This window comes from Aeromonas sp. QDB14 (assembly GCF_027707845.1).
In the GTDB taxonomy this organism is placed as follows: domain Bacteria; phylum Pseudomonadota; class Gammaproteobacteria; order Enterobacterales; family Aeromonadaceae; genus Aeromonas; species Aeromonas caviae.
Genome location: NZ_JAPCJD010000021.1, coordinates 1 through 57,671, shown reverse-complemented (window position 1 = coordinate 57,671; position 57,671 = coordinate 1). Strand labels below are relative to the sequence as shown.

Genomic DNA, 57,671 nt, shown 5'->3' with positions numbered 1-57,671 from the left:
TGAAGCAGAGGGAGCACTCCTTGTCCCGGATGTGCACGGACCAGACGTTGGGCACGGGGTTGAGCCAGGAGGCCTCCTCGATATCAAACCCCAGGGCTTGCAGCTTGGTCTGGAAGCGTTCGATGGAGTCTTCCAGCGCCGCGTCCTTGCCGGGAATAAAAGTGTGGTCGGTCATCACAATATCCTGATTCTTATGGGCTCATGTTTGGACGCAGATAATAGCATGAGTGACGGGGAAAGCGGCCAGGGCAATGGTGTGGGCTTGCCCAGGCCTGCATTGGATGGGCGGGGTGTGGTAGTGGGACCGGGCGGTGCGCTGCGGGGCGGCGATTTTTCATGGGAAAGAGGGTTGGGTCATCAGTTTTACTTAACATAATTAAGATAAAGTAAATTTTATTATGACCCTGTGCCCTTCATCATGGCGTCAACCGTTGGCGGGGGAAGGAAAAGAGGGGAGCGCCCGTTCCCCCCCCCGTCTTGATGAACCTTGACCAGGAGTGCTGAATGTTCCCGATGATCCCCCGTATAGACCCCGAGATAGCCAGGTTGGCGCCGGGCTTTTGTGCCCTCAGCATCGTAGTGGAAGCCGCTCCCGTGATTGACACTCTGGTGGGGGAGCGGGCCCTGGCCCGGGCATGTGCGGCCCTTGGCACCGACGAGGCCCCCTGGGCCCTTGAACATCTGGCCGCCTGGGATCAGGTGTTCAAGGGGTTTGGCGCCAAGCCTGCCCGCACGCCCTGCTCGGCCCAGGCACTGCGCAAGCGGGTGCTGCGCGATGGCGTCTTGCCCGCCATCGATCCCGTGGTCGATCTCTACAACGCCATCAGCATCGAGTATGCCATTCCCGTGGGCGGGGAGGATCTGGCGGCCTATGTGGGAGCGCCGCGCCTGGTGATTGCCGATGGCAGCGAATGCTTTGACACCCTCAAAGAAGGGCTGCCAACCCAGGAGGCACCGGCTCCAGGAGAGGTGGTGTGGCGGGACGATCTCGGCGTCACCTGTCGCCGCTGGAACTGGCGCCAGGGGATCCGCACTCGCCTGAGCCTCTCTTCCCCCCGGATGTGGTTCATTCTGGAGTGTCTGCCGCCGATGCCGCGCACAGCCTTGTGGGAGGCCGGCGACAGGCTGATTGCCGGTCTCACGCAGATGATGCCTGGGGCCCGCATCGAGCAGACGCTGGTGGAGTGATTGAAGGAGCAGACGGAAAGATAAAAGGAGGCGCCCCATGCTCGCCCGGGCGGTCATGGGGCGGATCTTGCTCGCCATCACGCGCCATGCCACGTCTGTGCCACCCGCCTTTCCCCACCGCCTGTGAACACATCTGCAAGCAGAGGAACACAGCAACACGCCGGGCTGACATCGCCCCCTGGAGCTTGCCACGTCGGGGCCGGTGTACCCGGCCCTTTCATCGCGCCTAACCGATGAACTTCAACCCCAGAATGCCGACGATGATGAGCAGCAGGCAGAGCACCCGGGCCAGGGTGGCCGGTTCGTTGAACAGCCAGATCCCCATCAGCACGGTGCCGACTGCGCCGATGCCGGTCCAGACCGCATAGGCGGTGCCAAGGGGCAGCTGTTTGACCGCCATGGCGAGCAGCAGCACGCTCACGGCCATGGCGATCAGGGTCAGCAGGGTGGGGAGGGGACGGCTGAAACCGTCGGTGTACTTGAGGCCGATGGCCCAGGCGACCTCGAACAGGCCGGCCAACAGCAATAGCAACCAGGGCATAAGGCAGATTCCGCAGGAAGCAGGGTCGTCCCTGCGTATCAGGAGGCCTCGGGGCCGTCCCCGAGGGGCAGCGGGGCTGCCGGTCGGTCTCAATGATGCCCCAACTGGAGGCAGGATGCCAACCGGCTGCCCGCAGGTCGGCCAGGCCGACGGATATTGCAGCGAATGGCACAGAATATTGCGCAATTCGACTTGCGCCCGCCGTCACAATCCGTAATGTGGACAGACGCATTTTTTGCAACTCATATATTGTGAATCCCTTGTAAACGGCTGGCGCCAAGGCAGGGGTCACGGGTACCACACACGATTTCTATAAGCAGCTATCCAGGGTAGGACAATATGAAAAAAGTAGGTTTGGTCGGTTGGCGTGGCATGGTGGGTTCGGTGTTGATGAGCCGGATGCAGGAAGAGAAGGATTTTGCCCGCATTCAACCCACCTTCTTCACCACCTCCCAGGCCGGTGAGGCCGCCCCCAATTTTGGCGTCGATGCCGGCACCCTGCAGGACGCCTTCGATCTCGAGGCGCTGGCCGCGCAGGACGTCATCATCACCGCCCAGGGCGGCGACTACACCAAGGATGTCTATCCGCGCCTGAAAGCCGCCGGCTGGCAGGGCTACTGGATTGACGCCGCCTCCTCCCTGCGCATGGAGAAGGACGCGGTCATCATCCTGGATCCGGTCAACGGCGACGTCATCGAACACGCCCTGAACAACGGCATCAAGACCTTCGTTGGCGGCAACTGCACCGTCAGCCTGATGCTGCTGGCCTTGGGTGGCCTGTTCAAGGCCGATCTGGTGGAGTGGGTGAGCGTGGCCACCTATCAGGCGGCCTCCGGTGGTGGTGCCCGCCACATGCGCGAGCTGGTCACCCAGATGGGCATGCTGCGGGATGAAGTGGCGGTGGAGCTGGCGGATCCCGCCTCCGCCATCCTCGACATCGAGCGCAAGATCACCGAGAAGACCCGCTCCGGCACCCTGCCGGTGGACAATTTCGGTGTGCCGCTGGCCGGTGGCCTCATTCCCTGGATCGACACCAAGCTCGACAACGGCCAGAGCCGTGAAGAGTGGAAGGGCCAGGCCGAGACCAACAAGATCCTGGGTATCGAAAACGCCGCTATCCCGGTGGATGGTCTGTGCGTGCGGATCGGGGCCCTGCGCTGCCACAGCCAGGCCTTCACCATCAAGCTGAAAAAAGATGTGCCGCTGGCCGAGATCGAAGCCCTGCTGGCTGCCCACAACGACTGGGTCAAGGTGATCCCCAACGATCGCGACATCACCGCCCGCGAGCTGACCCCGGCTGCCGTTACTGGCACCCTCAGCATCCCGGTGGGTCGTCTGCGCAAGCTCAACATGGGCCCGGAATACCTGGCCGCCTTTACCGTGGGTGACCAGCTGCTGTGGGGCGCCGCCGAACCGCTGCGCCGCATGCTGAACATCCTGCTGGCCCGCTGAAGTAGCGGCAGCAGGAGCAGGGAACAAGGAAGGCTTGGCCTTTCTTGTTCCCCTCTTAGTGCCTGTCCGTAAAAAAGCGGCATCCCTTGGGATGCCGCTTTTTAATTTATCCAGTTTGACTCTTAGATGTTCTGTGCTTCGTTTGGCACGATGACAGAGGCATGATTTCCTTTCGGCCCCTGCTGCAGTTCAAAGTTGACTGCCTGACCTGCTTTCAAGGTCTTGTAACCTTCCATTTGAATCGTGGAGTAGTGAGCGAAGATGTCTTCACCACCGCCTTCCGGACAGATAAACCCAAATCCTTTTGCGTTGTTGAACCACTTGACTGTTCCGGTTGCCATACATCTACATCCTTTTATTGATTACCCTGAAGTCGTTGAGTAACCTGCGCCAGCCTTATATAACTAGGGCATGACCCCGTAGCAGACGGGCGCCGATTAGCAAGTAACCAATCTAGTCCAACTTTTAAGCGAGTCAAGAAGTTGTTAACAACCGATGTGATCTGGTTAACAAGTCTATTGACAATCTTGAGCGACACGGTAGTAATCTAGAGGTACCAAAGCGCAACTATGAGCAAGCAGAAAGAACTCTTTGCTAATGAAGAGATTGCAGAGGCAGAGAAAACGAAGCTGCAACCGCCACCCATGTACAAGGTCGTCCTGAACAACGACGACTACACACCGATGGAGTTCGTGGTGGAGGTGCTGCAAAGGTTCTTTGGTATGGATCTGGAGAAGGCCACTCAGGTGATGCTGAGCGTGCATTATAGTGGTAAGGGAGTCTGCGGCACATTTACCGCCGAGATTGCCGAGACCAAAGTGGTCCAGGTCAACACCTATTCACGTAACAACGAACATCCACTGCTATGTACCATGGAAAAGGCTTGAATCTGATGACTTGATGGCGATAACGACACCGCATTGTTGCTGTACTGAGGGGAGGTGCCTATGTTGAACAAAGATCTAGAAAAGACGCTGAACGAGGCTTTCAAGCTGGCCCGTGACGAGCGCCACGAATTCATGACCGTCGAGCACCTGTTGTTGGCCCTGCTGGATAACAGCTCAGCCCATGAGGCGCTGAGTTCATGTGGTGCGGATGTGGAACAGATGCGCAAAGAGATCCGCGCCTTCATCAATCAAACGACTCCGCTCATCCCCCGTGACGACGAAGACAGGGAAACCCAGCCGACGCTGGGCTTCCAGCGCGTGCTGCAACGTGCCGTCTTCCATGTCCAGTCGTCCGGCAATACCGAGGTGAGCGGCGCCAATGTCCTGGTCGCCATCTTCAGCGAACAAGAGTCCCAGGCCGCCTACTTCCTGAAAAAAGCCGAAATAAGCCGCCTGGATGTGGTGAACTTCCTGTCCCACGGGGTGCGCAAGGACAACAAGCCCGAGAGTGGTGGCAACAATGCGGAATCTGATGACGAGGTATCCTCTGCCCAGATAGAAAGCTTTGCCACCAACCTCAACCAGCTGGTGCTGGAGGGGCGTATCGATCCGCTCATCGGCCGTGATCAGGAGCTCAATCGCACCATTCAGGTATTGTGCCGCCGCCGCAAGAACAACCCCTTGCTGGTCGGGGAAGCCGGCGTGGGCAAGACCGCCATCGCCGAAGGGCTTGCCTACCGTATCGTCAAGGGGGATGTGCCCGAGGTGATTGCGGGTAGCACCATCTACTCCCTGGACATGGGCTCCCTGCTGGCGGGCACCAAGTATCGTGGTGACTTCGAGAAGCGCCTCAAGGTGCTGCTCAAGCAGATTGAACGTCAGGAGGGGGCCATCCTGTTCATCGACGAGATCCACACCATCATTGGCGCTGGTGCGGCTTCCGGTGGCCAGCTGGATGCGGCCAACCTCATCAAGCCGCTGCTCTCCAATGGTTTGCTGCGCTGCGTGGGCTCCACCACCTACCAGGAATATGCCCAGATCTTCGAGAAGGACAGGGCCCTTGCTCGCCGCTTCCAGAAGATCGACATCGTCGAACCCACAGTAGACGACACCACTCGCATTTTGATGGGACTCAAGAGCCGTTATGAGTCTCACCATGGCGTGCGTTACACCGTCAAGGCGATCCGGGCGGCGGTGGAGCTCTCCGCCAAGTACATCAATGATCGCCATCTGCCTGACAAGGCCATCGACGTCATCGACGAAGCGGGTGCAGGGCAACGCCTCTTGCCCGTTAGCAAGCGCAAGAAGGTGATCAATGTGCCGGAAATCGAGGCCATTGTTGCCAAGATTGCCCGTATTCCCGAGAAATCTGTCTCCTCCTCCGACAAGGAGGTGCTGAAGAACCTGGAGCGTAATCTCAAGATGGTGGTGTTCGGACAGGACAAGGCCATCGAGGTGCTGACCGATGCCATTCGGTTGTCACGTTCAGGGCTTGGCAACGAACGCCGACCTGTGGGCTGCTTCCTGTTTGCCGGCCCGACCGGGGTGGGCAAGACCGAAGTGACCCAGCAACTGGGCAAGGCGCTCGGGGTCGAGGTATTGCGATTTGACATGTCGGAATACATGGAACGCCATACAGTGTCCCGGTTGATCGGGGCTCCTCCCGGTTACGTGGGATTCGAGCAGGGAGGGCTGTTGACCGACTCCGTCCTCAAGCATCCGCACTCCGTCGTGCTGCTTGACGAGATCGAGAAGGCGCACCCGGATGTCTTCAACTTGCTGCTGCAGGTGATGGACAACGGTACCCTGACGGACAACAACGGGCGCAAGGCAGATTTTCGCAATGTGATCCTGGTGATGACCACCAACGCAGGGGTTCAGGAGACCCAGCGCAAGTCCATCGGCTTCCAGCAGCAGGACATGAGCCATGATGCCATGGCGGTGATCAACAAGACGTTCAGTCCGGAGTTCCGCAACCGGCTCGATCACACCATCTGGTTCAACCATCTCGACATGGGAGTGATCCATCAGGTGGTCGACAAGTTCATCGTCGAGCTGCAGGTTCAGCTGGATGCCAAGGGCGTTTCACTGGAGGTGTCTGAAGAGGCGCGCCACTGGTTGGCAGAGAAAGGGTATGACAGGGCAATGGGAGCAAGACCCATGGGCCGGGTCATTCAGGAGCACCTCAAGAAGCCCCTGGCCAACGAGATCCTGTTCGGTTCCCTGGTCGATGGCGGCATTGTGAAGGTCGAGCTGGTGAACAACAGCCTCAGCTTTGATTTTCAGGTCAACGTTGAAGCTGTCTCTCACTGACTGTGAGCAAGGCCGGAAATGACAAAAAACCCCAACCGAGAGGCTGGGGTTTTTTGCTGAATTCCTGGCTTAGCGAGAGCGGAAAACAATACGTCCCTTGGAGAGATCGTACGGAGTCAGAGCCACCGTTACTTTGTCCCCAGTCAGGATACGGATGTAGTTTTTGCGCATCTTGCCGGAAATATGAGCGATAACCACGTGACCATTTTCCAGTTCCACACGGAACATGGTATTGGGCAAGGTTTCGAGAATGGTACCCTGCATCTCAATACTGTCTTCTTTAGCCATTGAATCCTCTTGATAAGCCACAACAAAAAACCGCTGGATCATGCCGGATTTAAGGCTATGTGTAAAGTTTACTCGGGCTTGGTGTCGATTTTTTTCCATTCGCCCTGTACCAGCAGCTCATGGGGCAGGTATTGGCGCTTGTAATTCATCTTGCGGCACTCCTCCACCAAATACCCCAGATAGAGCCACTGACGACCGGTACGTCTGGCCAGTTCCAACTGGCTCAGGATGGCGAAGGTGCCGAGCGACCGGTCGGCATAGTCGGGGTCGAAGAAGGTGTACATGGCGCTCAGAGAGTGGGGAAGCAGGTCCGTGGTGGCCACGCCGATGAGGCGTCCCTCCTTGCGCATCTCCAGATAGAGGGGGGGCATCCAGTCGCAGTGCAGGAACCCCTTGTATTGGGTCCGGCTCGGTGGATACATGCTGCCATCCCGATGACGCTCACGGATATAGCGTTCATAGAGCTGGTAATACTCGGGCTTGTCGTCATAGCTCAGCACGAGTTCGAGATCCCGGTTCAACTGGCGGATGCGTTTCTGCCCACGACTTGGGGTGAAACGTTCACTGTGTATGCGCAAGGATTGACAGGCGCTGCAGGCGGGGCAGTGAGGACGATAGATGTCGTTGCCACTGCGCCGGAATCCTGCCGTCAGCAGCCGTTCGTACCCGGCGGCGTTGAGCAGTTCATGGTCCATCAGGACCAGCAACTGCTCCTGCTCGTGACCGAGGTAGCTGCACGGGTGCCTGGGGGTCAGCCCGACCTTGAGGATCACTTCTTCAATCATAGGCTGATTCTCCTCGGTTGCCAGCATCCCTCTTGCAACGGTTGCCGGGTCAGGGTGGCCAGGGTGGTCAGAAAGCGCTGCCTTGGCCACTCCTGGACGCCTAGCGTGGCCAGAAAGTCGTTTTGCATCTGGCAGTCGATGAGGGCACCGCCGTGCCCTGCAAAGTGGCGACAGAGGGCCACCATGGCCAGTTTGGCGCCATTGTCGATGCGGCTGAACATGGATTCACCACAAAATAGTCGGCCCAGGGAGAGGCCATAGAGGCCTGCCTGCAACTGATCATCCTGCCAGATTTCGATGGAGTGGGCATGACCGAGGCGATGAAGGCACCGATAGGCGTCGATCATGGGGGCACTTATCCAGGTGCCGCTGGCGGTGCGACGGGGGGCGGCGCAGGCTGCAATGACGTCATCAAAGGCGCGATTGATGTAAATCTCGAAGGGTGTGCGGCGCAAACACTTCTGCAGGTTGCGGCCGATGTGGAGTTCCTCGGGAACGATGACTCCCCTGGGGTCCGGTGACCACCACAGCAGTGGCTGATGGGGTTCATTCCACGGAAAGATCCCGCTGTGGTAAGCTGCCAGCAATCGAGCGGGGGAGAGATCTCCCCCAATCGCGAGCAGCCCGTTGGGCTCTTCCAGCGCATGGCTGGGGGAGGGAAACCAGCACAGCCCATCATCCAGTTCGGTAAGATAGCGAGACATAAGGCAGAGGTTCATAGATGAAGGCCATTATCCTGATAGTATCCAGCTTGTTTGGCTTTGTCACGGCGCCGGCCTGGAGTGCGGTGTATGAACGCAACACGGCGCGTCCGGTGGAGCAGGTGGTCTTCGGCCAGGTGGATGCGGTGCGCAACATCACCCAGCGCCAGATGGTGGAATCAGAGCATTCCGGCTGGAAAACTCTGGGAGGGGCCGTGCTTGGCGGGCTGCTCGGCAACCAGTTTGGCGGTGGGCACGGGCGGGAGATTGCCACTGCGGTCGGAGCGCTGGCGGGAGCGGCGGCGGTGCAGCAGTTTCAGTCAGGGGGCAGCGTGGTGGAGAACAAGCTGGTGGAGCTGCTGATCCGCAACGAGCAGAACGGGCTCATCAACGTGATCCAGGATTACGATCCGGCCATGGTCTTTGCGCAGGGCGACAAGGTGCGCATCCTCTATTTCAACGATGGGGTGCGGGTCGACAAGACCTATTGAACGGTGAAGAAGGGATTGACCCGGCGGCCGCCACACAAGGGGCGCCGGGCGGTACTACACGGAGTGCCTCTGCTGATGCTTGCTCAGACGTCCTGACAGACTATCTTGTCTCGCCCGGTATTCTTTGCCTGATACAACTGGCGATCTGCCTCGCTCAGCGCCTCGTCCATGGAGAGCCGCCCGACATTGATGACGCCGAAACTGGCGCGTACAAAGAGCGATATCTCCCGGGACAGCGGTTGCTGGCGCATTTGCAGACGAAGCCCTTCCAGTCGCTTGAGCAGCACGGGAACGGGGCAGTGGGGCACCATCAGGGCAAATTCTTCACCACCGAATCGGGCTATCATGGCATCCGGGAAGAACTGGGTGAGCAGCCTGGCCAGATGACAGAGCAGCTGATCGCCGATGGCATGCCCCCAGTGATCATTGACCTGCTTGAAGTGATCCACATCGAGCACGCACAGGGAGAGCTGCGCCTGATGGCGCTGATGCTCCTCGAACCACTTTTGACCCTCGTTGAACCAGTAGCGTCTGTTGTAAAGTCCGGTCAGGTAGTCTCGGTTGGCCGATTCCTGGATGTTGTTGAACTGCTCAAGGGCCTCCAGGTTGTGGCTGACCCGGCACTGCAGCTCCTCGGGTTCAAAGGGCTGATTGAGAAAATCATTCGCCCCTTGCTTGAGGTAGCGTGCCGAGAGGCCGTGTTTGTCCGATACCGAGATGCCGATGATGGCGAGCTGCTGCTTGCTGTAGCGCTCGCGCAGCATTCGCACCAGGCTGATGCCGTCGATCTCCGGCATGTAGTAGTCCACCAGCATCAGGCGAATGGCGGGGTGCTGCTCGAGCTGCGCCAGCGCATCGCGGGCTGAATTGGCCTCGTGCACCTGCAACAACTGCTTGCGCAACTGGGCCGCGGTGCGGTGACGGGAGGTGCGTGAATCGTCGACCACCAAGACTTCGATGGCCTGGTTGAGGTAGAGGCGGTGCACCAGACCGACGGCATATTGCAGGGAGTGACGTGAATCCTTCATCACATAGTCCAGCACCCCGGCTTCCAGCCAGGCTTCCCGCTTCTCTTCGCTGATGTCGGCCGTCAGGATCACCACCGGCAACCCACGCTCCCTCAGCACATTGACAGCTTCTCCGCCGGGGGCGTCCGGCAGGGTGAGATCCACCAGGGCGACCACATAATCTTCCCCATGGCAATCGCGAGCCCCTTCAAGGGTATCGAAGGCGTCGATTTCCAGCCCGGTCTGCTGCGCAATGGCCTGGGTCAGCATGCGGCGTACCGTCAGGCTGTCTTCCACTATCATTATTTTTCGTTTCATCCTGCTCCTTGCAATAAAGAAGGGCATGCCAACTGGCATGCCCTTTATATCCTTCCGATTATTGTGCGTCCAGATATCGCTCTGCATCGAGGGCGGCCATGCAGCCGGTTCCTGCGGAGGTGATCGCCTGGCGGTAGACGTGATCGGCCACGTCGCCGGCGGCGAACACGCCCGGGATGCTGGTCTGGGTTGCGAACCCTTCCAGTCCGCCACGCACTTTCAGATAGCCGTTTTCCATGGCCAGCTGCCCTTCGAAGATCTGGGTGTTGGGCTGGTGACCGATGGCGATGAAGACCCCCATCAGCGGCAGCTCGGAGGTGGTGTCATCCCGGGTACTGCGCAGGCGCACGCCGGTGACGCCCATGTCGTCACCCAGTACTTCGTCCAGGGTCTGATGGGTGTGCAGGACGATATTGCCGCTCTCGACCTTGTCGTTGAGGCGCTTGATCAGGATCTTCTCGGCGCGGAACTCGTCGCGGCGATGAATGAGGTGCACCTTCTTGGCGATGTTGGCCAGATAGAGTGCCTCTTCCACGGCGGTGTTGCCACCGCCGACCACGGCCACTTCCTGGTTGCGGTAGAAGAAGCCGTCACAGGTGGCGCAGGCGGAGACGCCGCGGCCCTTGAAGGCCTCTTCGGAGGGCAGACCCAGGTATTTGGCGGAGGCGCCGGTGGCGAGGATCAGCGCATCGCAGGTGTATTCCCCGTTGTCGCCCTTGAGGCGGAAGGGACGCTCGGTCAGCGTCACTTCATTGATGTGATCAAAGAGGATGCGGGTATCGAACTTCTCTGCATGCTCTTTCATGCGCTCCATCAGGGCCGGGCCGGTCAGCCCTTCCGCGTCCCCTGGCCAGTTTTCCACTTCGGTGGTGGTGGTCAGCTGACCACCTTGCTGCATACCGGTGATAAGCAGGGGATTGAGGTTGGCGCGAGCGGCATAGACGGCCGCAGTGTAACCTGCCGGACCGGATCCCAGGATCAGCAGTTTGCTGTGAGTGACTTGGCTCATGATGTGATTTCCGAGACGTGATGAGTTTGCGCGATTGTAGGTAATTCGTGATCCGGGGTCAAAGGCCAGCGCATCGATTGGGGCAATCGCCAACAAGAGGGGTGAGCCGGGGATGGCAGGCATAAAAAAACCGCCCATCGCGGGCGGATTTTCACTCATCTACCTCCCTTTGCAGGGACGCGATCAGTTCAGCAGGGTCAGGGGATCCGTGTAAGCCAGGTTGTGGGCCACGGCAACCTCCTTGCAGGTGATTTTGCCCGCCATTACGTTCAGGCCGTGCAACAGGTGGGGATCGGCGAGCAGTGCGTTGCGATAGCCCTGTTCGGCCAGCTTGATGATGAAGGGGAGGGTGGTGTTGTTCAGGGCCACGGTAGAGGTCCGCGCCACGGCACCCGGCATGTTGGCCACGCAGTAGTGCACCACCTCGTCGACGATGAAGGTGGGATCTTCATGGGTGGTGGCATGGGAGGTCTCGACACAGCCGCCCTGGTCGATGGCCACGTCCACGATGGCAGCACCGGGTTTCATGCGAGCAATGTGGTCACGGCTGACAAGTTTTGGCGCAGTGGCGCCAGGCACCAGCACGCCGCCGATGACCAGGTCCGCCGCCAGCAGATGGCGCTCCAGGGTCTCGCGGTTGGAGTAGACCACCTTGGCAGCCCCTTGGAACTCGCTGTCGAGACGGCGCAGGGTATCGACGTTGTTGTCGAGGATGGTGACGTCGGCACGCAGGCCGACGGCCATGCGGGCTGCGTTGGAGCCCACCACACCACCACCGATGATCACCACCTTGGCCGGTTCCACACCGGGCACACCGCCGAGCAGCACGCCGCTGCCGCCACGGGATTTCTCCAGTGCCTGGGCACCGGCCTGAATAGACATGCGTCCGGCCACTTCCGACATGGGGGCCAGCAGGGGCAGACCGCCACGACCGTCCGTGACGGTTTCATAGGCGATGCAGACGGCACCACTGTCGATGAGATCCTGGGTCTGGGCCAGGTCCGGCGCCAGATGCAGATAGGTAAAGAGGGTCTGGCCGGGACGCAGCATGGCCCGTTCCACTGCCTGGGGTTCCTTGACCTTGACGACCATCTCCGCCTTGGCGAAAACTTCGGCAGCTGATGCCAGGATCTCGGCTCCGGCAGCCAGATAATCTGCGTCACTGAACCCAATGCCATTTCCTGCGCCGCTTTGGACGAAAACAGTATGGTTTCGTGCTGTCAGTTCACGTACACTGGCCGGAACCATGCCTACGCGATATTCATGGTTTTTTATTTCCTTAGGTACACCGATAATCATGCTATCCCTCGTCTATCGATTGGTGGTTTATGTTGCCTAGATGTTAAGCGACATTTGCGCCTAGTATATTCAGGTATTGACAGGATTTGTGGCCATTATTATAAAATGACTGGTGATTCTTACCAAAAAATAGCCAAAGGATGGAATTAAATGATGGAAGCTAAGAGTCGGCTAAAGGATTTGGACAGGATTGACCGCAACATTCTGAATGAACTGCAAAAGGATGGCAGGATTTCGAACGTTGAGTTGTCCAAACGAGTGGGCCTGAGTCCCACACCGTGTCTGGAACGGGTTCGTCGCCTGGAGCGACAAGGGTATATCGAAGGATATGCCGCCATTCTGAACCCTCATTATCTGGACGCGTCTCTGCTGGTGTTCGTGGAAATTACCCTCAATCGTGGCGCCCCCGATGTGTTCGAGCAGTTCAACAAGGCTGTTCAGGTGCTCGAAGAGATCCAGGAGTGCCATCTGGTGTCCGGTGATTTCGACTATCTGCTCAAGACCCGCGTCAGCGACATGTCCGCTTACCGCCGCCTGCTGGGTGAAACCCTGCTGCGTCTGCCGGGCGTCAACGACACCCGCACCTACGTGGTGATGGAAGAGGTCAAACAGAGCAGTCGTCTGGTGATCAGCACCCGATAAGCGGGGTTGTGCTGTGACTTGCAAGTTCCATGACGAGTCACGATAGTCAGAAACGAGCGGCCGGTCCGCTCGTTTCTTCTTATAGAGAGTTTCAGGCCCGCCCTCAGGCACTGGCTGACAATCGGTGGGCTTTTCAGGGATACTAGGCCCCCTATCCCCGCATTCATGTTTTCACAAAGGAGCCGGAGTTTGGCCGATAAAAAGCTGTTTACTCCTTTATCAGGTACACAACGGATCTTCGAGGCCGTCTTGATCGCCATCACCCTGATGGCTGCCTATCTTTTGCTTGCCCTGTTGACCTACCATCCCGCCGATCCCGGCTGGTCGCAAACCTCCTGGCAAGGGGAGGTGAAAAACCTCGCGGGCAGCGCCGGTGCCTGGCTCGCCGACATCACCATGTTTACCTTCGGGGCCTTCTCCTATCTGGTGCCCCCCCTGGTGGTGCTGCTTGGCTGGAGCCTGTTCTGGCGCCCGAGCAAGCTGCTGGAAGTGGACTACCTCACCCTGTCGGTACGGATCATCGGCTTCGTGCTGACGGTGCTTGGCATGTCCGCCATCGCCAGCATGAACTTCAACGACTTGCAGAACTTTTCCGCCGGCGGCCTGGTGGGGGATGTGATCGCCTCCGCCGTGGTGCCGCTGTTTGGCGGCGTGGGGGCCAACCTGATGCTGCTCTGCTTCGTGGCGACCGGCATCACCCTCTTTACCGGCTGGTCCTGGCTCACCATTGTCGAGCGCATCGGTGCCGCCTGCACCGGCTCTGTCAGCGCCATCTACCATTTCCCCACCACCCTGGGCCGCTGGCTCACCGGTGGCTGGCGCCAGCCCCGCTATGAGGGGCCGGATCCCCTGCTGGAAGGGGGCGTGGGGAGCTTCGATCAGGAAGAGGATGACGAAGACCCCCACGGCAGCTGGACACGCAACCCCAAGACGAAGAATCGCGCTCAAAAGACAAAAGCTGACGAATGGCTGCCGGAGCTTGACGAAGACACCTTCCAGTTCGATCCGCAGTTTGACGACGAAGAGGACGAGGCTCCGGCGCCTGCCGCCAAGGGCAAGCGTGTGGCCAATGGCCGTCCGCGTCCCGCCGTGCGCCAGGAAGAAGATGACCTCGACTTGCCCTGGGCGGAGGGGGATGACGAACCCGATGCTCCCGTTGCCGCTGCGCCGGTGAAAGCCAAGCGCCGTCCCCAGCCCGGTCTGGCCCCTTTGCCGAGTATCGATCTGCTGGACAGACCGCCCGCCAAGACCCAGATGATGAGCAAGGACGAGCTGGAGCGCATGGGCCGGCTGGTGGAGGCGAAGCTCGCCGATTACAACGTGCAGGCCAAGGTGGTGGGCGTCTATCCCGGTCCCGTCATTACCCGCTTCGAGCTGGATCTGGCGCCGGGCATGAAGGCGAGCAAGATCACCAATCTTTCCCGGGATCTCGCCCGTTCTCTCTCTGCCAGCAGCGTGCGGGTGGTGGAGGTGATCCCGGGCAAGACGTTCGTCGGGATCGAGCTGCCCAACCGGGTACGCCAGACCGTCTACCTGCGGGAAACCCTCGACTGCGAGGCGTTCGCGGCCAGCCGTAATCCGCTCACCATGGGGCTGGGTCAGGACATCGCGGGGGAACCCGTGGTGGTGAACCTCGCCAAGATGCCTCACCTGCTGGTGGCCGGTACCACGGGCTCGGGCAAGTCGGTGGGGGTGAACACCATGATCATCTCCATGCTCTACAAATCCTCCCCCGAGGATCTGCGCTTCATCATGATCGACCCCAAGATGCTGGAGCTCTCGGTCTATGAAGGCATTCCGCATCTGCTGACCGAGGTGGTCACCGACATGAAGGATGCCGCCAACGCCCTGCGCTGGTGCGTAGGCGAGATGGAGCGTCGTTACAAGCTGATGTCCGCGGTCGGGGTGCGCAACCTCAAGGGGTACAACGACAAGGTGTTGGCCGCCATCGAGGCGGGGGATCCCTTGGTCGACCCCCTGTGGCGTCCGGGCGACTCCATGGATCAGATGCCGCCGGAGCTGGAAAAACTGCCCCACATCGTGGTGGTGGTGGACGAGTTCGCCGACATGATGATGATCGTCGGCAAGAAGGTTGAGGAGCTTATCGCCCGTATCGCCCAGAAGGCGCGGGCGGCCGGTATTCACCTTATCCTCGCGACCCAGCGTCCGTCGGTGGATGTCATTACCGGCCTCATCAAGGCCAACATCCCGACCCGTATCTCCTTCCAGGTGTCGAGCAAGATCGATTCGCGCACCATCCTGGACCAGGGGGGCGCCGAATCCCTGCTCGGCATGGGTGACATGCTCTACATGCCTGCCGGCACCTCCAACCCCACCCGTGTCCACGGTGCCTTCGTCGATGACCACGAGGTACACAAGGTGGTGGCGGACTGGAAACTGCGTGGCGAGCCGGATTACATCGACGAGATCCTCTCCGGCGAGTCGGACGGCGAGGGCGGCGGTGGCGACTTCGGCGGGGGCGGCGATGAAGAGCTCGATCCCCTGTTCGACGAGGCGGTGGCCTTCGTGGTGGAATCCCGCCGTGGCTCCACCTCCAGCGTCCAGCGCAAGTTCAAGATCGGTTACAACCGGGCGGCCCGTCTCATCGAGCAGATGGAAAACCAGGGCATCGTCAGCGCCCCGGGCGGCAACGGCCAGCGCGACGTGCTGGCACCGCCGCCGGTTCGTGACTAAGCCTAACTCCTGTATCATTCTGGCCATGCCCTCTGCGGGCGTGGCCTTTTATCGAGAACCTCCCTATGAAGAGCCTGATGAAAAAACAACTGTTGATGGGTTCCATTCTGCTGGTCGCCAGCAGCCAGGTATGGGCCGATGCGGCCAGTGATCTCAAGGAGAAGCTCTCCTCCGTCAATGTCTTCTCCGCGACATTTGCCCAGACCGTTTATGACAGCAAGGGCAAGGAGCTGCAAAAGGCGAGCGGCTCCCTGCTGGTGCAGCGACCCAACCGCTTCAACTGGCACACTACCTCCCCGGACGAGAGCCTGATCGTGGCCGATGGCAAGGATGTGTGGGTGTACGACCCCTTCGTCGAGCAGGTCACCGCTCTCAAGATGAAGGATGCGGTGCTCAACACCCCCTTCGTGCTCATCGCGGGCAACGACAACAGCCTCTGGAAGAACTATGACGTGACCCAGGAAGGGGATGTCTATACCGTCACCAGCCGCAACAAGGACGAGCTGATCGCCTCCTTTCGCATCACCTTCGACCGTCAGAACAACATCAGTCGCTTCGACGTGAAAGAGGCCCAGGGCCAGTGGAGCGAGTTCACCCTGAGCAGCTTCAACCGCAAGCCGGTGCTCAAGGGCAACGAATTTGTCTTCAAGATCCCGAAGGGGGTCGAGTTGGACGACCAGCGCTGATGAGCCAGCCGTTACCGGCGTTATCGTCTGACCGGGCGTTGTTTATGACCGGTCAGATGCAAGGTCAATGCAGATGAGCAATTTATCCCTGGATTTCTCCTCGGACTTTCGTCCGCTGGCGGCCCGGATGCGGCCGCAAACCCTCGAGCAGTACATCGGCCAGCAGCATATCCTGGGGCCGGACAAGCCCCTGCGAAAAGCGATCCTGGCGGGGCACTGCCACTCCATGATCCTCTGGGGGCCCCCCGGCACCGGCAAGACCACGCTGGCAGAACTGGTTGCCCACTACTGCCAGGCGGAGGTGGAGCGGCTCTCCGCGGTCACCTCCGGTATCAAGGAGATCCGCGCGGCCCTCGACAAGGCGAAGGAGAACGGCTGGCGCGGGGTGCGCACCATCCTATTCGTGGATGAAGTCCACCGCTTCAACAAGAGCCAGCAGGATGTCTTCCTGCCCCACATCGAAGACGGCACCATCACCTTCATCGGCGCCACCACCGAGAACCCCTCGTTCGAGCTCAACAACGCGCTGCTCTCCCGGGCCCGGGTCTATCTGCTCAAGAGGCTGGAGGAGCAGGACATCCTCGCCATGATCGATCAGGCTATGCAGGACCCGCGCGGTCTCAATGACCCTAGCCTGCGCTTTGCCCCCGGGGCCAAGGAGGCGCTGGCGAAAGCCGTGGACGGGGACGGGCGCAAGTCTCTGAACTATCTGGAGCTCCTGGCCGACATGGCCGAGGCCGACAGCTCAGGGGCGCGAGTGATCGACAGTACCCTGCTCGCCGCCGTGGTGGGAGAGCACGTGGCCCGTTTCGACAAGGGCGGCGATCACTTCTACGACCTCATCTCGGCGGTGCACAAGTCCATTCGCGGCTCGGCACCGGATGCGGCCCTCTACTGGTATGCCCGCATGGTGAGCGCCGGCTGCGATCCCCTCTACATCGCCCGCCGCTTGCTGGCCATTGCCTCGGAAGACGTGGGCAACGCCGATCCCCGTGCCATGCAGGTGGCGCTCTCGGCCTGGGACTGCTTCCATCGCATCGGCCCGGCGGAAGGGGAGCGGGCCATCGCCCAGGCCATCGTCTACCTCGCCTGTGCCCCCAAGAGCAATGCGGTCTACACCGCCTGGAAGGCGGCGCTTCACGACGCCAAGAACCTGCCGGACTTCGAGGTGCCACCGCACCTTCGCAATGCACCGACCAAGCTGATGAGCGAGCTGGGCTACGGCGCCGAATATCGCTACGCCCACGACGAGCCGGGGGCCTATGCCGCCGGCGAGCAGTACTTCCCCCCGGAGCTTGCCGGCAAGCAGTACTATCAACCCACCGAGCGGGGGCTTGAGAAGCAGATAGCCCAGAAGCTCGACTATCTGCACGAGCTGGACAAGCAGAGCCCGCGCAAGCGATAGGAAAGACCTTCAAGCCCCTTGCCCGGAAAGCGCACAGCAAAGGCATCAGGGGAGGGGGGCCCGGCAAAAACGGGCGTAATAGTCCCTGTTCGGGCGGGGGGGCGGTCTGCTACACTGCCCGTCTGACCCCGGTTGTCTTGGCCTTGCACCATCTTCTTGATTTCGAAGGCCCGATTCCGAAGGCAAAGGGGTGCGCCAACCGATGTTAACTTCCGGATCTGTTTCCCAACCCGGTCACGATGACCCGGGCCCAGATCCCATTAAAAAAAGTAGGTAAACCATGCTGGATCCCAAATATCTGCGCAGCGACATCACCGAAGCTGCCGCTCGTCTGGCGACACGTGGCTACGTTCTGGACGTAGCGGCGGTCAATGTTCTGGAAGAGAAACGCAAGGATCTGCAGTCCCGCACCCAGGAGCTGCAGGCCGAGCGCAACGCCCGCTCCAAGTCCATCGGTGAGGCGGCCCGTCGTGGTGAAGATGTTGCCCCCCTCAAGGCCGAGGTGACCAAGATCAACGACGAGCTCGAGACCAGCAAGGTCGAGCTGGAGGCCCTGCTGGCCCAGCTCAAGGGGATCGCCGACGCCATCCCCAACCTGCCGAGCGAGACCACCCCGGTGGGCCGTGACGAGAACGACAACGTGGAGGTCCGCCGCTGGGGTACCCCGCGTGAGTTCGATTTCCCGGTGCGCGATCACATCGATCTGGGTGAGGCGGCCAAGGGGGTCGACTTCAAGAACGGCGTCAAGCTCTCCGGTGCCCGTTTCGTGGTGATGAAGGGCCAGATTGCCCGTCTGCACCGCGCCCTGGCCCAGTTCATGCTGGACCTGCACACCCTGCAGCACGGCTACACCGAGTGCTACGTGCCCTATCTGGTCAACCCGGACAGCCTGTACGGCACCGGCCAGCTGCCCAAGTTCTCCCAGGATCTCTTCAATACCGGCATCGAAGGGGAAGGGGAAGACGAAGGCAAGGTGCGCAAGTTCTCCCTCATCCCGACCTCCGAAGTGCCGCTCACCAACATGGCCCGTGACGAGATCTTCGACGAGCAGGAGCTGCCCATCAAGATGACCGCCCACAGCCCCTGCTTCCGCTCCGAAGCGGGCTCCTACGGTCGTGATACCCGTGGCCTCATCCGTATGCACCAGTTCGACAAGGTCGAGATGGTGCAACTGGTGCACCCGGAAAAATCCTGGGATGCCCTGGAAGAGATGGTGGGTCACGCCGAGAAGGTGCTGCAACTGCTGGAGCTGCCGTATCGCGTGATGGCGCTTTCCACCGGTGACATGGGCTTCTGCGCCGCCAAGACCTACGATCTGGAAGTGTGGCTGCCGGCCCAGAACACCTATCGCGAGATCTCCTCCGTCTCCAACTGCACCGACTTCCAGGCGCGCCGCATGCAGGCTCGCGTGCGCATCGACGGCAAGCCGCAGCTCATTCACACCCTGAATGGTTCCGGTCTGGCGGTGGGTCGTACCCTGGTGGCCGTGCTCGAGAACTACCAGCAGGCAGATGGCCGCATCGCCATCCCGGCTGCGCTGCAATCCTACATGGGCGGCCTGACCCACATCGGGTAAGCGCTCGTTGCAGACGACAACGCCATGGCATGCCATGGCGTTGTGCATTCTGGGCCCGGGAAACCCGCCGCAAGGGGAAGGGATAGCTCCCTTCGGGCCTGTAACACAATTTTATCAAGCATTGCGCAATCGTTTTTGTTAGACTGCGCCGCAATTTCGCAGGACATCTTTTTCTATGGTCTGGATTGATTACGCCATCATCGGCATCGTCGGTTTCTCCGCCCTCATCAGCCTGGTGCGCGGCTTTCTCAAGGAGGCCATGTCTCTGGTCACCTGGTTCGTCGCCTTTTTCATTGCCAGCCATTTCTATCCCGATCTCGCCGTCTATTTCACCTCTTTTTCCGATGCCATGGTTCGCAACGGTCTGGCCATCGCCGCCCTGTTCGTGGCGACCCTGATCCTGGGGAGCGTGGTGAACTACGTGGTGGGCCTGCTGGTGGAAAAGACCGGGCTTTCCGGCACCGACAGGGTGCTCGGGGTCTGTTTTGGCGCCATTCGCGGGGTGCTGATCGTCAGCGCCCTGTTGTTTTTCATGGATACCTTCACCAGCCTCTCCCAGAGCGACTGGTGGGTGGCGTCCAGGCTGGTGCCGGAGTTCAAGCCGGTGATCCAGTGGTTTTTCGGGTTCATGATGAACTCGTCCAGTTTTCTTCAACAGGTACAGTGACTTCGAGGTAGCAAAGACATGTGCGGTATTGTCGGTATAGTTGGCACCACCCCCGTCAATCAGGCCCTCTACGACGCCTTGACGGTGTTGCAGCACAGGGGACAGGATGCCGCCGGGATCGTGACCATTGACAGTGGAAACTTCCGGCAACGCAAGGCCAACGGTCTGGTGAAGGATGTGTTTGAAGTGCGCCACATGCAGCGCCTGAAAGGGAATATCGGCATCGGACACGTCCGTTATCCCACCGCAGGCAGCTCCAGTGCGGCAGAGGCGCAGCCGTTTTACGTGAACTCCCCCTACGGCATGGTGCTGGCCCACAACGGCAACCTCACCAACGCCAAGGAGCTCAAGGAGCAGCAGTTCAAGGTGGCCCGCCGCCACATCAACACCACCTCGGACTCCGAAGTGCTGTTGAACGTGCTGGCCCACGAGCTGGACTTGTGCGACAAGATGGCGCTGCGCCCGGAAGATATCTTCTCGGCGGTGCGCAAGGTGCACCAGCAGATCCGCGGCGCCTATGCCGTGGTCTCTCTGGTGATCGGCCACGGCCTCATCGGGTTCCGTGACCCGAACGGCATTCGCCCGCTGATCCTGGGTCGCCGGGTCGACGAGCAGGGGCAGGTGGAGTACATGCTCGCCTCCGAGAGCGTGGCCCTCGACGCCATCGGCTTCGAGACGGTGCGTGACGTCGCCCCGGGCGAGGCCATCTACATCACCGAGCAGGGCCAGCTCTTCTCCGAGCAGTGTGCGGAGAACCCGCAGATGAACCCCTGCATCTTCGAATACGTCTACTTCGCCCGCCCCGACTCCTTCATCGACAAGGTCTCCGTCTATGCCGCCCGCCTCAACATGGGTCGCAAGCTGGGCCAGAAGATCGCACGGGAGTGGGATGATCTCGACGTGGACGTGGTCATCCCCATCCCCGAGACCTCCTGCGACGTGGCGCTGGAAATCGCCCACACCCTGGGCCTGCCGTACCGTCAGGGCTTCGTGAAGAACCGCTACATCGGCCGTACCTTCATCATGCCGGGCCAGACCCAGCGCAAGAAGTCGGTGCGCCGCAAGCTCAACGCCATCAGCTCCGAATTCAAGGGCAAGAAGGTGTTGCTGGTGGACGACTCCATCGTGCGGGGCACCACCTCCGAGCAGATCATCCAGATGGCCCGTGAAGCGGGGGCCGACAAGGTCTACTTCGCCTCGGCCGCGCCGGAAATTCGCTTCCCCAACGTCTACGGCATCGACATGCCCACCGCCAACGAGCTCATTGCCCATGGCCGTGAAGTGGAAGAGGTGTGCAAGCTTATCGGTGCTGACGGCCTCATCTTCCAGGATCTGGAAGATCTGGAAGAGGCGGTGCGGGAGATCAACCCCGAGCTGCGCCACTTCGAGACCTCGGTCTTCAACGGCCACTACGTCACCTCCGACGTGGATCAGGGTTATCTGGACCACCTCAATGCCCTGCGCAGCGACGACAACAAGGCGGTGCGCGAGTGGCAGGAAGGGACCAGCAACCTCGAGATCTTCAACGAAGGCAGTTAAACGTTTTCAGATTGCCAGCGCGATGAAAAAAGATGGGGGCCTAGGCCCCCATCTTGTATTCGTACACTCGGCGCAGCGCCTGGACAACCCACACAAGGGTCCTCAGGCCAGATCCTCCCCGTTGCTCGCGATCACCTTCTTGTACCACCAGAACGACTTCTTGCGCCGGCGGGCCAGGGTGCCATGGCCGGCGTCGTCCCTGTCCACGTGGACGAAGCCGTAGCGCTTGCTCATCTCGCCGGTGGAGGCGGAGACGAGATCGATGCAGCCCCAGCTGGTGTACCCCATCAGGGGCACGCCGTCCTCGATGGCGTCCCCCATGGCCTCGATGTGGGCGCGCAGGTAGTCGATGCGGTAGTCGTCCTCTATCTCCCCTTGCTCGTTCACTTCGTCCACTGCCCCCAGGCCGTTTTCCACCAGGAAGAGGGGCTTCTGGTAGCGATCGTGCAAGGTGTTGAGGGTGATGCGAAGGCCCAGGGGGTCGATGCCCCAGCCCCACTCGCTCACCTCGATGTGGGGATTGCGCAGGGACTTGACCACGTTGGCCTCGCTGGTGTTGCCCGCATTCATGTCGGCGGCGGCGCAGCGGGAGGCGTAGTAGCTGAAGGAGACGAAATCTACTGTGTGCCTGAGGATCTCGTCATCTTCCGGCCCCTTCACCAGGGTGACCCCCTTGTCACGAAACACCCTCTGCGCATAGGCCGGATAGGCGCCCCTGGCTTGCACGTCGATGAAGAGGAGGTTCTCCCGATCTTTCTGGAGGGCGGTCCAGACGTCGGCGGGCTTGCAGGAGTAGGGGTAGAAGTTGCCCCCCGCCAGCATGCAGCCCACCTGGTTGGCCGGGTTCACCTCGTGGGCGATCCGGGTCGCCAGGGCGCTGGCCACCAGCTCGTGGTGGGCGGCCTGATACTTCACCTGATCCTGGTGCTCCCCTTGCTCGAACACCAGCCCCGCCCCGGAGAAGGGGCTGTGCAGCAGGATGTTGATCTCGTTGAAGGTGAGCCAGTGCTTCACCAGGCCGTCGAACTGCTCGAAGCAGGTGCGGGCGTAGCGGGTGAAAAACTCCACCATCTGGCGGTTGCGCCAGGAGCCGTACTCGGTCACCAGGTGCATGGGCACATCGAAGTGGCACAGGGTCACCAGGGGCTCGATGTTGTACTTTCTGCACTCCTCGAACACCGCGCGGTAGAAGGCGATGCCCTCGGCATTGGGCTCGCGCTCGTCCCCCCTGGGGTAGAGACGGGCCCAGGCGATGGAGGTGCGAAACACGGTGAAGCCCATCTCGGCCATCAGGGCGATGTCCTCCCGATAGCGGTGATAGAAATCGATGGCCCCGTGGCTTGGGTAGAACTCGTCATCTTGCAGGGTGATGCGCTTCTCCTGGCCGAGTTTGACCGCCATGCGGCGCGGGCCATGGGGGATCATGTCCACCGTGGTCAGCCCCTTGCCCCCCTCGAGATAGCCGCCCTCCGCCTGATTGGCGGCCAGGGCACCGCCCCAGAGAAAGCCCTCGGGAAATCTTGTTAACGACATCTGTTACCTCTTGTCATGTCTGAATGGGGTGTCACAGCCCGGCCTGCGCCTGGCTGGTGGCGACGGGTTGCACGGGCTCGGCGCGGGAGGCCGGGCTCTCGACCGGGATGTCCTCGAACCCCATCACCAGGGTCAGCACGAAGGAGAGCACCACCGAGAGGGCCATCACGCCGAACACCCAGGCGATGGTCATGGGGTTGGCCGGATCGAAGAACTGCACGCTGGTAAAGAGCCCGGGGGCGGCCATGGAGTGGCTGGCGAGCCCCGCCATGCCGGCGACGGCACCGCAGACAAAGCCGCTGATGAGGCTCGCGATGAGCGGACGCTTGAGGCGCAGGGCCACACCGTAGAGCGCGGGTTCGGAGATCCCCGCCATGATGGCGGAGGCAGCCGCCGCGAGCGCCGTCTGGCGCAGTTCCGGGTTACGGGTGCGCCAGGCTACCGCCAGGGACGAGCCGCCAAGAGAGAGATTGGCGCCGATTTCGGAGGGCATGACCATGCCTTCCTTGCCGGTCTCGGCGATGGTCTGGATGATGGTCGGGGTGAAGACGCGGTGCATGCCGGTCATCACCAGCAGGGGCCAGAGCGCCCCCATGATGGCCACCGACAGCCAGCCCAGGTAGTCGTGGACCGTGTAGACCAGGCCGGAGATGGCGGTGCCAATCCAGATGCCGACGGGGCCGATGAAGAGGATGGCGAGGGGGGCCGCGATCAGCACGATCAGCATGGGTTTGAGGAAGTTCTTGGTGACCGCCGGGGTGATGCGGTCGACCCAGCCCTCGATGTAGGAGAGGCACCAGGTCATCACCAGCGCCGGAATGACGGTGTAGGTGTATTTGACCGCGGTCACCGGGACCAGGGCGAAGGTCACCTGCTCCCCTTCGGCGGCTCTGGCCATCAGCTCGATGAAGCTGGGGTGCACCAGCACCCCGGCGATGGCGATGGCCAGGGACATGTTGGTCTTGAACTTGACGGCGGCGGAGGCGGCCACCATCAGGGGCAGGAAGAAGAAGGCCCCATCCCCGGCTACCGTGAGGATGGTGAGGGTCGAGGAGCCTTTCTCCAGTACGCCGGTCATCTCCAGCACCATGGCCAGCAGCTTGAGCATGGAGCCGCCGATGATGGCCGGGATGAGGGGGGACATGGTGCCGATCAGGGCGTCGAGGATGGCGGCGCCCATGCGGCGCAGGCTCCAGCCAGCGGAAGCCTCCGGAAGCGGAGTCTGCCCACCGCCCTGGGGCAGCAGGGCCAGCACTTCGCGATAGGCGTGGGAGACGGTGTTGCCGATGATCACCTGACACTGGTTGTCCGCCTGCACCACCCCGAGCACGCCCGTGATGGCCTTGAGGGCAGGGCCATTGACCCGGGCGGGATCGCCGAGCACAAAGCGCAGCCGCGTCATGCAGTGGGTCACGGCGACGACGTTGTCGGCGCCGCCGAGTGCGGTGATGACGGTACCGGCCAGAGCCGCATAGTTTTTTGACATCGAGGTAGATCCTTTTAACCAAGTGGGCCTGCTCGCCCCCGCCGCCGCGAAGGGCGGGAACGCGCATGAAACTGAGTGTGGAACCGGTTCCACATAGAGTGCGCGGCCTGAGCGCGGGAGACAAGCATCTTGTGCAGCGAGCGTCCGGATCCGTGAATGGCATCACTGAACCCGGGCCTGCACGCCATTCGTGCGACGACAAGCCGGGGGCGGTGCAGTACACTGCGCCCCGTTACGAGCAAGGGAGAACACAATGACGACGATGCTGGAGGTGGCAAGGCGGGCAGGGGTGTCGAAGGCGACGGTCTCCCGGGTGTTGTCGGGCAATGGTTACACCAGCCAGGAGACCCGGGACCGGGTGCAGCAGGCCATCGAGGAGTGCGGCTATCGCCCCAACCTGGTGGCGAGGCAGCTGGCGACCAGGCACACCCGGACCCTGGGACTGGTGGTCACCAACACCCTCTACCACGGCGTCTACTTCGGCGAGCTGCTCTCCCAGGTGGCGCGGATGACCGAGGATCGCGGGCGCCAGCTCATACTGGCGGACGGCAAGCACAGCGCCGACGAGGAGCGCCAGGCCATCCAGTATCTGCTCGATTCCCGTTGCGATGGCGTCATCATCTATCCGCGCTTTCTTGGGGTGGAGGAGATGGACGAGATCATCGAGCAGCATGAGCAGCCCATCATGGTGCTCAACCGGCGTCTGAGCCGCCATCCGGCCCACTGCGTCTATGCGGACCAGCAGGCGGCGGCGGAGGCGGTGGTGGACAAGCTGGTGGCCATGGGGCACAGGGAGATCGCCTTCATCGCAGGCTCTGCGGATTCCCCCACTGGCGCCGAGCGTCTGGCCGGCTACCGGCAGGCGCTGATCCGGCACGGCATCCCCGTGCAGGAGACCTTGATCGCCCCCGGCAAATGGACCCCCGCCTGTGGCGCGGCCGCCGTCTCGACCTTGCTGGCGCGAGGCGCTCGCTTCAGCGCCCTGGTGGCCAGCAACGATGACATGGCGATCGGGGCGATCAAACGGCTGCACGAAGCCGGTGTGATGGTGCCTGACGAGGTTTCGGTGGTGGGGTTTGACGACATTCCCCTGGCCCCTTACGTCATTCCCGCGCTGTCGAGCGTCAAGATGCCGGTGAACGGGATGATCCAGGAGACCATCAACCGCCTGATCACCATGGTGGAGGAGGGGAGCCGGGACGCACTGCCCGCCTTCAGCGGCACCCTGATCCGCCGCGACTCCCTCAGGCGTCTGACGGGCTGAGTCATGATGGCGGTGGGCAGGCCGGGCGGGATCCGTTAGCATAGGCCCCCCGGCGCCAGGCGCCGCGTGTCGTATCAACAGATGAGAGTTCAGATGGATGACCTGTTAGCCCCCGTTCGTCAGTTCCTGCATTGCGAGACCCCGGATGAGTGGGTGGAAATGGCGCGGGATCCCGCCCAGTTGCCGACCCTGCTTATCGATCACGCCAACTGCGAGAACAAGGCGGCACTCACCGCCCACAGCCTGGTGCGCCGCTACTGCCTGCCCAAGGAGAAGCGTCACCTGCTGCCCAAGCTGACCTTCTACCGGGAGCTCGATGCCTTGCCGGAGAAGGCGGAGATCCTCGGCAAGCGCACCATGGGCGAATCAGACAGGAGCGTGTTTGCCGAGCTGGAGCGCAATCCCCTGCTGTTCCCCATGGTGCGCCTCATCCAGGAGGAGTTGCACCACTTCGAGCAGGTGCTGGAGATCATGGCCGCACGGGGCATCCCCTATGGTCCCGTCACCGCCTCCCGCTATGCCCGCAGCCTGCTGACCCATGTGCGCACCTACGAGCCGGCCGCCGTGGTGGACAAGATGATCATCGGTGCCTATATCGAAGCGCGATCCTGCGAGCGTTTTGCCAGGTTGGCCCCTCATCTGGACGAGGAGCTGGGCCGCTTCTATGTCTCCCTGCTGCGCTCGGAGGCGCGTCACTATCAGGACTACCTGGCCCTGGCACAGACGTTCGCAGACGAAGACATCAGCGAGCGAGTGGCCTTCTTCGGTCGCCTGGAGGCCGAGCTCATCTGTTCGCCGGATCCGCAATTCCGGTTCCATAGCGGACTGCCTGTCAGATCTGACAGTTGTTGAGGTGACGGGGGCTGCCTACCATTCCCCTGTTCCTACTACGAGCGACGCAATCACTTTTTGAGCGCAATCCCCCGGCGACTGATGAGACATCAGGCCGGGTTTTTTTATGTCTGGCGCAAGGGGAAACGCGCCGCGGGATCAGCGGCGGTATTCGTTGTTGTAGTTCTGAATGAGGCGGCGGGTGACATCGTGCTGGGGGTCGGCGAAGACCCGCAAGGTCTTGCCGCGCTCCACCACACGGCCTTCGTGCATCACCAGCACCTCGTCGCTGATGTGGCTGACGATCCCCAGATCGTTGGCCACCAGCACATAGCTCAGCCCCATGGTCTCCTGCATCTCCAGCAGCAGGTTGATGATCTGGGAGCGTACCGAAATATCTAGGGTCGAGAGCGCCTCGTCCGCCACCACTATCTTGGGATTGAGGATGAGCGCCCGTGCCAGCCCCACCCGCTGCTGCTGGCCGGCGGAGAGCATCTGGGGATAGAAGAGGGCGTGGTCGGGCAGCATGCCCACCATGCGCAGGGTCTGGATCACCTTCTCCCGGCGCTCCTCCTCGCTCAGGGCCGTGTTGAGGCGAAGGGGGGTCTCCAGGATCTGGCCGACCCGGATTTTCCGGTTAAGGGAGGTGTTGGGGTCCTGGAAGATCATCCGCAGCAGCTTGCAGCGGGTCTGGTAATCGCCGTGGACCATGGGTTGCCCCTCGATGGCGATCTCCCCGCCGCTCGGTTCAATCATGCCCGCCAGAATGCGGGCCAGGGTGCTCTTGCCCGAGCCCGCCTCCCCGACGATGGCCAGGGTCTGGCCCACCTCGAGATCGAACGAGAGGGGCTTTATCGCCTCCACAGCGCGGCGCCTGAACAGGCCGGTGCGGTTCTGATAGGTCTTGCACAGGCCCCTGACCTGCAACAGGGAAGGTTCGGTCACGACGTGGTCTCCTTGGGTGCGCTCGCCGGATAGAGGGGCTGACGGGGCGGGCAGGTGCCCCGGATCAGGGTCTGGTGCCGGTTCATTTCTTCGGTTCTTCCATGTTGAGCGGGAAGTGGCAACTGAACTGATGCCCCTTGACCTTGCTCATCAGCGGCGTCTGCACGCACTGCTTCTGGGCGTAGGGGCAGCGTGGGCCGAGGCGGCAGCCGATGGGCAGATGCTGCAGCGGCGGTATCACCCCGGGCAGGGTCTCGAGCCGAGACTTGTGGCGCACCAGTTTGTCAAAGTCCGGGATGGACTTGAGCAGGGCATCCGTATAGGGGTGGTGAGGGGATTCCAGGATCTGGTCCCGGGACCCCACTTCCACCATCTGGCCGCAATACATGATGTTGAGGGTGTCGGTCAGGTTCGCGATGGCGGCGATGTCGTTGCTGATGATGAGGATGGTGGTATTGCCCAGCTTGTTCATCTTGTCCAGCAACCGCAGGATCTGGGAGTGGGTGGTGGACTCCATGGCGCTGGTGGGCTCGTCCGCCACCAGCAGGCGCGGCTGGTTGGCGATGGCCATGGCGATCATCACCTTCTGGCACATGCCGTCCGACAGCTCGTGGGGATAGGCCCGCATCACCTTGCGGTGATCCTTGACCCCGACCCGGTGCAGCAGGGCGATGGCCCGCTTCTTGCGCCACTGGAAGCGCTGCCAGAACTTGCCGGTGAAGGCGCTGGTGGGGATGGCCTCTTCGAGCTGGGTGCCTATCTCCTCGGAGGGGTCGAGGCAGCTGATGGGGTCCTGGAAGATCATCGCTATCTCCCGCCCCATGATGCGGCGCCGCTCCTTGGGCGCCATGGTCAGCAGGTCCATGTCGTTGAAGCGCATCCGGTCGGCGCGCACCGTCCAGTTGTCCTTCTGGATGCCGACGATCACCTTGGCCACCAGGCTCTTGCCCGAGCCGGATTCCCCCACCAGCCCGCGGATCTCCCCCTCGTTCAGGGTCAGGCTGACTCTGTCCACCGCCTTGACCTTGCCCTGGGGGGTGTCGATTTCGATGGTGAGGTTGCGTATGTCGAGCAGAGGCATCAGCAATGTCTCCCGTTCAGGGCGCAGCCGGGTCGCTCAGGGCGTCCGGGGGCGGGGATAGATAACAAGGCTGGCAACATCAGTCGTTCCCCTCTTTGAGTGCTTCGCGAATGCCTTCGCCCACCAGGTTGGTCACCAGCACGCTGAACAGGATGGCCATCCCGGGCAGGGTCACCGTCCAGGGGGCCAGATAGATAAGATCGCTCGAGTCGGCCAGCATGGCACCCCACTCCGGCTGGGGAGACTGGGCCCCGAGACCGAGGAAGCCCACCGCCGAGATGTCCAGGATGGCGGCGGAGAGGGTGCGGGTGGTCTGGGTCACCAGGGTCTCGACGATGTTCGGCAAGATGGCCAGACGCATGATCCGCTGGGGCGGAGAGCCGTCGAGGCGGCTGGCGATGATGTACTCCTTCTGCATCTCGGCGTGGACCGCGTTGTAGGTGGCCCGGATGAAGGGCGGTATCAACGCGAGCGTGATGGCGATCAGGGTGTTGAACAGACCCGGCCCCAGGATGGCCACGACGATGATGGCCAGCAGCAGGGACGGGATGGAGAGCAGGGTATCGAGCAGGTGATGGAGCACGCTCGACTTCACCCCCTTGCTCATGCCACCGAGGATGCCGATGGCCGAGCCGATGACCAGCGCGATGAGCACCACCAGCAGGGCGTTGCCGAAGGTGAGTCTGGCCCCGGCCACCAGACGGGAGAGGATGTCGCGCCCCAGATCGTCGGTCCCCAGGAAGTAATCGATGTTGCCGCTGTTGGCCCAGGAGGGGGCGAGCAGCAGGTGGTTGCTGTGCTGATCGTCGATGCCGTAGGGGATTACCAGGGGACCGATGAGGGTCACCAGCAGCAGCAGACCGAAGCACCAGAGCCCCGCCATGGCCAGCGGGTTGCGCCGGTAGGAAGCCCAGGTCTGCTCCAGGGGGGAGAGGATCTTGAGCTCCGGATAGATGTTCGATTTATCGTGCATGATGCAGGCTCCCGTGCTGGTCGCAAGGGGATGGGCACGCCTGTGCGCCGGTGGCCCATGGGCCGCCGTGGCTCATCCACAGACCGCAATCAATCTTGTCTTGCATAGAGTTCTTTACGCCGTGCCGGATACATGATGGTGGTCAGCAGATCGGTGCTGACGCTGATGAAGATGACGAAGCTCGCCACCACCAGGAAGGCGCCGCGGATGGCGGCATAGTCCTGCAGCGCGATACTGCTCACCAGCCAGCGGCCGATGCCGGGCCAGTCGAACACCACCTCGGTGATCATGGCGGAGGTGAGCACACTGCCAAGTTGCAGCCCCAGCAGCGGCAACACCGGGGGCAGGGCGTTCTTGAGCCCGTGACGCCAGACGATCTGGCGGCGGGAAAGTCCGCGGCTGGCGGCAGCCTTGATGTAGTTCTGTTTCATCACGTCGATGAGGGAGCTGCGCACGTGGCGGATCACCTCGGTGGTGGGCACCACGGCCAGCACCAGGGAAGGCAGTACCAGATGGCGCAGGGCGTCGTGCAGGGCCGCCTCCCGCCAGGGCTCCTGGCTCATCAGCACATCGACGATGGCGATCCCGGTGATGGAGGGCACGTCGTAGAGCAGGCTGATCTGGCCAGAGGAGGGGAGCCAGCCAAGATCCAGGGAGAAGAACATCACCATCAGCAGCCCCAGCCAGAAGACCGGGATGGCATAGCCGACGAGGCCGGCGGCCATGATGGAGAGGTCCGGGCTGCGCCCCTGATAGAGTGCCGCGAGGGTGCCCAGGGGGATGCCCACCAGCAGCGAGATGGCGAAGGCGGCGAGGCAGAGGGTCAGGGTCGCCGGGAAGTAGTGACGGATCTCGTCGAGGACCGGCTGGCCGGAGACGCTGGAGAGCCCGAAATCCCCGGCGGCGATGCGCTGGAGGAAGTCAGGATAGCCGTGCCAGAAATCCAGCACCTGGGTGATGAGGCGAAACTCCAGGAGGTAGGCCCCCAGAGTCAGCACCAGGAGGGTGATCACCAGCAGGGTGATGCGGCGCAGGATATAGAAAAACATGCTTATGCCTCCTGGGGACGGTGCGCCGATGGCCCGACGATGGAGTGGTTATCTGTCATGGTCACTCCCGATGGGCCTGGTTGAAGGTGGTGCCGCCAAAGGGCATCAGGGTCAGCCCCTGAATGTCGCTGCGACTCACCTGGGTTCTCAGGGCATGGGCCAGGGGAATGAGCGGCAACTGCTCGTTGAGCAAGGACTGGGCATAGTAATAGTTGCGCAAGCGGAAGGCGAGCTGCGGGGTGGTCACCGCATCGTCCAGCAGCTGATCAAACGCCGGGCTGCACCAGCGGCTGTAGTTGTTGCCCCGCTCGACGGCGGCGCAGCTCAGCAACTGGCGGAAGAAGTTGTCCGGATCCGCGTTGTCGGCGATCCAGCCCGAAAGCAGGCTGTCATATTGTCCATGGGCGAGCCGGGTCTCGATGACCGGCCAGGCCTGCTGCACTATCTTGAGGCTCACCCCAATCTTGGCGAAATCGCTGCGCATCAGTTGCGCCGTCTTGAGGCCGTCCGGGTTGTAGGGACGGGCGCCGGGTTGCACCAGCACCTGCATCTCGAAGCCGTTGGGGTAGCCCGCGTCCTTGAGCAACTGGCGAGCGAGCTTGAGATCCGGCTTGCGCTGGGGCAGGGAGGGGTTGTAACCCCAGGAGAGGGGCGGCAGCAGGCTGGCGGCGCTCTGGCCGGTCTCGAAATAGACCGCCTGCAGCAGATTCTGCACATTGATGGCGCTGGCGAGGGCCTGGCGCACCTGCACCTTGTTGAAAGGGGCCTTGCGGGTATTGAGGGCGAGGAAGGCGACGTTCATCCCCGACTGCACCGACAGATCCAGGTGGGAGTCTTTGTCTATCACCGACAGCTGGCTGGCAGAGGGGGTGCTCATCACGTCGCACTCGCCGGTCAGCAGCTTGGCCAGGCGCTTGGAGGACTTGGGCGTGATGTCGTAGATGAGCTGCTCCATTCTGGCCTCGCCGCCCCAGTAGCCGGGGTGACGCAGGTAGCGCACGAACTCGTTGTGGCGATACTCCTTGAAGCTGAAGGGGCCGGTGCCGATGGGGCGGCTGTCCAGCAGCGCCGGGGTGCCGGCCTTTAGCATCTGCTCCCCGTACTCGGCGGAGAGCACGATGGCGTAGTCGCTGGCCAGGGTGGCGAGGAAGGAGGCATCGGGGCGGTTCAGCTCGAACACCACCTCATAGGGCCCCTTCTTGTAGACCCGCTTGATGAGGTTACCGAGCCCCAGGCTGTAAAAATAGGGGTACTCGCCGCCGGAGACGGCGTGGAAGGGGTGGTGTTCGTCCAGCAGACGCTGCCAGGTGAACAGGACGTCGTCGGCATTGAAGTGACGGGTCGGGCTGAACCAGGGGGTTCGGTGGAAGGTCACTCCCTTGCGCAGGGTCAGGGTATAGGAGAGGCCGTCCTCGCTGCTTTGCCAGCGGGTGGCGAGCCCCCCTTCGATGCCGAGGGTGTTGGCATTGACCTCGAGCAGGCGATCGTAGATGGGACGTGCACTGGCATCCAGGGTCGCATCCGAATTGGCAAGCTGCGGGTTGAAGGTTCGGGGTGCCCCTTCGGCACAATAGATGAGCCCGGTTTTGGAGGCTTCATCGCGTTTCTGACAGCCGCTGACCAGGACCAGGAGACCAAGCAGCAGGGGGGTGAGCATTCTCATGTTGGAACCATGTTTTCAGACAAAGTTGCCCGCCAGGGGGCGGGCGCGTTGCGGGGGGCGGCCGGGCAGGCGCTCCCGTCAGGGGTGACGTGCGCCGCGTTATCCGCGCGCACAGACCCGGTGCCAGGCATCAGCCCGCCTCCTGGTTGCCACTGTTGTCATCCCCGTCCAGCAATTGATATTTGCGCAGCATCCCCCGGAACTGGTGATAGCTCAGGGCCAGCAACTGGGCTGCTTTGCGCTGATTATACTGGGATTGCTGCATCGCTTGCTTGAGTAAATTAATCTCGTACTCCGCCACCGCCCCTTTGAGATCCAGCGGCAGGGTCGGGGTCGGGGCCGTCTCTGCCGAGGTCGGCGCGTCGGAGGAAGGGGCGGCGTCACCTCGGGCACGGGGGCGCCAGGGGGAGTCAAAGGGATTGAGCACCAGATCCGCCAGCGGCAACTGGGGGTTGCCCTGGCGATAGAGACTGCGCTCCACCACGTTCTTGAGCTCCCGCACGTTGCCCGGCCAGGGGTAATCTTGCAGCAGCTGGGTCGCCTTGCGCGAGAAGCCGGCAAAGAGCGGATACCCCAGCTCCCGGGTCATGCCGTGGGCGAAGTGCTCCGCCAGCATTAGGATGTCCTCGCGCCGCTCCCGCAGGGGGGGCAGGGTGATGACGTCGAAGGCGAGCCGGTCCAGCAGGTCGTGACGAAACCGTCCTTTCTCTGCCAGTGCAGGCAGATCCTCGTTGGTGGCGCACACCAGCCGTACATCCACCTTGAGGGGCTTGGCACCGCCCACCCGCTCGAACTCCCCGTACTCGATGACCCGCAGCAGTTTTTCCTGCACCCGGGCGCTGGTGGTGGCTAGCTCGTCGAGGAACAGGGTGCCGCCGTCGGCCCGCTCGAAGCGCCCCTGATGACGCTTGGCGGCGCCAGTGAAAGAGCCCGCCTCGTGGCCGAACAGTTCGGTTTCCAGCAGGCTCTCGCTCAAGGTGGCGCAGTTGATGGTGACAAAGCTTTGATCCCAGCGATCCGAGAGATAATGTAGGCGGTGGGCGATGAGCTCCTTGCCGGTCCCCCGCTCGCCGATGATCAGCACGGGCTTGCGCAGCGGCGCGAGGCGCGATGCCTGCTCGATGATTTCTAGAAATGCGTTGGATTCACCCAACAGACTTTCCGTGGCCGTGGTCATCCCTGCCCCTGTGAGTTGAAAAATCTGGTTAATCTTACCAAAAGTTGGTTATTTTAATCATCACTTGTTTCCCCGGGACTTGAACTGCATTCTGAGTGCCCATATAAATCAACAAGTTAAATGTTGTTCCAGATTGGCACACAAGTTGCCATTGTCAATGGAGACACAACCCGATGCCTATCACAGGAGTACAATCATGAGCATTTTTTCTCGCCTGGCCGACATCATCAATTCCAATCTGACGGCCCTGCTCGACAAGGCGGAAGATCCCCAGAAGATGGTGCGTCTGATCATCCAGGAAATGGAAGATGAACTGGTGAAGGAGCGCTCCAATCTGGCCCGCTTCCTCGCGAATCAAAAAGAGATCGGCCGTCAGGTGAGCCGCCATCAGGAGCGGGTCGCCGAGTGGCAGGGCAAGGCCGAGCTGGCCCTGACCAAGGGGCGCGAAGATCTGGCTCGTGCCGCCCTCATCGAGAAGAGCAAGCAGGCGGAGCTTGCCGACGCCCTATCTCGTGAACAGCAGGCGGTGGACAGCGGCATCGAGAAGCTGGGGGAGGAGATCCGCCAGCTGGAAGCCAAGCTGGAAGACGCCCGTGCCCGCCAGAAGGCGATGGCCATTCGCAGCGAAGCCGCCAGCAGCCGCCTCAACGTGCAAAGCCAGGTGGCCCGTGGCGACAGTCAGGCCGTGGTGAGCAAGTTCGAGCGCATGGAGCGCCGCATCGACGAGATGGAAGCCCGCGCCGATCTGGGGCAGTCCGACAAGGCGCTCGCCCAGCAGTTTGCCGAGCTGGAAGCGGACGACCAGATCAGCCGCGAGCTGGAAGCCATGCGCCAAAAGCTGGGCCAGCACAATCCGGCACAGAAACAGGGAGAGTAACAGATGGAAGATCTGCTGGGTGTATTGATGGTTCCCATGGTGGTCTTCATGGTGGTGGTGGCCCCCATCTGGCTGGTGCTGCACTACCGCGCCAAGGGACGCATTGGCGCCGGCCTTGCCGATGGTGAGCGTGAACAGCTGCAGGGCTTGCTGGTGCGTGCCGAGAAGATGCAGGAACGGGTCGGCGCCCTGGAGTCGATTCTGGATGCCGAGGTTCCTGGTTGGAGAAACAAGGTATGACGGTTTTCAATGAGAGATGTCATGACTGTGGCAAAAAGCCGGAGCGGGCCGAAACCGTATTGGCGTCGATTCTGGATGCGGAAGTCCCCGGTTGGAGGAACAAGGTATGAACAGTGTCAGTCGTGAAGGGCGCAACCTGTACCGGGATCCCCAGCGGGGCAAGATTGCCGGGGTCTGTGCCGGTCTGGCAGAGTACTTCGGGGTGGAGACCTGGATCGTGCGGCTGCTGGCCATCAGTGGTCTCATCTTCGCCGGTTTCATCACCTTCACCGCCTATATTGCCGCCTGGTTCTTGCTCGACAAGAAGCCGGTCACCCTCTACTCCCAGGAAGATGCCGAGTTCGCAGAGGTGCGGATGAAGGCGCGCAGCTGGCAGGCAGGCGTCACACCTCATCAGGCCCTTGCCCGCATCGGCCAGGAGCTGGATGCACTGGAGCCCAGGGTGCAGCGCATCGAGAAGCTGGTGACCTCCAAGGAGTTCACCCTGCAACGGGAGTTCAGCAAGCTCTAATCGTGCCGGGCCGCGAGGATACTGCCTCGCGGCCGTCTCTCTGATGTGATCACAATGAGAAGAAGACCCGCCTTGATACGCAACAAACTTGAACACTCCTGGTCTGTGCTCCAGCACAAGGCCGTTGACGCGGTGAACCGGGCCCGGGATCGCCACATCCGGCTGGCGGTCACCGGCCTCTCTCGCAGTGGCAAGACCGCGTTTATCACGGCGCTGGTCAATCAACTGGAGCACGCGGCCATCGACGGTCGTCTGCCACTCTGGGACGCCCAGCGCCAGGGACGCATCCTCGGTGCTCGCCGGGTGCCCCAGCAAAACGCCCACATTCCCACCTTTCCCTATGAACGGGGCCTCGATGCCCTGTTTGGCGATCCGCCCGCCTGGCCCGCGCCGACCCGGGGGGTGGCCGAGGTACGCCTCGAGATCCGTTATCGCACCCGCCATCCGCTGCGTCGGCACCTGGGGGAGATCTCCACCCTCTATGTGGATCTGGTGGATTATCCCGGGGAGTGGCTGCTGGATTTGCCGCTGCTGGATCTGAACTACAAGCAGTGGAGCGAGCAGGTGCGGGAGCAACTGTGCCGCCCCGAGCTGCAAGCCCTGGCGGCAGGCTGGTTGACGCCGCTCTGGCAGGCAGATCAAGCCTTCGAGGAGCGGGCCGCCAGCGAACTGGCCGCCCGCTACACCGATTATCTGCACGCCTGCAAGCAGGAGCTCGGGCTTCACCTCATCCAGCCCGGGCGTTTCGTGTTGCCCGGCGAGTATGCCGGTGCGCCGCTGTTGCAATTCGTGCCCTGGGTGTGGGAGATGCCCACGCACTCCCCCGAAGACGGCACTCTCTACGCCACCTTCAAGCAGCGCTTCGAGCAGTACAAGCAGCATCTGGTACAGGGCTTCTATGAGCAGCACTTTGCAGGCTTTGATCGCCAGATCGTGCTGGTGGACTGCCTGGCGCCCCTCAATGCCGGTGCCGCGAGCTTTGGTGACATGCAGCAGGCCATCGCCCGCATCATGGAAAGCTTCGCCTACGGCAAGAGCAACTGGTGGCGCCGTCTGTTCGCCCCGCGCATCGACAAGCTGCTGTTTGTGGCGAGCAAGGCCGATCACGTCACGCCGGAGCAGCACGGGCCTCTGGTGTCGCTCCTGCAGCATCTGGTGAGCCGTGGCCGGGGTCAGGCCCGCTTCGAGGGGATAGAGACCGAATGCCTGGCGCTGGCCGCCATCAAGGCCACCGAGGTGGGCAAGGGGGTGGCAGACGGACGGGAATTTCCCGCCATTCGTGGCACTACCCTCTCGGGCGAGCCCTTGCTGCTCTTCCCGGGGGAGGTGCCTGCCCAGATCCCGCCTGCGCAGTGGTGGAAAACTCAAGGGTTTGATTTTCAGGCCTTTCGCCCGCTGCCCATGAGCGCTCATCAGGCGCTCCCCCATATCCGGCTCGATGCGGCGCTGGAATTCCTGCTCGGGGATCACCTCGAATAACGGGTGGGTGGCCCGCTGTGCTCGAGGGGCGCCCACAGGAGAGAATGCGATGAACGATCAGACAAGATGGCGCACCGATGACGCCGCTCCTCTGCAAGGCAAGGTGACGCTGGAGCCCGCGCCTTCGATGGCAAGCGAAGCGAAGCCACCCGCCCCGGCCCGGCGGTTGGAAGAGGAGAGCTTCGAGCCTCTGGACGCGCTGGACGAGCTCACCGAGGTGGAACCCGCGCTTCACGTCAGGCCTCGGCGCCGTCATCGTCTGCTGGCCTGGGGGCTGGGCGGGGTGGGGCTGCTGTCCCTTGGCCAGTTTGGCGCTTTTCTGGTGGATCAGTTTGCCGCCTCCCCCTTCTGGGGCGGCGCCTGGCTGCTCGCCTCTGGCCTGGTGGCGGTGGGCACAGCCGCGGTGGCGGGGCGCGAATGGCTGCGGCTGCGCACCTTGAAGCGGCGCCAGGATGTGCGCTCAAGAGCCGAGGATCTGCTGGCCCATCAGGGGGTCGGTCAGGGGCAGGCCTTCTGCGAGGCCCTGGCCGAGAAGAGCGGTGACAAGGGGCGGGAAGGGTATCGCACCTGGTTATCCCAGCTTGACGAGAGCCACAGCGATCGGGAAGTGCTGACCCTCTACAGCCAGCTGGTGCTCACCGAGCGGGACAAGCTGGCCCAGGCCCGCGTCGCGAAATGGTCGGGGGAGGCCGCCGTGCTGGTGGCCCTGAGTCCGCTCGCCACCGTCGACATGATGCTGATGCTCTGGCGCAACCTGCGGATGATCGAGGACATCGCCGATGTCTATGCCATCGAGCTCGGCTACTGGAGCCGCATCCGCCTCATTCGTCAGGTGTTTCGCAACATGCTCTATGCGGGGGCCACCGAGCTGGTGACCGAGGTAGGGATGGATCTGCTGGGCGCCGAGCTGACCGCCAAGCTCTCCGCCCGCGCCGCCCAAGGGGTCGGGGCCGGGTTGCTCACCGCGCGCCTCGGGATGCGTACCATGGAAGCCTGTCGTCCGCTCCCCTGGTGTGCCGACGAGAAGCCGAAACTGGGCGAGCTGCGCAAGCGGCTGATCGGCCAGTTGGCGGGTTATCTCAACAAGTCGTGAGGTGGCTGGCACCCGACATGGATGTCACAAATTATTTACAATTGTCAAAAGCAGCCGACCCCGGGGTCGGCTGCTTTTTTGAGGGGCAAACCGTTACAGTGATCCCATGACTCAACGGCCAGTGACCGCCCGGATGGCGGCTGGCACCCGAAGGATGGGAGCACTCATGGCAAGTCTCTACACGGCCCGCCAACCGGATGGGCAGGGCAGGATCCACTACACGGACAAGGAGCACGGCACCTGGCGGATCCTGATTGCACGCCAGCTTGCGGCGCTCGATGGCAAGGCCTGCGACGAATACCAGGCCGGATTGGCACGCCTCGGCCTGCCTCTGGACCGCATCCCCCAGCTGGGCGAGATCAATGCCGCCCTGATGCCCGCCACCGGCTGGTCGGTGGCAGCGGTGCCGGCCGTCATCTCCTTTGATCACTTCTTCGCGCTGCTCGCTGATCGCCGTTTTCCCGTCGCCACCTTCATTCGCCGCCGGGACGAGCTCGACTACCTGCAAGAGCCCGACATTTTCCACGAGATCTTCGGCCACTGCGCCATGCTGACCAACCCGGCCTTTGCCCACTTCACCCACCTGTATGGTCGGCTCGGACTCCATGCCAGCAAGGAGGAGCGGGTCTATCTGGCGCGGCTCTACTGGTTCACGGTGGAGTTCGGTCTCCTGCAGGGGGAGGAGGGGCTGCGCATCTACGGCGGCGGCATTCTCTCCTCCATCGGCGAGACCGCTTATGCCCTCTCGGGCAAGCCTGAGCTGCAACCCTTCGATCTGCTGGAGATCCTGCGTACCCCCTATCGCATCGACATCATGCAGCCGACCTATTTCGTGCTGCCTCGTCTCGATACCCTCTATGGTCTGGAGGGGCAGGGGATCATGGCGGCCGTGGCCGAGGCCCGTCGTCTTGGCCTGCGTCCACCCCGCTTTGCCCCCGTTGCCGGCAAGCAGGCGAGCTGACCCGTATTCATTCCCACGATGTTTCATGAAAGGAGTCCCGAATGACTGAACTGGCGAGTCAACGATGCGAGGCGTGCCGCGCCGATGCCCCCAGGGTGAGCGATCAGGAGCTGGGGGAGCTGATGCACCTCATCCCCGACTGGCAGCCCCTGGTGGTCAACGGCGAGCTGCAACTGCGTCGTGAATTTGTGTTTCGCAACTTCAAGGAGGGGCTGGCGTTCACCAACCGCCTCGGAGAACTGGCGGAGGCGGAGTTCCATCATCCGGCGATCTTGCTTGAATGGGGCAAGGTGACCGTGAGCTGGTGGACCCACAAGATAGGCGGCTTGCATCGCAACGACTTCATCATGGCAGCCCGCACCGACGGTCTGATGAAGTAACCGCCGTCTGGCGCCAACGCAGACAGGGCCTGCCCGGTGAAAGCGGGGCAGGCCCGCATTTTTGTGGGGGAGCGCTCGCACTGGCGGGATCGAGTCTGTATTATCCCGTTATTCAGAATGTTAGCTAGGAAGTGTGTGCCGAATGCGTCTTGAAGTCAGCTGTGAAGACCGTCTGGGCCTGACCCGGGAATTGCTCGACCGACTGGTGGAGCACAACATCGATCTGCGCGGCATCGAAATCGATACCTCAGGCATCATCTATCTCAATTTTCCCGAGCTGGAGTTCCGTGACTTTCAGCATCTGATGCCGGAAATTCGCCGCATTCCCGGCGTCTATGACGTCAAGACCATCCCCTACATGCCCTCCGAGCGGGAGCACCACGAGATAGAGGCCCTGCTCAAGGCGCTGCCGGACCTGGTCTTCTCCCTCGACAGCAAGGGGCGGGTGACCCAGGCCAACCAGGCCGCCCTCACCACCCTGGCGTTGCCACCGAACGAGGTGCGCGGCGTGGCGATCTCCTCCCTGGTCAAGGGCTTCTCGTTTGGCCGCTGGCTGGAGTCGGGGGAGATCAAGCCCCAGACCTGCAAGCTGAGCCTCGGTGGCGAAGAGTACCTGGGCGATCTGATGCCGCTGTTCGTGGCCGAAGAGAAGGGCAAGCAGGCTCTGGCCGGCGCCGTGGTGGTGCTCAAATCCGCCCGCCGGGTCGGCATGCACTTCAGTGCCCTGCACGCGGTGGAAGTGGGGGGCTTTGAGCACCTCCAGGCCGAGAGCCAGAAGATGAAAGAGGTGCTGGTCCAGGCAGCCAAGCTCGCGATGCAGGACGCTCCCTTGCTCATCGTGGGGGAGACCGGCACCGGCAAAGAATTGCTGGCCCGGGCCTGCCACGGCGCCAGCCTGCGCTCCAGCCACCCCTTCATGGCGCTCAACTGCGCGGCCATGCCGGACAACGTGGCCGAGAGCGAGCTGTTCGGCTATGCCCCCGGCGCCTTTGGCAACAACACCGAGGGCAAGCGCGGGGTGCTGGAGCTGGCCAGCGGCGGCACCCTGATGCTGGACGAGATCGGCGACATGTCCCCCCATCTGCAGACCAAGTTCCTGCGGGTGCTGCAAGATGGCGTGTTTCGCCGGGTCGGTGACGAGCAGGAGGTGAGGGTCAACGTGCGCTTCATCTGCACCACCCAGAAGCAGTTGCTGGATCTGGTCCATGAAGGGAAGTTTCGCGAAGATCTCTACTACCGCCTCAATGTGCTTAGCCTCAATCTGCCGCCGCTGCGCGAGCGCAAGGCGGACATCATGGCCCTGGCCCAGCAGTTCGTGTCGCGCTTTGCGAGCGAACTGCAGCGCCCGCGTCCGCGCTTTACCCGCAACATGGCCGAGTACCTCACCGCCTACCGCTGGCCCGGCAACGTGCGCCAGTTGCGCAACTGCCTCTATCGGGCCATGACCCTGCTGGAAGGGGACGAGATTGGACCCGAGCACGTGGACTTGCCGGTGGCGGCCGATGCCATGCCGCTCATCGACGAGTGGTTCGAAGGGGGGCTCGACGAGGCGGTGAAGCGTTTCGAGAGCCGCCTGCTGGAGCGGCTCTACCCGGCGTTCCCCTCCACCCGCCAACTGGCCAAACGGCTCGGTGTCTCCCATACCGCCATCGCCAACAAGTTGCGCGAATATGGGATTGGCAAGAAGTAGTGTCGATGGACAGTGTCTGCCTGGGGCATTGAGCGCCTTGCAGGCACGGCTGCGACACCCGGTGACGCAACCGTGCCACTTGCCTCTGGGGGCTGACCACCTGGCTGGTAAGCTCGGTGCGGTGCCATGCAGGCACTCTCATCATGGGCGTCGGGTTACCCCGGCGCCGACCTTGACACTCTCGCGGGCACCATGCAGATGTTTTGTTACCTCCGGTTACTGATGTGGCTGGCGCCACTGTGCTGCATGCTGATGCTGGCAAACCAGGCCATGGCGGCAACCTCCGCCGAGGCGCGCAGCGACATGGTGCGCCAGACCGTGCTCGATATCCTCAGTTACACCCGCTGGCCTAGCGAGCCCGCCTGACTTCGGCTCTGCATCACGGCACCGACGGAATATGCGTCATCCCTTCTGACCATCGAACGGCAGGCCAATGGCCGACCGGTGGAGGTCCATCACTACGACATGGACGACGAGGCGCTGATCCAGCGCTGTGACGTCATCTATCTGGGGGTGCTGGCACCGGCGCAGCGCCTCTCCCTGTTCGAGCGCCTGCGCGGTCACGCCATCCTCAGCATCAGCGAGCAGAGCCGCGAGTGCATCGCCGATGCGGTCTTCTGTCTGCAGGCCGGGGAGGAGAGGGTGCGTTTTCGGGTCAATCTGGATGCGCTGGCCCGCAGCGGTGTGCGAGTGCACCCGGCCGTGCTCAAGCTCGCGCGAGCCGATGAGGAGCTGCGATGACGGTCCATCACGCCACTCCCCGGCTTACCCTGCGACAGAGTCTGGGGCGCACCCACATGATGATCTCCCTGACTGCCGTCTGCATGGCCGGGCTGTTTCTGACCGTCACGGCGCTGCTGGCGCTGCGCCTTTATGCGGATCACAACCTCAAGCTGGTGGCGCGGGCCATCAGCTACACCACTGAGGCGGCCGTGGTCTTCCATGACAAGGAGGCGGCACTGGATGCCCTGGAGACCATCACCTCCCGGGAAGACATAGCCAGCGCCAGCATAGTGCTGCCGGACGGCCAGGTGCTGGCGAGCTGGCGCCGGGACATCACTACCCCCTGGACCACCCTGGAGCAGCATCTGGCCCGCCTGATCCTGCCGGGGCCCGTGGTGCTCCCCATGGTGCGCGAGCACAAGGAGATAGCCAGGGTGCATCTGGTCGGTCACGGCCAGTACCTGTTGCGATTCCTGTTGCAGACCTTGCTGGCTACCCTGGTGTGCCTGCTCATCAGTATTCTCGGGGCACTCCATGTGGCGCGCCGGATGCAGCGCTCCATCACGGCACCCCTCAAGGCCCTGACCGAGGTGGCTTACAACGTCAGCCGCCAGCGGGCTCTCAAGGAGCGGGTGCCGGCGGCCAATATCGCCGAGCTGCACGAGCTGGGTGAGGATTTCAATTCGCTGCTCGATGAGCTGGAAGCCTGGCAGGCCCACCAGAAGCGGGAGAACGCCAGCCTGCTGCATCAGGCAACTCATGATCCCCTGACCGGTCTGCCCAACCGCGCTCTGTTCGAGGCTCGCATGGAGCAGGCCATCCTGGCAGGCAACAAGGGGCATGAAGGTTTTGCCCTGCTCTATCTGGATTGCGATCGTTTCAAGCAGATCAATGACAACCTGGGCCACAGCATCGGCGACGAAGTGCTGATCGCCGTGGCGCGGCGGGTGCAGCATCAGCTCAGGCCCCTGGATCTGGTCTGCCGGCTGGGGGGAGATGAGTTCGTCATCCTCCTGACCCCGATCCATGGGGAGGACGAGGTGCGCGAGGTGATAGGGCGAGTGCAGCAGGCCATGAACACCCCCGTTGTATTGAGTGACGGTCGCCATCTCGGGGTGGGGATCAGCATCGGCTCTGCCCGCTATCCCGAGCAGGGGAAGACGACGGATGCCCTGCTGCAATGCGCAGACGACGCCATGTATCAAGCCAAACGACAACGCAGGGAGGAGAGAGAAACACGAAAAACGAGCACGTGAAGTTAAACCGGAAATAGTGAAAGGATGATAAGAATGCGCATGTTGAACCCGATCAAAGCGGGCCTGGTGGTACTGTTGCTGAGTGTGCTGGCGGCCTGCCAGAGCCCTCCCCAGGGGCTCACGGCGGAGCAGATCGCCGCCTTGAAGGAGCAGGGATTTCACCTGACCGACGAGGGATGGACCCTGGATATCTCCAACAAGGTGCTGTTCGCCAACAATGTGGGGCCCTCAACCCCGAGACCCGCCAGGTGGTAGAGAAACTCGGCAAGGCCCTGATTGAGGTAGGACTGAACCGGGCCCGGGTGGACGGTCATACCGACTCCAACGGTGATGAGGCCTACAACCAGCAACTCTCCCTCAAGCGGGCACGGTCGGTGGCCGATGTCCTGGTGTCGGTGGGTATGCCACAGGGGAACCTGGATATCCGCGGCCGCGGAGAAGAGGCGCCCATCGCCGACAACGCGACCGCTGCCGGGCGAGCGGAAAATCGACGGGTTGCCATCATCATCGGCAATGGCTGACCCCCGTCAGCCGGTATCGGCGCGGCGCTCCCATCGGGAGCCTTGAATCAACCGCCTGATCCTGTGTGTGCCACCACTCTCCAGTGGGAGAGTGGCTCTCTTCCCTTGTTGTTTCACGCTTTTCTTGCCTGACGCGCGCTGCCCTGATGGGGACAGAGTGACGGCTCAATCCTTCCCGACTTGATCCAGCACAAATACCTGCAACTGATATTCGTTATCATTTGTGTTATTTACGCAGGGTAACCCCAGTGACGACTCTCCAGCTTTCTTCGACCATGACGGGGCTTTGTACCCCGGATCCCCTCAAATTCGCCTTCACCGCCAAGACGTCGGCCCATGCCAGCCGGGGAGGGGCCGCCCCCCTGATGCTGGACGATGCCGGCTGGCAAGCCTGGTGGCAGCAGGAGAGCGAGGCCAAGGCCCGAGCGCTCTATATCCATATCCCGTTTTGCCGCAAGCGCTGCAGTTTTTGCAACTTCTTCGAAAACGGCGCCAATCCGGCGCGCATGAGTCGCTACATGGAGGCACTCTGCGGGTCGCTGCACCAGGCAGCCGAGACGCCGCTTGTCCAGAGCCGGCCTTTCTCGGCGGTCTATGTGGGGGGCGGCACGCCAACCGACATGGCGGCGGGCGATCTCGCCCGCCTGGCCAGCGCCATCCGCCGTTTTCCCCTGACCGTGGATGCGGAGCTGACCCTGGAGGGGCGGCTCAACGGCTTTGATGACGAGAAGTGGCAGACGGCCCTGGCGGGTGGCTTCAACCGCTTCTCGTTCGGCGTGCAGAGTTTTGATACCCGCGTGCGCCAGCAGGCGGCCCGCTTCGATGACAGGGAGACCTTGCTGTCCCGGCTGGCGGCGCTGACCCGCCACAACGAGGCGGTGATCGTGGCGGATCTCATCTTCGGTCTGCCGGGGCAGGATGAGGCCGTGTGGCGCCAGGATATCGCGGATGTGATGGCGAGCGGGGTGCACGGGGTGGATCTCTATCAACTCATCTCCATGGCGGGCACCAACCTGGCGCGCGCCGACGAGAAAGGCACCCTGGGCTGGGCCGCCGATGGCCAGCAGCGGGCAGTCATGTATGCCGACGGGGCACGGACGCTGGAGGCGGGGGGCTGGGAGCGGCTCTCCTGCAGCCACTGGCGGCGCATCGATGCCGAGCAGAGCCGCTACAACCAGATGGCCAAGTGGGGCGCCGAGATCCTGCCCTTCGGCGCAGGGGCGGGGGGCAACATTCACGGCCACGGCCTCATGTATGGCCGGGATCTGGCGCCCTGGCATGAGGCGCAGGCGGGGGGCGTGCGTGCTCCCGGCATGGTGATGAGGCCCAATCCCGATGCCCGTCTCGACGGGCTGCTGCGAGGGGGGCTCGATACCGGATGGCTGGCGTTGTCGCAATTGCCACAGGGGCTGGTCTCCCACCTGATGCCGCTCTTTGAGGCCTGGCAGCGACACGGGCTGGCACGGCTCTCGGCCGAGCGTCTCGCCCTCACCCTGGCGGGGCGTTTCTGGAACGTGAATTTGCAGGCCGGGTTGTTCGAGTATCTGAGGTGCAATCCACCGGGGGGGATCAAGGGGGGCGAGAAACCATCCGGCCACCCGGGCAAGATGGCCGGTCATGCCCTGGTATAACGGGCTATCGGAGCACAGAAAGGAGGCGGGGGCCTGGTGCAGGCCCCCGCTTTTTGTCAGCGGTTGTCGACCTCGTCCACCCGTACCCGCAGCGCTCCCTCTGCGAGGGTGGTGATCAGGGTCTGGCCTGCATTGACCTGGGATGCGCGGCGGATCACCTCCCCGGAGGGGGTGCGCACGATGGCGTAACCGCGCCCCAGGGTGGCCAGCGGGCTGATGCCGTCGAGGCGGGCTCCCAGCATGGCGAGGCGGTGGCGGGCGAGATCCTGGCGTTTTGCGATGAGGGCATGGAGGCGCTCCTCGGCAAGCTGGTGACGACGTTTGCCGATGGCCAGCCGCTTTTCGGGGCTTCTGGCCTGCAGGCGCATGGCGAGGCCCGCGAGGCGCCGCTCCCCCTGGTGCAGGCGATCACGCAGGTGCTGCTGCAAGCGGCGGTCGAGCTCGTCGAGGCGCTGTGACTGCTGCTCCAGCCGTCGCTTGGGATCCTGATGATCGAGCCGCTTCTGCAGCAGGACGAAGCCATGGCGGGCGGCGACCTGGTGACGGCTCATGGCCTGGGTGAGCCGCTGGCGCAGGTGCACGAGGCGCTGGGCGCGGGTGCGCCTGTCCGGCGCCACCAGCTCGGCGGCGGCAGAGGGGGTGGGGGCACGAAGGTCGGCAGCAAAGTCGCTGATGGTGACGTCCACCTCGTGTCCTACGGCGCTCACCACGGGGATGGCGGAGCCTGCGATGGCCCGTGCCACCGCCTCTTCGTTGAAGCACCAGAGATCTTCAAGGGAGCCGCCGCCGCGTCCGACGATGAGCACATCCACCTCGGCGCGGCGGTTGGCAAGCATGATGGCCGAGACGATCTGGGCGGTGGCGGCGCTCCCCTGCACCTGGGTCGGGTAGATGAAAACGGGCAAGTCCGGGGCGCGGCGTTCAAGCACCGTCAGCATGTCGTGCAGGGCGGCGCCGGTGGCGGAGGTGACCAGCCCGACGGCGCTGGGTTCCCGGGGCAAGGGGCGCTTGCGCCCTTCGTCAAAGAGCCCTTCGGCCCCGAGGCGGCGCTTGAGCTCCTCGAAGCGCAGGGCCAGCATGCCATCCCCGGCGGGCTGCATGGACTCGATGATGAGCTGGTAGTCGCCCCGGGGTTCATAGAGGGAGACTCGCGCCTGCACCAGCACCTGCATGCCATCCTGGGGACGGAACGGCACCCGGCGGTTGTTGCCCTTGAACATGGCGCAGCGCACCTGGGCCGACATGTCCTTGAGGGAGAAGTACCAGTGGCCGGAACTTGGCATCGCCAGGTTGGAGAGCTCGCCGGTGAGCCACACCAGCCCCAGATCCTGCTCCAGGATCATGCGCACGGCGCTGTTGAGGCGGGTGACGGTGAAGATCTGCTGTTGTCTGCTCTGACTGGCGGGTTCGAGGTGATTCAAGGCTGGCCCTGCTGTGGTGTCCGCCGGGGCGGGAGAAACGATGGGGGTCATCTTACCCCAGTTGCGCCCATCTGCCGAGCCATGGGCCCGGCAGATGACGCGGAGCCTAGGCTTGTGCCTTGGCCGACTTGACGGCTCTGGCGGGGCTGGTCACCAGCCAGACCGCGAGGCAGACCACGGCGCCGCCGAACACGAAGCCGCCGGTGAGGGTTTCCCCCAGCACCAGATAGCCCCACAGGATGCCGAAGGGCGGAATGAGGAAGGTGACAGTGAGGCTTCGCAGGGGGCTGATGTCGGCGATCAGCCTGAAATAGAGCAGATAGGCGAAGGCGGTACAGAGGAAGCCGACCGCCAGCACGCTGGCCCAGACCCCAGGCTGGGCCCAGTCGACGGCGGGGCCGGTCGCCAGGGTGTAGCCGAAGAAGGGAAGCAGGAAGAGGACGGCCCCTATCTGGCTGCCAAAGGCCACCAGTTTGGCGTCCAGGCCTCCCCGCTCGGTGACCCAGCGTCTCGTCAGGAAGCCGGCGCAGCCATAGCAGGCGGTGGCGATGAGGCAGGCCAGCACCCCGATGGCCAGTTGGCCGCTCAGGTCGACCTCCCCGGTGGTGGTGATGAGCCCGATGCCCACCAGCCCCAGCATGACCCCGGCCCACTTTCGCAAGGTCAGCGTCTCGTGAAAGAAGGAGAAGCCGATGAGGGCGCCCATCAGGGGCGTGGTGGCGTTGAGGATGGCGGAATACCCTGCGGGCAGCCAGAGGGCCGCCACGGCATACATCAGGAAGGGGACGCCGGAGTTGATGATGCCAAGCACCATGATGGATTTGAGCTTGCCCTGAAACTGCATGGGGGTGCGCAGCAGCAGGAGCATGGCGGCGAGCCCGACGAGGGCGAAGAAGACCCGCAGGAAGGTGGTGTTGACCGAGCCGAACGCCGGCGCCGCGATGCGCATGAACAAAAAGCTGGCACCCCAGATGGCTGCCAGCGCGAGCAATCTCCCGTAATCCGATGGTCTCATCGTTTCTCCCTGAATGAACCGCCCTGTTGCCCGAGATGGCAAGGGGGATTGCATCATGGGGGCAAGTGTCCCCGGTGGCAACGGCGCCGTGCAGGAGGCAGGGGCTGACCCTGTGCCCGAGGTGGTCGCGGAGGGCGGCCATCTTGCTCTCCCCGATGGGGGTGCCCCTCACTTCTGCGCCAGGAAATGAAAGCGCTATCAATCACATACAGCCCATGACGAGGTCGACAGTGGTCACATTTTGCGCGTGTTGGCCATTAATTGGCCATGGGGGACTCTAGACTGGTCGGGCTCATCTGAAGGCGGGACGTTGCGGATGGGGGAATGCCGGGACACACCGGCATCACACACAAACAATGAAAATAAAGGACTATCAATGGCTAGATGGATACTCGCGGCCGGATTGTTGGGAACCCTGATCACGGCGCCGAGCACGGCGGCGGAGTGGTTCTTCCGGGGCACCGCGAATGGATGGGCGGCGACCGCCATGACGTCGACGGACGGCGTCAATTTTGATACCTGCCAGCGCTTCGTGAGCGGGGATGCCAGCGGCGGCCCGCGCTTCAAGATAGACAGGTACGGCAACTGGCAGCAGAGCTACCCGGCGGCCGACTACGGGGTCAATGCCAACACGGCGTACCAGATCCGCATCAACGCCAGCACCCAGGCGGTGAGCGCGACGGCAGTGGCCAGTTGCGAGGCCTCGGGGTTTGCCAGCACCTTGCCGCAGCTCAACGTGCGCGGCACCTTCAACGGCTGGGCCAGCCTCCCCATGACCCTGGTAGGGGATCACCTGTGGCAGGTGGAAGCCTACATGGATGGCAAGGCGAGCCAGCGCCTCAAGTTTGATCAGGCTGGGGACTGGGCCGTCAACTTTGGCGACAGCAACGGCGACGGCGTGCTGGAGAAAAGTGGCGGCGACATCTTCTGGAGCGCCGTGGGCACGGTGCGCATCCAGGTCAACGATCAGACCCTGGCCTACAGCATCACCCCCCTTGGGGATGACAACCAGCCGCCGCTCGCGGTCATCACCCCGGGGGGGACGGTGAACGTGACCCAGGGGGCGTCGCTCACCTTGAGCGGCAGCGACTCCACGGATCCTGACGGCCAGATCGCGAGCTATCTGTGGAGCAGCGGCGAGACCACGGAGAGCATCGTCGTCAACACCACCCAGACCGGCACCTTCACCTATGGCCTCACGGTCACCGACGATCAGGGCGCCAAGGGCAGCAGCAGCGTGAGCGTGGTGGTCGGGGCAGGACAGAGCAGCGACAGCTGGTACTTCCGGGGCACGGCCAACAACTGGGGGCTCACCCCCATGACCAGCGAGGATGGCACCACCTTCTGCACCGAGCAGGCCTTTGGCAGCAACAACCCCCGCTTCAAGATTGACCACAAGGGGGACTGGACCGAGGCGTATCCGGCCCAGGATTACCTGGTCAGCGCCAACACCAGTTATCGCATCTGCTTTGACAGCCTGCGCAAGGCCATCGAGGTGGAGACGCTGGCCGGGGCCGATCTGCAGGCCCCCACGGTGACGGCCACCCCGTCCCCGGGGAGTTATGTGGACAGCCAGTCCATCACCCTGGGAGTGAGCGACGATCAGGACAGCGCCCCCGCCGTGCATTTCACCACGGACGGCAGCCAGCCCACCACGGCATCGGCCCGCTATGCAGGCCAGCCCCTGCTGGCGAGTGACAAGGGGAGCGGCACCGATCTGGTGATCCGCACCCTTGCCATCGACGCCAGCGGCAATCAGCGCGAGCAGCGCTTCGAGTACCGTATCGGCGAGCAGGGGGTGGCGAGCGGCGATTTTCGCGCCGAGAGCATCTACTTCCTGCTGACTGCCCGCTTCTATGATGGCGATGCCAGCAACAACTACTACAACCGGGATCGCTACAAGGCGGGGGATCCCCAGTGGCGTGGCGACTTCAAGGGGTTGATCGCCAAGCTCGACTACATCAAGGATCTCGGCTTCACCGCCATCTGGGTGACGCCGCCGGTGGAGAACCGCTCCGGCCTCGACTACCACGGCTACCATGCCTACGACTTCTACCGGGTCGATCCCCGTCTGGAGTCGCCGGGGGCGGGTTACCGGGAGTTCATCCAGGCGGCCCACGCCAAGGGGCTCAAGGTGATCCAGGATGTGGTGCTCAACCACTCGAGCCAGTATGGTCTGCGCGGCAAGACCTGGATCGATCGCCTGCCCGTCAAATACTACGTACCGGCGGGGTCGAGCCAGGGACTCATCAACAATGGCCCCTATCAGGGCAATCTCGGGGACTACGCCAGCGCCAACCGCTGTGACGACGACAACCCGGCGGCGCCCGACTGGTACAAGGCCCGCTGCCAGTCCGATCCGGCGGGCACCCAGCCCCTGGTAGACCCCAAAACCGGCGCCACCGTGCCGAGCGCAGGCTACAACCCAAACCGCTTCTTCGGCATCGACGCCCAGACCCTGGATCCCGCCTGGTATCACCTGGACGGTTTCATGTCCGGCGGTGACTGGGAGAGCCCGCTTGCCCTGCAGCGCAAGCACATGGCGGGGGACTGCATCGATCTCGCCACCGGCAACCAGAACGTCAAGGACTACCTCAACGGCGCCATTCGTCAGTACCTCGACATGGGAGTGGATGCCATCCGTATCGATACCTTGAAGCACATCGAGCGGGACGAACTGCTGACCTATGTCCACGACTGGCAGGCCCACAAGCCGGGGCTGTTCGTCTTTGGCGAAAACCTGGTCAAGGGCACCGGATGGGGCTCGGAGCTCGCCAACGACAATGCCTCGGCGGTGATCCGCCCCTGGTGGTATACCCGCACCACGCCGAACCCGGCCGATCCCCGTGCAGGGGGCGATTCCGGCCTCTCGGTGCTGGACTTCTCCCTCTTCTCCACCTTCCGTGACAACGTCACCCGGGGGAACTTTGGCGGGGTAGGGGGGATTTTCGCCATGGACTGGGTCTATGGGGATGCCACCAAGCTCATCACCTTCTTCCAGAACCACGACGTGGGGCCGGACAATGACTTCAAGTACCGCTACGGCGGGGAAGAGGGCAATGCGGCCATGACCTACAACCTGCTCTGGACGGCGCGGGGGATCCCGACCCTCTACTACGGGGAGGAGGTGATGTTCCAGGCGGGCAAGCCCCAGGACATCGACGGGGCCACCATGACGGTGGATCAGACCGGTCGTGCCTACTACGGAGATGTGCTGGACAACCCCGCTACCCCGAGCCACCCGCTCTATCAGCACATCAAGCGCCTGAACCAGATCCGCAAGGCGGTGCCCGCCCTGCAAAAAGCGCCCATGAGCCAGGTGAACGAGTGGGGGAGCGGCATCAGCTTCGTGCGTGATCTGAGCGCCCAAGGGAGCTACGCCGCCGTGGGCCTTGCGGCCAACTCGGCCCAGCAGATAAACCTGAGTGGCCTGAAGAACGGCACCTACACGGACGCGGTAACCGGTGCGAGCCAGAGCGTCAGCAACGGCAGCCTGAGCTTTGCGGTGCCCGCCTATTCGGCGCGGGTCTGGGTACTGAACGGCCCGGGCAAGGTCGGTGCTGACGGCAAATACCTCAAGTAAGGAAGCCCTGTCACAGGGTGCAGCGAGTCGGCCTTCGGGCCGACTTTTTTATTCTGCCTTCTGCCTGAATGGATGCCCCATCCTGATGGGACTCTGGCTGCGGAGGGGTTGATGGATGGGCAGACCTGTGGACTCGCGACCAGCACGCTCATGGACAGGGGGCTAGAGGGAAGGGAAGTGGTGCATCCGCCGCCCGAGTCACTTCATGCTCTGCATATTGCAGTGCTCATGGCAGTGAGCAAAGCGGTGCCCATGTCGCCTTTGCGCCGCGGTGCAAGGCAAACCGTGCCACTCAGCCGCTCCATATTGGTGCAACTGCACTTTATTGGTGCGCTCCATCCACATACGCCCCTGGAGCCCGCCCCGAAGAAACACGCCGTATGGCCCCCGGACTTCGCCCATGACAAGCATCATCCATGCTGAAAAGCGGCATCGTATCGACATGATCTGCCGAAAAACCGGGCTGTGAAGGGGATAGCACGAGGCCTTTTTCGGTGACTCGGGTAAACATGCTGCGCCACTGTGATGGCCGATCACGGAAGTGGTGAATTCTACCTGCATATTGCGCATTTATCGGAATTTAAATCCGATTATTTATGGTATCGCGGACTCTTGTTTTGATTGGCGCTCTTTTTGCTGTGACTTGTCATCCCCATGATGGCGAGATCAGGGGGCGGGGGAGCGCAAGATTGGGGGGGTGGGGACGGCAAGGTGAACGGGTCGCCGCCATCAGCCCCAACGCGGCCTGGTTGTCGGGCAACGGATGCCACCATCACATCGGATCTAAGGAGTCATATGGAAGGTGAAATGACCATGCAGCCAGCGGCTGCGGGCAGGGGGCTGGCCCATACCCTCAAGGACGATGTCTACGGCATGGTGCTCGGGGTCATGTTTATCGCCGTGGGGCTCAATCTGCTCAAGTGTTCCGGCATGATCACCGGTGGCATCGCGGGCATCGCCCTGCTGATCGCCCATGTCAGCACCCTGCCCATCGGCGTGCTCTTCTTCCTGGTGAACCTGCCCTTCATGGTGTTCTGCTACGTCACCATGGGGCGCGCCTTCACCCTCAAGACGCTGATCGTCAACGTCGCCCTCTCGGCGGCCACCCAGGCGGTGCCGCTGCTGCTGACGGTGAGCTATGTCCATCCCCTGTTTGCCGCCCTGGTGGGGGGAACCTTCCTCGGCATGGGGGTCTTGTCTCTGGCGCGCCACAATGCCTCCGTGGGGGGCACCGGCGTGGTGACGCTCTGGTTGCAACGGCGCACCGGCATCAATGCGGGAAAGAGCCAGATGGTGCTGGATGTGCTGGTGTTTGCGCTCTCTCTGCTCACCCTGCCGCTTCCCCTGCTGCTCTGGTCAACCCTGAGTGCGCTGGCCATGAACGCCATGCTGATGAACTGGCACAAGCCGGGCCGCTATCAGGGGAACTGACCGCCGGTCTGGCTGACGGCTGAGAGGGGAAAAAAGGCCGTTCCGGGAGACTGGCGGCAGAAAGGGGCTCAACGGCAAAAAAGATCATCTTGTCGGGAAAAACGGCATGGTTACGGCTGAATTTATTGGTTTTTTGCCCTGTTGGTGGCGTTAAATCGGGCTACGCCATAAAAAATTCAAAAAACTTCTTTACCACTGCCCAATGCATGAGTAAAATTTGTCGGCAATATTTTACACCCCCACTCCTCAACGGTGAGATATTGCCATGCTCAGGATTGCCAAAGAAGCGCTGACCTTCGACGATGTACTGTTGGTTCCAGCCCACTCCACTGTTCTCCCCAATACCGCCGACCTGCGTACCAAGCTCACGTCTGCGATCACGCTGAATATTCCGATGATCTCCGCTGCCATGGACACAGTGACCGAAGCCCGTCTGGCTATCGCACTGGCCCAGGAAGGCGGCATCGGCTTCATTCACAAGAACATGTCCATCGAGCAGCAGGCAGCCGAAGTGCGCAAGGTCAAGAAGTACGAGAGCGGCGTGGTCAGCGACCCCGTTACCGTGCGCCCTGACATGACCATCGCCCAGATCAAGGAGCTGAGCCACAAGAACGGTTTCGCCGGTTACCCCGTGGTGACTGACGGCAACCAGCTGGTGGGCATCATCACCGGCCGTGACGTGCGCTTCGTCATCGATCTCTCCCAGACTGTCGAACAGATCATGACCCAGAAAGATCGTCTGGTGACCGTGCGTGAAGGGGCCCCTCGTGAAGAGGTGGTGGCTCTGATGCAAAAGCATCGCATCGAGAAGGTGCTGGTGGTCAACGGCGACTTCAAGCTCAAGGGCATGATCACCGTGAAGGACTTCCAGAAAGCCGAGCGCAAGCCCAACGCCTGTAAAGACGAGCGTGGCCGTCTGCGGGTCGGTGCCGCCGTCGGTGCCGGTGCCGGCAACGAAGAGCGCGTCGCCGCCCTGGTGGAAGCCGGTGTGGACGTGCTGCTGATTGACTCCTCCCACGGCCACTCCCAGGGCGTGCTGGATCGCATCAAGGCGACCCGTGAAGCCTATCCTGACCTGCAGATCATCGGCGGCAACGTCGCCACCGCCGCTGGCGCCAAGGCGCTGGTGGAAGCGGGTGTCAACGCCGTCAAGGTCGGTATCGGCCCGGGCTCCATCTGTACTACCCGTATCGTGACCGGCGTGGGCGTGCCCCAGATCACCGCCATCTCCGACGCCGTCGACGCCCTGGAAGGCACCGGCGTGCCGGTGATTGCCGATGGCGGCATCCGCTTCTCCGGTGACGTGGCCAAGGCCATCGCCGCCGGTGCGAGCTGCGTCATGGTGGGCTCCATGTTCGCCGGCACCGAAGAGGCGCCGGGCGAGATCGAGCTCTACCAGGGCCGCTCCTTCAAGTCCTACCGCGGCATGGGTTCCCTGGGCGCCATGTCCAAGGGCTCAAGCGATCGCTACTTCCAGACCGACAACGCCGCCGACAAGCTGGTGCCGGAAGGGATCGAAGGGCGCGTGCCGTACAAGGGCCGCCTCAAGGAGATCATCCACCAGCAGATGGGCGGCCTGCGCTCCTCCATGGGCCTGACCGGCAGCGCGACCATCGACGACATGCGCACCAAGGCCGAGTTCGTGCGCATCTCGGGCGCCGGGATGAAAGAGTCCCACGTTCACGACGTGACCATTACCAAAGAAGCCCCCAACTACCGGATGGGCTGATAAGACGGGGCCCTGCGCCCCGTTATTCCACCCTTTTTTTATCCCGTGCTTTTTGTGACAACATCAGCCTGATGCAGGAATAAAATGACTAAAGACATTCACGCCCACCGCATCCTTATCCTGGATTTCGGTTCCCAGTACACCCAGCTCATCGCCCGTCGCGTCCGTGAAATCGGCGTCTACTGCGAGCTGTGGGCCTGGGATGTAACCGAAGAGCAGATCCGCGAGTTCAACCCGAGCGGCATCATCCTCTCCGGCGGCCCGGAATCCGTGACCGAGGCGGGCAGCCCGCGCGCCCCCGAGTACGTGTTCAACGCCGGTGTGCCGGTGTTCGGTATCTGCTACGGCATGCAGACCATGTCCGAGCAGCTCGGCGGCAAGGTGCAGTCCTCCAACCTGCGTGAATTCGGCTATGCCCAGGTCGAAGTGCTGGGCCAGTCCGGCAAGACCAGCGCCCTCTTGCGCAACATCGAAGACGCCATTGCCGACAACGGCAATGCCCTGCTGGATGTCTGGATGAGCCACGGCGACAAGGTCACCGAGATCCCCTCCGGCTTCACCACCATCGCCCAGACCGCGACCTGCCCCCATGCCGCCATGGCCGACGAGGCCAAGCGCTTCTACGGCGTGCAGTTCCACCCGGAAGTGACCCACACCCGTCAGGGTGCCCGCATGCTGGAGCACTTCGTCAAGGACATCTGCGGCTGCGAGTGCCTCTGGACCCCGGCCACCATCATCGACGACGCCGTTGCCCGCATCCGCGAGCAGGTGGGTGACGACGAAGTGATCCTGGGCCTCTCCGGCGGCGTGGACTCCTCCGTGGTCGCCATGCTGGTGCACCGCGCCATCGGCGATCGCCTCACCTGCGTCTTCGTCGACAACGGCCTGCTGCGTCTGAATGAAGGCCAGCAGGTGATGGACATGTTCGGCGATCACTTCGGCCTGAACATCATCAAGGTCGACGCCGAAGAGCGCTTCCTCTCCGCTCTCGCAGGTATCGACGAGCCGGAAGCCAAGCGCAAGACCATCGGCCGCGTCTTCGTCGAAGTGTTCGACGACGAGTCCAAGAAGCTCAAGAACGCCAAGTGGCTGGCCCAGGGCACCATCTACCCGGACGTCATCGAATCCGCTGCCAGCAAGACCGGCAAGGCCCACGTCATCAAGTCCCACCACAACGTCGGCGGCCTGCCGGAAGAGATGAAGATGGGGCTGGTGGAGCCGCTGCGCGAGCTGTTCAAAGACGAAGTGCGCCGCGTCGGCCTCGAACTCGGCCTGCCCTACGACATGCTCTACCGTCACCCCTTCCCGGGTCCGGGTCTGGGCGTGCGCGTCCTTGGCGAAGTGAAGAAAGAGTACTGCGATCTGCTGCGCAAGGCTGACGCCATCTTCATCGAAGAGCTGCGCAAGGCCGACCTCTACAACCAGGTCAGCCAGGCGTTCGCCGTCTTCCTGCCGGTGCGCTCCGTCGGCGTCATGGGCGACGGTCGCAAGTACGACTGGGTCATTGCGCTTCGCGCCGTCGAGACCATCGACTTTATGACCGCCCACTGGGCCCACCTGCCGTACGACTTCCTCGGCCACGTGTCGAACCGCATCATCAACGAGATCAACGGCATCTCCCGCGTGGTGTACGACGTCTCCGGCAAGCCGCCCGCAACCATCGAATGGGAATAAGGGTTAATCCCTTTCCCTGCGATCACGCAAAACTGTCAAAAAGGCGCCCTTGAGGCGCCTTTTCTTTTTCCAATCGTTTGCGTTACAAAATCTGGATAAAATAAGGTCCTTGCTTCGAGCACAGGGTTATTTTGATTGACCCGAATTGGTACTCTCTGTCTATAGCTAGGTCGTGCCTCATTATCTCGCTGTCGGGATGAAATAATTAGGAATGATCTCTGGAATCCCTGACATTTAGAGGTATTGCGGATATGAGATTTTTTGCTGATGGCCCGTCCATTCCGGATCTTCTTCTTGAGCGGTGTGATGCTGGCAGAGTGGTATTTCTGTGCGGCGCAGGAGTCTCAATCCCGTCAGGAATGCCTAGTTTTTACAAGTTGACCAAGTATGTTGTTGACTTCTTCGACCCTGCACCAGACTCCGGGATTATGCAGGCTTTCCAGCCATGGATTGATGACCCTCTTGATGAGAAACCAAGCATTAAGACGCCACTGGATCAAATCTTTAATCTTTTGCATCAGGAATATGGCAGAGAGGAAGTGAATGCTCTGGTTACGGAGCGACTGCAAGCATCCAGCGGTGCACCAACGCTGGGTATGGAGCACGAGTTAATCAAGCGGATTTCCTCACGTCAGCCCGGTGTACCTCAGATTGTAACCACCAACTTTGATCGTCTCTTTGAACTGGGCGAGGTTGGTCTGGCCCCGCATGTCCCTCCTGCCTTTCCCAATCTCTCCTTGGGGGCATCGCTTGATGGCATCACTTATCTGCATGGGCGTTTGGCTGATATTGGTGCCGAGCTGCACGACTATGTGTTGAGCAGTGCCGATTTTGGGCGAGCCTATCTTTCGGAAGCCTGGGCAACCAACTTTATCCGCACTTTACTTCAGCATTTTACCGTTGTGTTGGTGGGTTATCAGGCAGAAGACCCGCCCGTTAAGTATCTACTGCAGGGACTGAATCATGATGGGCAGTTCGATCACTCCAGACTCTACGCCTTTGATAAGGGGAGAGCGGAGGATATAGAAGCAAAATGGCGTGATAGAGGGGTGACAGCTATTGCTTACGGAGAGCACTCTCATCTATGGCAGACGTTAGAAGCATGGGCGGAGAGGGCTGACGATCCACGAAAGTGGCGGTGCTCTGTTATCGCCATGAGCCAGCAGAATCCGAAAACGCTAACACCGCACGAACGTGGCCAAGTTGCTCATGTTCTTCGCACTGTTCAGGGTGCGAGATTATTTTCGGAGGCTGATCCGACACCACATCCTGAATGGGTTTGTGTGATGGATGTGAATGTTCGATCCGCTAGGCCTAACAGTGAAGATTGTGAGGATGATGAAGTTTTTGATCCCCGAGTCGCTTATGGACTTGATGACGATCTAATAGACAGCTCCGATGATGACAGCAGACAGAGTATCAACAACGGCAATCTCCTTGTTTGGCGTGATGGTGATGATAATCCACATGATTGTTATCAATTGGCCGGTGGTTTTGAGGCTATCCCGAAGAGACTTGGTCACCTCATCAATTGGTTAGGTAAGTCCATCGATAACCCCGTTATGGCTTGGTGGGCCATTAGGCAGAGTGGGCTTCATCCGCAACTATTGCAACAGTTTGAGTGGCAAATAAAGTGCTCAGATACTCTCCATCCACGTGCTCGGCATATCTGGAACCTCATCCTCGAACACCATCGCGGACTTCGGAATCAACAGCGGAATGGTGACTGGTTTGACCTGCAAAGAAGGATAAAAAGGAGGGGTGGGTGCCAAGTGTTCTACGAGATTTTCGGAGAGTGTCGACCCCGCGAGTGAAGATCAAACCTCCATTGGACTTGGGAAAGTACAAACCACCTATAGAGTCTTGGGAGAGTATTCATCTTCGTGCTCTAGGGAAGGTGCGAATAAGCGGGGAAATTCTTCTCGGCTGACTCAGTCATTTCATTTCTTCATGTTTGAGCCGATTT

48 protein-coding genes and 2 pseudogenes (1 of these 50 running past the window's edge) are annotated in these 57,671 nt (G+C 62.1%); 31 read left to right on the top strand and 19 right to left on the bottom strand.

Annotated features, from left to right (window positions below; all coding sequences use genetic code 11):
• A protein-coding gene (ycaO, locus tag PG887_RS09400; RefSeq protein WP_270821561.1) for a 30S ribosomal protein S12 methylthiotransferase accessory factor YcaO crosses the window boundary here: on the bottom strand, window positions 1–175 show its 5' portion. It extends 1,586 nt beyond the left edge of the window; only the first 175 of its 1,761 coding nucleotides appear in the window; it begins with the start codon at window positions 173–175; its stop codon lies off the left edge, out of view.
• Window positions 176–504: 329 nt separating this feature from the next.
• On the opposite strand from ycaO, the gene PG887_RS09395 reads away from it, so the two are divergent.
• On the top strand, window positions 505–1,188 hold the full coding sequence (locus PG887_RS09395) for a B3/B4 domain-containing protein (protein WP_039039002.1): 684 nt from the start codon (window positions 505–507) through the stop codon (window positions 1,186–1,188).
• A 226-nt stretch (window positions 1,189–1,414) separates the two neighbouring features.
• Here PG887_RS09395 and sugE read toward each other — a convergent pair whose 3' ends face one another.
• The gene (sugE, locus tag PG887_RS09390; protein WP_270821560.1) at window positions 1,415–1,729 is read right to left on the bottom strand and encodes a quaternary ammonium compound efflux SMR transporter SugE; all 315 of its coding nucleotides are present in this window, start codon (window positions 1,727–1,729) and stop codon (window positions 1,415–1,417) included.
• Between the two features lie 339 nt (window positions 1,730–2,068).
• Between sugE and asd the strand changes: the two genes are divergently transcribed.
• On the top strand, window positions 2,069–3,181 hold the full coding sequence (asd, locus tag PG887_RS09385; protein ID WP_039039005.1) for an aspartate-semialdehyde dehydrogenase: 1,113 nt from the start codon (window positions 2,069–2,071) through the stop codon (window positions 3,179–3,181).
• Between the two features lie 122 nt (window positions 3,182–3,303).
• Here the strand turns inward: asd and cspD are convergent, their stop codons facing one another.
• Entirely contained in the window at window positions 3,304–3,522 is a 219-nt protein-coding gene (gene cspD / locus PG887_RS09380) for a cold shock-like protein CspD (RefSeq protein WP_010674510.1), read from the bottom strand.
• Window positions 3,523–3,750: 228 nt separating this feature from the next.
• Here cspD and clpS point away from each other — a divergent pair, with 228 nt between their 5' ends.
• A complete protein-coding gene (gene clpS / locus PG887_RS09375; RefSeq protein ID WP_005325410.1) occupies window positions 3,751–4,068 on the top strand; it encodes an ATP-dependent Clp protease adapter ClpS in 318 nt (105 codons plus the stop codon).
• Between the two features lie 60 nt (window positions 4,069–4,128).
• Entirely contained in the window at window positions 4,129–6,381 is a 2,253-nt protein-coding gene (gene clpA, locus PG887_RS09370) for an ATP-dependent Clp protease ATP-binding subunit ClpA (RefSeq protein WP_010674511.1), read from the top strand.
• 69 nt (window positions 6,382–6,450) lie between these two features.
• Here the strand turns inward: clpA and infA are convergent, their stop codons facing one another.
• The 3 genes from infA to aat all read right to left on the bottom strand — a co-directional run bounded on the left by infA (window position 6,451) and on the right by aat (window position 8,158).
• A complete protein-coding gene (infA, locus tag PG887_RS09365; protein ID WP_005300033.1) occupies window positions 6,451–6,669 on the bottom strand; it encodes a translation initiation factor IF-1 in 219 nt (72 codons plus the stop codon).
• A gap of 68 nt (window positions 6,670–6,737) precedes the next feature.
• On the bottom strand, window positions 6,738–7,454 hold the full coding sequence (locus PG887_RS09360; protein ID WP_270821559.1) for an arginyltransferase: 717 nt from the start codon (window positions 7,452–7,454) through the stop codon (window positions 6,738–6,740).
• Window positions 7,451–8,158, bottom strand: coding sequence for a leucyl/phenylalanyl-tRNA--protein transferase (gene aat, locus PG887_RS09355; protein ID WP_270821556.1), 708 nt, complete (start codon window positions 8,156–8,158; stop codon window positions 7,451–7,453). The genes PG887_RS09360 and aat overlap by 4 nt, the downstream gene beginning before the upstream one ends.
• Before the next feature lie 17 nt (window positions 8,159–8,175).
• Here aat and PG887_RS09350 point away from each other — a divergent pair, with 17 nt between their 5' ends.
• Complete coding sequence (locus PG887_RS09350) at window positions 8,176–8,646, top strand: glycine zipper 2TM domain-containing protein (protein WP_270821554.1); 471 nt, start codon at window positions 8,176–8,178, stop codon at window positions 8,644–8,646.
• An 83-nt stretch (window positions 8,647–8,729) separates the two neighbouring features.
• Here the strand turns inward: PG887_RS09350 and PG887_RS09345 are convergent, their stop codons facing one another.
• From PG887_RS09345 to ald, 3 genes are all read right to left on the bottom strand, one after another.
• A complete protein-coding gene (locus PG887_RS09345; protein ID WP_029314438.1) occupies window positions 8,730–9,971 on the bottom strand; it encodes a diguanylate cyclase in 1,242 nt (413 codons plus the stop codon).
• A gap of 58 nt (window positions 9,972–10,029) precedes the next feature.
• On the bottom strand, window positions 10,030–10,980 hold the full coding sequence (gene trxB / locus PG887_RS09340; RefSeq protein WP_010674516.1) for a thioredoxin-disulfide reductase: 951 nt from the start codon (window positions 10,978–10,980) through the stop codon (window positions 10,030–10,032).
• A 183-nt stretch (window positions 10,981–11,163) separates the two neighbouring features.
• Window positions 11,164–12,279, bottom strand: a complete 1,116-nt coding sequence (gene ald, locus PG887_RS09335; protein WP_270821552.1) for an alanine dehydrogenase — start codon at window positions 12,277–12,279, stop codon at window positions 11,164–11,166.
• 150 nt (window positions 12,280–12,429) lie between these two features.
• Between ald and lrp the strand changes: the two genes are divergently transcribed.
• The 7 genes from lrp (at window position 12,430) to purF (ending at window position 21,488) form a co-directional block, all read left to right on the top strand.
• Entirely contained in the window at window positions 12,430–12,921 is a 492-nt protein-coding gene (gene lrp / locus PG887_RS09330) for a leucine-responsive transcriptional regulator Lrp (RefSeq protein WP_005300047.1), read from the top strand.
• A gap of 189 nt (window positions 12,922–13,110) precedes the next feature.
• Complete coding sequence (locus tag PG887_RS09325) at window positions 13,111–15,615, top strand: DNA translocase FtsK (RefSeq protein WP_270821551.1); 2,505 nt, start codon at window positions 13,111–13,113, stop codon at window positions 15,613–15,615.
• Between the two features lie 77 nt (window positions 15,616–15,692).
• A complete protein-coding gene (gene lolA, locus PG887_RS09320) occupies window positions 15,693–16,301 on the top strand; it encodes an outer membrane lipoprotein chaperone LolA (protein ID WP_039039163.1) in 609 nt (202 codons plus the stop codon).
• Between the two features lie 67 nt (window positions 16,302–16,368).
• Entirely contained in the window at window positions 16,369–17,706 is a 1,338-nt protein-coding gene (locus PG887_RS09315; RefSeq protein WP_041211365.1) for a replication-associated recombination protein A, read from the top strand.
• Between the two features lie 280 nt (window positions 17,707–17,986).
• Complete coding sequence (gene serS / locus PG887_RS09310) at window positions 17,987–19,282, top strand: serine--tRNA ligase (protein WP_039039009.1); 1,296 nt, start codon at window positions 17,987–17,989, stop codon at window positions 19,280–19,282.
• Window positions 19,283–19,457: 175 nt separating this feature from the next.
• Window positions 19,458–19,949 (top strand): CvpA family protein, encoded by a 492-nt coding sequence (locus PG887_RS09305; protein ID WP_010674522.1) that lies wholly within the window; start codon window positions 19,458–19,460, stop codon window positions 19,947–19,949.
• A gap of 18 nt (window positions 19,950–19,967) precedes the next feature.
• Window positions 19,968–21,488 carry an amidophosphoribosyltransferase gene (purF, locus tag PG887_RS09300; protein WP_069785463.1) on the top strand — a complete coding sequence of 507 codons (1,521 nt, stop codon included), beginning with the start codon at window positions 19,968–19,970 and terminating at the stop codon, window positions 21,486–21,488.
• Window positions 21,489–21,590: 102 nt separating this feature from the next.
• Here the strand turns inward: purF and PG887_RS09295 are convergent, their stop codons facing one another.
• Window positions 21,591–23,021 carry a 6-phospho-beta-glucosidase gene (locus PG887_RS09295; protein WP_069785464.1) on the bottom strand — a complete coding sequence of 477 codons (1,431 nt, stop codon included), beginning with the start codon at window positions 23,019–23,021 and terminating at the stop codon, window positions 21,591–21,593.
• 31 nt (window positions 23,022–23,052) lie between these two features.
• Window positions 23,053–24,507: a PTS cellobiose/arbutin/salicin transporter subunit IIBC gene (gene ascF, locus PG887_RS09290; protein ID WP_104455837.1), complete on the bottom strand. Its 1,455-nt coding sequence runs from the start codon at window positions 24,505–24,507 to the stop codon at window positions 23,053–23,055.
• Window positions 24,508–24,760: 253 nt separating this feature from the next.
• On the opposite strand from ascF, the gene PG887_RS09285 reads away from it, so the two are divergent.
• Together PG887_RS09285 and miaE are read left to right on the top strand one after the other, a co-directional pair.
• A complete protein-coding gene (locus PG887_RS09285; RefSeq protein ID WP_042863778.1) occupies window positions 24,761–25,771 on the top strand; it encodes a LacI family DNA-binding transcriptional regulator in 1,011 nt (336 codons plus the stop codon).
• A 93-nt stretch (window positions 25,772–25,864) separates the two neighbouring features.
• A complete protein-coding gene (gene miaE / locus PG887_RS09280; RefSeq protein WP_042016277.1) occupies window positions 25,865–26,623 on the top strand; it encodes a tRNA isopentenyl-2-thiomethyl-A-37 hydroxylase MiaE in 759 nt (252 codons plus the stop codon).
• 138 nt (window positions 26,624–26,761) lie between these two features.
• Here miaE and PG887_RS09275 read toward each other — a convergent pair whose 3' ends face one another.
• The 6 genes from PG887_RS09275 to pspF all read right to left on the bottom strand — a co-directional run bounded on the left by PG887_RS09275 (window position 26,762) and on the right by pspF (window position 33,490).
• Window positions 26,762–27,547 (bottom strand): peptide ABC transporter ATP-binding protein, encoded by a 786-nt coding sequence (locus tag PG887_RS09275; RefSeq protein ID WP_039039015.1) that lies wholly within the window; start codon window positions 27,545–27,547, stop codon window positions 26,762–26,764.
• Window positions 27,548–27,629: 82 nt separating this feature from the next.
• Window positions 27,630–28,628 carry a peptide ABC transporter ATP-binding protein gene (locus PG887_RS09270; protein WP_270821550.1) on the bottom strand — a complete coding sequence of 333 codons (999 nt, stop codon included), beginning with the start codon at window positions 28,626–28,628 and terminating at the stop codon, window positions 27,630–27,632.
• A 79-nt stretch (window positions 28,629–28,707) separates the two neighbouring features.
• Window positions 28,708–29,601, bottom strand: a complete 894-nt coding sequence (locus tag PG887_RS09265) for an ABC transporter permease subunit (RefSeq protein WP_010674530.1) — start codon at window positions 29,599–29,601, stop codon at window positions 28,708–28,710.
• An 89-nt stretch (window positions 29,602–29,690) separates the two neighbouring features.
• A complete protein-coding gene (locus tag PG887_RS09260; protein WP_010674531.1) occupies window positions 29,691–30,650 on the bottom strand; it encodes an ABC transporter permease in 960 nt (319 codons plus the stop codon).
• 61 nt (window positions 30,651–30,711) lie between these two features.
• The gene (gene sapA / locus PG887_RS09255) at window positions 30,712–32,307 is read right to left on the bottom strand and encodes an ABC transporter substrate-binding protein SapA (RefSeq protein ID WP_010674532.1); all 1,596 of its coding nucleotides are present in this window, start codon (window positions 32,305–32,307) and stop codon (window positions 30,712–30,714) included.
• 136 nt (window positions 32,308–32,443) lie between these two features.
• Window positions 32,444–33,490: a phage shock protein operon transcriptional activator gene (gene pspF, locus PG887_RS09250; protein WP_052815253.1), complete on the bottom strand. Its 1,047-nt coding sequence runs from the start codon at window positions 33,488–33,490 to the stop codon at window positions 32,444–32,446.
• A gap of 196 nt (window positions 33,491–33,686) precedes the next feature.
• Between pspF and pspA the strand changes: the two genes are divergently transcribed.
• The 12 genes and pseudogenes from pspA (at window position 33,687) to hutW (ending at window position 44,852) form a co-directional block, all read left to right on the top strand.
• Entirely contained in the window at window positions 33,687–34,367 is a 681-nt protein-coding gene (gene pspA, locus PG887_RS09245) for a phage shock protein PspA (RefSeq protein ID WP_103858954.1), read from the top strand.
• 3 nt (window positions 34,368–34,370) lie between these two features.
• A complete protein-coding gene (gene pspB / locus PG887_RS09240; RefSeq protein WP_005300084.1) occupies window positions 34,371–34,607 on the top strand; it encodes an envelope stress response membrane protein PspB in 237 nt (78 codons plus the stop codon).
• Window positions 34,608–34,713: 106 nt separating this feature from the next.
• Window positions 34,714–35,118 carry an envelope stress response membrane protein PspC gene (pspC, locus tag PG887_RS09235; RefSeq protein WP_010674535.1) on the top strand — a complete coding sequence of 135 codons (405 nt, stop codon included), beginning with the start codon at window positions 34,714–34,716 and terminating at the stop codon, window positions 35,116–35,118.
• A gap of 72 nt (window positions 35,119–35,190) precedes the next feature.
• Window positions 35,191–36,597, top strand: coding sequence for a YcjX family protein (locus PG887_RS09230; RefSeq protein WP_270821549.1), 1,407 nt, complete (start codon window positions 35,191–35,193; stop codon window positions 36,595–36,597).
• 49 nt (window positions 36,598–36,646) lie between these two features.
• Window positions 36,647–37,690 carry a YcjF family protein gene (locus tag PG887_RS09225; protein ID WP_103858956.1) on the top strand — a complete coding sequence of 348 codons (1,044 nt, stop codon included), beginning with the start codon at window positions 36,647–36,649 and terminating at the stop codon, window positions 37,688–37,690.
• Window positions 37,691–37,856: 166 nt separating this feature from the next.
• Entirely contained in the window at window positions 37,857–38,651 is a 795-nt protein-coding gene (phhA, locus tag PG887_RS09220; RefSeq protein WP_270821547.1) for a phenylalanine 4-monooxygenase, read from the top strand.
• A 41-nt stretch (window positions 38,652–38,692) separates the two neighbouring features.
• Window positions 38,693–39,031, top strand: coding sequence for a 4a-hydroxytetrahydrobiopterin dehydratase (locus PG887_RS09215; protein WP_010674539.1), 339 nt, complete (start codon window positions 38,693–38,695; stop codon window positions 39,029–39,031).
• Between the two features lie 142 nt (window positions 39,032–39,173).
• On the top strand, window positions 39,174–40,721 hold the full coding sequence (gene tyrR / locus PG887_RS09210; RefSeq protein WP_270821546.1) for a transcriptional regulator TyrR: 1,548 nt from the start codon (window positions 39,174–39,176) through the stop codon (window positions 40,719–40,721).
• A gap of 222 nt (window positions 40,722–40,943) precedes the next feature.
• Window positions 40,944–41,462: pseudogene (locus tag PG887_RS09205) on the top strand (YfiR family protein).
• On the top strand, window positions 41,459–42,700 hold the full coding sequence (locus tag PG887_RS09200) for a diguanylate cyclase domain-containing protein (RefSeq protein ID WP_270821544.1): 1,242 nt from the start codon (window positions 41,459–41,461) through the stop codon (window positions 42,698–42,700). Before PG887_RS09205 ends, PG887_RS09200 begins: the two are co-directional and overlap by 4 nt.
• Before the next feature lie 33 nt (window positions 42,701–42,733).
• Window positions 42,734–43,221: pseudogene (locus PG887_RS09195) on the top strand (OmpA family protein).
• 275 nt (window positions 43,222–43,496) lie between these two features.
• A complete protein-coding gene (hutW, locus tag PG887_RS09190; protein WP_104455843.1) occupies window positions 43,497–44,852 on the top strand; it encodes a heme anaerobic degradation radical SAM methyltransferase ChuW/HutW in 1,356 nt (451 codons plus the stop codon).
• 56 nt (window positions 44,853–44,908) lie between these two features.
• Here hutW and xseA read toward each other — a convergent pair whose 3' ends face one another.
• Complete coding sequence (gene xseA, locus PG887_RS09185) at window positions 44,909–46,273, bottom strand: exodeoxyribonuclease VII large subunit (RefSeq protein ID WP_104455844.1); 1,365 nt, start codon at window positions 46,271–46,273, stop codon at window positions 44,909–44,911.
• Window positions 46,274–46,379: 106 nt separating this feature from the next.
• Window positions 46,380–47,288 carry a DMT family transporter gene (locus PG887_RS09180; protein ID WP_029314444.1) on the bottom strand — a complete coding sequence of 303 codons (909 nt, stop codon included), beginning with the start codon at window positions 47,286–47,288 and terminating at the stop codon, window positions 46,380–46,382.
• A gap of 376 nt (window positions 47,289–47,664) precedes the next feature.
• Here PG887_RS09180 and PG887_RS09175 point away from each other — a divergent pair, with 376 nt between their 5' ends.
• The 5 genes from PG887_RS09175 to PG887_RS09155 all read left to right on the top strand — a co-directional run bounded on the left by PG887_RS09175 (window position 47,665) and on the right by PG887_RS09155 (window position 57,519).
• Window positions 47,665–50,871 carry an alpha-amylase family glycosyl hydrolase gene (locus tag PG887_RS09175; protein WP_233759681.1) on the top strand — a complete coding sequence of 1,069 codons (3,207 nt, stop codon included), beginning with the start codon at window positions 47,665–47,667 and terminating at the stop codon, window positions 50,869–50,871.
• Between the two features lie 795 nt (window positions 50,872–51,666).
• Window positions 51,667–52,302 (top strand): YitT family protein, encoded by a 636-nt coding sequence (locus tag PG887_RS09170; protein ID WP_010674548.1) that lies wholly within the window; start codon window positions 51,667–51,669, stop codon window positions 52,300–52,302.
• 265 nt (window positions 52,303–52,567) lie between these two features.
• The gene (gene guaB, locus PG887_RS09165; protein ID WP_010674549.1) at window positions 52,568–54,031 is read left to right on the top strand and encodes an IMP dehydrogenase; all 1,464 of its coding nucleotides are present in this window, start codon (window positions 52,568–52,570) and stop codon (window positions 54,029–54,031) included.
• 84 nt (window positions 54,032–54,115) lie between these two features.
• A complete protein-coding gene (guaA, locus tag PG887_RS09160) occupies window positions 54,116–55,705 on the top strand; it encodes a glutamine-hydrolyzing GMP synthase (RefSeq protein ID WP_270821543.1) in 1,590 nt (529 codons plus the stop codon).
• Between the two features lie 251 nt (window positions 55,706–55,956).
• Window positions 55,957–57,519: an SIR2 family protein gene (locus PG887_RS09155; protein WP_270821542.1), complete on the top strand. Its 1,563-nt coding sequence runs from the start codon at window positions 55,957–55,959 to the stop codon at window positions 57,517–57,519.
• Window positions 57,520–57,671: the final 152 nt, after the last annotated feature.

Coding starts and splice junctions, on each gene's coding strand:
- PG887_RS09395 (WP_039039002.1), top strand. CDS start 505: ATGTTCCCGATGATCCCCCGTATAGACCCCGAGATAGCCAGGTTGGCG.
- sugE (WP_270821560.1), bottom strand. CDS start 1,729: ATGCCCTGGTTGCTATTGCTGTTGGCCGGCCTGTTCGAGGTCGCCTGG.
- asd (WP_039039005.1), top strand. CDS start 2,069: ATGAAAAAAGTAGGTTTGGTCGGTTGGCGTGGCATGGTGGGTTCGGTG.
- cspD (WP_010674510.1), bottom strand. CDS start 3,522: ATGGCAACCGGAACAGTCAAGTGGTTCAACAACGCAAAAGGATTTGGG.
- clpS (WP_005325410.1), top strand. CDS start 3,751: ATGAGCAAGCAGAAAGAACTCTTTGCTAATGAAGAGATTGCAGAGGCA.
- clpA (WP_010674511.1), top strand. CDS start 4,129: ATGTTGAACAAAGATCTAGAAAAGACGCTGAACGAGGCTTTCAAGCTG.
- infA (WP_005300033.1), bottom strand. CDS start 6,669: ATGGCTAAAGAAGACAGTATTGAGATGCAGGGTACCATTCTCGAAACC.
- PG887_RS09360 (WP_270821559.1), bottom strand. CDS start 7,454: ATGATTGAAGAAGTGATCCTCAAGGTCGGGCTGACCCCCAGGCACCCG.
- aat (WP_270821556.1), bottom strand. CDS start 8,158: ATGTCTCGCTATCTTACCGAACTGGATGATGGGCTGTGCTGGTTTCCC.
- PG887_RS09350 (WP_270821554.1), top strand. CDS start 8,176: ATGAAGGCCATTATCCTGATAGTATCCAGCTTGTTTGGCTTTGTCACG.
- PG887_RS09345 (WP_029314438.1), bottom strand. CDS start 9,971: ATGAAACGAAAAATAATGATAGTGGAAGACAGCCTGACGGTACGCCGC.
- trxB (WP_010674516.1), bottom strand. CDS start 10,980: ATGAGCCAAGTCACTCACAGCAAACTGCTGATCCTGGGATCCGGTCCG.
- ald (WP_270821552.1), bottom strand. CDS start 12,279: ATGATTATCGGTGTACCTAAGGAAATAAAAAACCATGAATATCGCGTA.
- lrp (WP_005300047.1), top strand. CDS start 12,430: ATGATGGAAGCTAAGAGTCGGCTAAAGGATTTGGACAGGATTGACCGC.
- lolA (WP_039039163.1), top strand. CDS start 15,693: ATGAAAAAACAACTGTTGATGGGTTCCATTCTGCTGGTCGCCAGCAGC.
- PG887_RS09315 (WP_041211365.1), top strand. CDS start 16,369: ATGCAGATGAGCAATTTATCCCTGGATTTCTCCTCGGACTTTCGTCCG.
- serS (WP_039039009.1), top strand. CDS start 17,987: ATGCTGGATCCCAAATATCTGCGCAGCGACATCACCGAAGCTGCCGCT.
- PG887_RS09305 (WP_010674522.1), top strand. CDS start 19,458: ATGGTCTGGATTGATTACGCCATCATCGGCATCGTCGGTTTCTCCGCC.
- purF (WP_069785463.1), top strand. CDS start 19,968: ATGTGCGGTATTGTCGGTATAGTTGGCACCACCCCCGTCAATCAGGCC.
- PG887_RS09295 (WP_069785464.1), bottom strand. CDS start 23,021: ATGTCGTTAACAAGATTTCCCGAGGGCTTTCTCTGGGGCGGTGCCCTG.
- ascF (WP_104455837.1), bottom strand. CDS start 24,507: ATGTCAAAAAACTATGCGGCTCTGGCCGGTACCGTCATCACCGCACTC.
- PG887_RS09285 (WP_042863778.1), top strand. CDS start 24,761: ATGACGACGATGCTGGAGGTGGCAAGGCGGGCAGGGGTGTCGAAGGCG.
- miaE (WP_042016277.1), top strand. CDS start 25,865: ATGGATGACCTGTTAGCCCCCGTTCGTCAGTTCCTGCATTGCGAGACC.
- PG887_RS09270 (WP_270821550.1), bottom strand. CDS start 28,628: ATGCCTCTGCTCGACATACGCAACCTCACCATCGAAATCGACACCCCC.
- PG887_RS09265 (WP_010674530.1), bottom strand. CDS start 29,601: ATGCACGATAAATCGAACATCTATCCGGAGCTCAAGATCCTCTCCCCC.
- PG887_RS09260 (WP_010674531.1), bottom strand. CDS start 30,650: ATGTTTTTCTATATCCTGCGCCGCATCACCCTGCTGGTGATCACCCTC.
- sapA (WP_010674532.1), bottom strand. CDS start 32,307: ATGCTCACCCCCCTGCTGCTTGGTCTCCTGGTCCTGGTCAGCGGCTGT.
- pspF (WP_052815253.1), bottom strand. CDS start 33,490: ATGACCACGGCCACGGAAAGTCTGTTGGGTGAATCCAACGCATTTCTA.
- pspA (WP_103858954.1), top strand. CDS start 33,687: ATGAGCATTTTTTCTCGCCTGGCCGACATCATCAATTCCAATCTGACG.
- pspB (WP_005300084.1), top strand. CDS start 34,371: ATGGAAGATCTGCTGGGTGTATTGATGGTTCCCATGGTGGTCTTCATG.
- pspC (WP_010674535.1), top strand. CDS start 34,714: ATGAACAGTGTCAGTCGTGAAGGGCGCAACCTGTACCGGGATCCCCAG.
- PG887_RS09225 (WP_103858956.1), top strand. CDS start 36,647: ATGAACGATCAGACAAGATGGCGCACCGATGACGCCGCTCCTCTGCAA.
- phhA (WP_270821547.1), top strand. CDS start 37,857: ATGGCAAGTCTCTACACGGCCCGCCAACCGGATGGGCAGGGCAGGATC.
- PG887_RS09215 (WP_010674539.1), top strand. CDS start 38,693: ATGACTGAACTGGCGAGTCAACGATGCGAGGCGTGCCGCGCCGATGCC.
- tyrR (WP_270821546.1), top strand. CDS start 39,174: ATGCGTCTTGAAGTCAGCTGTGAAGACCGTCTGGGCCTGACCCGGGAA.
- PG887_RS09200 (WP_270821544.1), top strand. CDS start 41,459: ATGACGGTCCATCACGCCACTCCCCGGCTTACCCTGCGACAGAGTCTG.
- hutW (WP_104455843.1), top strand. CDS start 43,497: ATGACGGGGCTTTGTACCCCGGATCCCCTCAAATTCGCCTTCACCGCC.
- PG887_RS09180 (WP_029314444.1), bottom strand. CDS start 47,288: ATGAGACCATCGGATTACGGGAGATTGCTCGCGCTGGCAGCCATCTGG.
- PG887_RS09175 (WP_233759681.1), top strand. CDS start 47,665: ATGGCTAGATGGATACTCGCGGCCGGATTGTTGGGAACCCTGATCACG.
- PG887_RS09170 (WP_010674548.1), top strand. CDS start 51,667: ATGGAAGGTGAAATGACCATGCAGCCAGCGGCTGCGGGCAGGGGGCTG.
- guaB (WP_010674549.1), top strand. CDS start 52,568: ATGCTCAGGATTGCCAAAGAAGCGCTGACCTTCGACGATGTACTGTTG.
- guaA (WP_270821543.1), top strand. CDS start 54,116: ATGACTAAAGACATTCACGCCCACCGCATCCTTATCCTGGATTTCGGT.
- PG887_RS09155 (WP_270821542.1), top strand. CDS start 55,957: ATGAGATTTTTTGCTGATGGCCCGTCCATTCCGGATCTTCTTCTTGAG.